Annotated in this window: 52 protein-coding genes and 5 pseudogenes (2 of these 57 only partly in view); 21 read left to right on the top strand and 36 right to left on the bottom strand. The window is 57.4% G+C overall.

From position 1 onward, the window contains the following. The 4 genes from NLM25_RS08980 to NLM25_RS08965 all read right to left on the bottom strand — a co-directional run. Window positions 1–538 carry the start of a TRAP transporter large permease subunit gene (locus NLM25_RS08980; RefSeq protein ID WP_254124186.1) on the bottom strand. The gene continues 1313 nt to the left of window position 1, outside the view, so only the first 538 of its 1851 coding nucleotides appear in the window; the start codon lies at window positions 536–538; the stop codon falls past the left edge of the window. A 111-nt stretch (window positions 539–649) separates the two neighbouring features. Further along, the gene (locus NLM25_RS08975) at window positions 650–2035 is read right to left on the bottom strand and encodes a four-carbon acid sugar kinase family protein (RefSeq protein ID WP_254136681.1); all 1386 of its coding nucleotides are present in this window, start codon (window positions 2033–2035) and stop codon (window positions 650–652) included. Then, on the bottom strand, window positions 2032–3309 hold the full coding sequence (locus tag NLM25_RS08970) for a ribulose-bisphosphate carboxylase large subunit family protein (RefSeq protein WP_254136680.1): 1278 nt from the start codon (window positions 3307–3309) through the stop codon (window positions 2032–2034). Before NLM25_RS08970 ends, NLM25_RS08975 begins: the two co-directional genes overlap by 4 nt. A 223-nt stretch (window positions 3310–3532) precedes the next feature. Then, entirely contained in the window at window positions 3533–4438 is a 906-nt protein-coding gene (locus NLM25_RS08965; protein ID WP_309143589.1) for a LysR substrate-binding domain-containing protein, read from the bottom strand. A gap of 158 nt (window positions 4439–4596) precedes the next feature. Between NLM25_RS08965 and NLM25_RS08960 the strand changes: the two genes are divergently transcribed. Continuing rightward, entirely contained in the window at window positions 4597–5475 is an 879-nt protein-coding gene (locus NLM25_RS08960; protein WP_254136678.1) for a 3-keto-5-aminohexanoate cleavage protein, read from the top strand. 189 nt (window positions 5476–5664) lie between these two features. Then, window positions 5665–5841, top strand: a complete 177-nt coding sequence (locus tag NLM25_RS08955) for a hypothetical protein (RefSeq protein WP_254136677.1) — start codon at window positions 5665–5667, stop codon at window positions 5839–5841. A 122-nt stretch (window positions 5842–5963) separates the two neighbouring features. Here the strand turns inward: NLM25_RS08955 and NLM25_RS08950 are convergent, their stop codons facing one another. The 8 genes from NLM25_RS08950 to NLM25_RS08915 form a co-directional block, all read right to left on the bottom strand. After that, window positions 5964–6944 carry an aldo/keto reductase gene (locus tag NLM25_RS08950; RefSeq protein WP_254136676.1) on the bottom strand — a complete coding sequence of 327 codons (981 nt, stop codon included), beginning with the start codon at window positions 6942–6944 and terminating at the stop codon, window positions 5964–5966. Between the two features lie 37 nt (window positions 6945–6981). Then, a complete protein-coding gene (locus NLM25_RS08945; protein WP_254136675.1) occupies window positions 6982–7830 on the bottom strand; it encodes an N-acyl homoserine lactonase family protein in 849 nt (282 codons plus the stop codon). Continuing rightward, on the bottom strand, window positions 7827–8309 hold the full coding sequence (locus NLM25_RS08940; protein ID WP_254116511.1) for a hypothetical protein: 483 nt from the start codon (window positions 8307–8309) through the stop codon (window positions 7827–7829). The genes NLM25_RS08945 and NLM25_RS08940 overlap by 4 nt, the downstream gene beginning before the upstream one ends. Continuing rightward, complete coding sequence (locus tag NLM25_RS08935) at window positions 8306–9355, bottom strand: aldo/keto reductase (RefSeq protein ID WP_254136674.1); 1050 nt, start codon at window positions 9353–9355, stop codon at window positions 8306–8308. The genes NLM25_RS08940 and NLM25_RS08935 overlap by 4 nt, the downstream gene beginning before the upstream one ends. A 28-nt stretch (window positions 9356–9383) precedes the next feature. Further along, on the bottom strand, window positions 9384–10448 hold the full coding sequence (locus NLM25_RS08930; RefSeq protein ID WP_254136673.1) for an aldo/keto reductase: 1065 nt from the start codon (window positions 10446–10448) through the stop codon (window positions 9384–9386). A 63-nt stretch (window positions 10449–10511) separates the two neighbouring features. Beyond that, the gene (locus NLM25_RS08925) at window positions 10512–11498 is read right to left on the bottom strand and encodes a substrate-binding domain-containing protein (RefSeq protein ID WP_254136672.1); all 987 of its coding nucleotides are present in this window, start codon (window positions 11496–11498) and stop codon (window positions 10512–10514) included. A 90-nt stretch (window positions 11499–11588) separates the two neighbouring features. Beyond that, window positions 11589–12572 carry an ABC transporter permease gene (locus tag NLM25_RS08920; RefSeq protein WP_254116507.1) on the bottom strand — a complete coding sequence of 328 codons (984 nt, stop codon included), beginning with the start codon at window positions 12570–12572 and terminating at the stop codon, window positions 11589–11591. Window positions 12573–12631: 59 nt separating this feature from the next. Continuing rightward, window positions 12632–14170, bottom strand: coding sequence for a sugar ABC transporter ATP-binding protein (locus tag NLM25_RS08915; RefSeq protein ID WP_254136671.1), 1539 nt, complete (start codon window positions 14168–14170; stop codon window positions 12632–12634). Between the two features lie 182 nt (window positions 14171–14352). Between NLM25_RS08915 and NLM25_RS08910 the strand changes: the two genes are divergently transcribed. From NLM25_RS08910 to NLM25_RS08900, 3 genes are all read left to right on the top strand, one after another. Next, complete coding sequence (locus NLM25_RS08910; protein ID WP_254136670.1) at window positions 14353–15063, top strand: FadR/GntR family transcriptional regulator; 711 nt, start codon at window positions 14353–14355, stop codon at window positions 15061–15063. Between the two features lie 154 nt (window positions 15064–15217). Next, window positions 15218–15604 carry a CidA/LrgA family protein gene (locus NLM25_RS08905; protein WP_254116504.1) on the top strand — a complete coding sequence of 129 codons (387 nt, stop codon included), beginning with the start codon at window positions 15218–15220 and terminating at the stop codon, window positions 15602–15604. Further along, window positions 15601–16323: an LrgB family protein gene (locus NLM25_RS08900; RefSeq protein ID WP_254136669.1), complete on the top strand. Its 723-nt coding sequence runs from the start codon at window positions 15601–15603 to the stop codon at window positions 16321–16323. The genes NLM25_RS08905 and NLM25_RS08900 overlap by 4 nt, the downstream gene beginning before the upstream one ends. A gap of 263 nt (window positions 16324–16586) precedes the next feature. Here NLM25_RS08900 and NLM25_RS08895 read toward each other — a convergent pair whose 3' ends face one another. The 3 genes and pseudogenes from NLM25_RS08895 to NLM25_RS08885 form a co-directional block, all read right to left on the bottom strand. After that, window positions 16587–17015, bottom strand: a complete 429-nt coding sequence (locus NLM25_RS08895) for a CoxG family protein (protein WP_375167881.1) — start codon at window positions 17013–17015, stop codon at window positions 16587–16589. Then, a pseudogene (locus NLM25_RS08890) lies at window positions 16979–17335 on the bottom strand (4-hydroxyphenylacetate 3-hydroxylase N-terminal domain-containing protein); the annotation flags it as partial. The gene NLM25_RS08895 and the pseudogene NLM25_RS08890, both read right to left, overlap by 37 nt. Window positions 17336–17505: 170 nt before the next feature. Beyond that, the gene (locus NLM25_RS08885) at window positions 17506–18726 is read right to left on the bottom strand and encodes an ABC transporter substrate-binding protein (RefSeq protein ID WP_375167823.1); all 1221 of its coding nucleotides are present in this window, start codon (window positions 18724–18726) and stop codon (window positions 17506–17508) included. Window positions 18727–19020: 294 nt separating this feature from the next. On the opposite strand from NLM25_RS08885, the gene NLM25_RS08880 reads away from it, so the two are divergent. Continuing rightward, window positions 19021–19944 (top strand): helix-turn-helix domain-containing protein, encoded by a 924-nt coding sequence (locus tag NLM25_RS08880; protein ID WP_254136668.1) that lies wholly within the window; start codon window positions 19021–19023, stop codon window positions 19942–19944. On the opposite strand, the gene NLM25_RS08875 is transcribed toward NLM25_RS08880, so the two are convergent. The 9 genes from NLM25_RS08875 to NLM25_RS08835 form a co-directional block, all read right to left on the bottom strand. Next, entirely contained in the window at window positions 19871–21502 is a 1632-nt protein-coding gene (locus tag NLM25_RS08875) for a class I adenylate-forming enzyme family protein (RefSeq protein ID WP_254136667.1), read from the bottom strand. The genes NLM25_RS08880 and NLM25_RS08875 overlap by 74 nt on opposite strands. A gap of 12 nt (window positions 21503–21514) precedes the next feature. Further along, window positions 21515–22264, bottom strand: coding sequence for an SDR family NAD(P)-dependent oxidoreductase (locus tag NLM25_RS08870; RefSeq protein ID WP_254116498.1), 750 nt, complete (start codon window positions 22262–22264; stop codon window positions 21515–21517). Further along, the gene (locus NLM25_RS08865; protein ID WP_254116497.1) at window positions 22261–24696 is read right to left on the bottom strand and encodes a xanthine dehydrogenase family protein molybdopterin-binding subunit; all 2436 of its coding nucleotides are present in this window, start codon (window positions 24694–24696) and stop codon (window positions 22261–22263) included. Before NLM25_RS08865 ends, NLM25_RS08870 begins: the two co-directional genes overlap by 4 nt. Further along, a complete protein-coding gene (locus tag NLM25_RS08860) occupies window positions 24650–25411 on the bottom strand; it encodes an N-acyl homoserine lactonase family protein (protein ID WP_254136666.1) in 762 nt (253 codons plus the stop codon). The genes NLM25_RS08865 and NLM25_RS08860 overlap by 47 nt, the downstream gene beginning before the upstream one ends. Further along, window positions 25408–25887, bottom strand: coding sequence for a (2Fe-2S)-binding protein (locus tag NLM25_RS08855; protein ID WP_254116495.1), 480 nt, complete (start codon window positions 25885–25887; stop codon window positions 25408–25410). The genes NLM25_RS08860 and NLM25_RS08855 overlap by 4 nt, the downstream gene beginning before the upstream one ends. Then, window positions 25884–26753, bottom strand: a complete 870-nt coding sequence (locus tag NLM25_RS08850) for a xanthine dehydrogenase family protein subunit M (RefSeq protein ID WP_254136665.1) — start codon at window positions 26751–26753, stop codon at window positions 25884–25886. The genes NLM25_RS08855 and NLM25_RS08850 overlap by 4 nt, the downstream gene beginning before the upstream one ends. Window positions 26754–26789: 36 nt before the next feature. Continuing rightward, window positions 26790–27566 (bottom strand): enoyl-CoA hydratase/isomerase family protein, encoded by a 777-nt coding sequence (locus NLM25_RS08845; RefSeq protein ID WP_256570672.1) that lies wholly within the window; start codon window positions 27564–27566, stop codon window positions 26790–26792. A gap of 763 nt (window positions 27567–28329) precedes the next feature. Further along, the gene (locus NLM25_RS08840) at window positions 28330–28479 is read right to left on the bottom strand and encodes a hypothetical protein (protein WP_254136664.1); all 150 of its coding nucleotides are present in this window, start codon (window positions 28477–28479) and stop codon (window positions 28330–28332) included. Between the two features lie 1563 nt (window positions 28480–30042). Continuing rightward, complete coding sequence (locus NLM25_RS08835) at window positions 30043–30519, bottom strand: DUF3833 family protein (protein WP_254116492.1); 477 nt, start codon at window positions 30517–30519, stop codon at window positions 30043–30045. A 1031-nt stretch (window positions 30520–31550) separates the two neighbouring features. Between NLM25_RS08835 and NLM25_RS08830 the strand changes: the two are divergent. The 8 genes and pseudogenes from NLM25_RS08830 to NLM25_RS08795 form a co-directional block, all read left to right on the top strand. Beyond that, a pseudogene (locus NLM25_RS08830) lies at window positions 31551–31940 on the top strand (Panacea domain-containing protein); the annotation flags it as partial. 492 nt (window positions 31941–32432) lie between these two features. Then, a complete protein-coding gene (locus tag NLM25_RS08825) occupies window positions 32433–33116 on the top strand; it encodes a hypothetical protein (RefSeq protein WP_254116486.1) in 684 nt (227 codons plus the stop codon). Next, entirely contained in the window at window positions 33113–33703 is a 591-nt protein-coding gene (locus NLM25_RS08820; protein WP_254136662.1) for a hypothetical protein, read from the top strand. The genes NLM25_RS08825 and NLM25_RS08820 overlap by 4 nt, the downstream gene beginning before the upstream one ends. 83 nt (window positions 33704–33786) lie before the next feature. Beyond that, window positions 33787–34413, top strand: a pseudogene (locus tag NLM25_RS44395) (toll/interleukin-1 receptor domain-containing protein); the annotation flags it as partial. Between the two features lie 24 nt (window positions 34414–34437). After that, on the top strand, window positions 34438–35211 hold the full coding sequence (locus NLM25_RS08815) for a hypothetical protein (RefSeq protein WP_375167822.1): 774 nt from the start codon (window positions 34438–34440) through the stop codon (window positions 35209–35211). 560 nt (window positions 35212–35771) lie between these two features. Next, entirely contained in the window at window positions 35772–36641 is an 870-nt protein-coding gene (locus tag NLM25_RS08810) for a hypothetical protein (RefSeq protein ID WP_254136661.1), read from the top strand. Between the two features lie 543 nt (window positions 36642–37184). Further along, window positions 37185–37370 (top strand): hypothetical protein, encoded by a 186-nt coding sequence (locus tag NLM25_RS08805; protein ID WP_254136660.1) that lies wholly within the window; start codon window positions 37185–37187, stop codon window positions 37368–37370. A 430-nt stretch (window positions 37371–37800) separates the two neighbouring features. Further along, window positions 37801–38043, top strand: coding sequence for a DUF6894 family protein (locus NLM25_RS08795; RefSeq protein ID WP_254116482.1), 243 nt, complete (start codon window positions 37801–37803; stop codon window positions 38041–38043). Window positions 38044–38650: 607 nt separating this feature from the next. On the opposite strand, the gene NLM25_RS08790 is transcribed toward NLM25_RS08795, so the two are convergent. The 4 genes from NLM25_RS08790 to NLM25_RS08775 all read right to left on the bottom strand — a co-directional run bounded on the left by NLM25_RS08790 (window position 38651) and on the right by NLM25_RS08775 (window position 47564). Then, complete coding sequence (locus tag NLM25_RS08790; RefSeq protein ID WP_254124183.1) at window positions 38651–38830, bottom strand: Tm-1-like ATP-binding domain-containing protein; 180 nt, start codon at window positions 38828–38830, stop codon at window positions 38651–38653. Between the two features lie 113 nt (window positions 38831–38943). Continuing rightward, on the bottom strand, window positions 38944–39165 hold the full coding sequence (locus tag NLM25_RS08785) for a Tm-1-like ATP-binding domain-containing protein (protein ID WP_254116476.1): 222 nt from the start codon (window positions 39163–39165) through the stop codon (window positions 38944–38946). 514 nt (window positions 39166–39679) lie between these two features. Continuing rightward, entirely contained in the window at window positions 39680–41119 is a 1440-nt protein-coding gene (locus NLM25_RS08780) for an MATE family efflux transporter (protein ID WP_309143588.1), read from the bottom strand. Then, on the bottom strand, window positions 41085–47564 hold the full coding sequence (locus NLM25_RS08775; protein WP_254136658.1) for a non-ribosomal peptide synthetase: 6480 nt from the start codon (window positions 47562–47564) through the stop codon (window positions 41085–41087). Before NLM25_RS08775 ends, NLM25_RS08780 begins: the two co-directional genes overlap by 35 nt. 1495 nt (window positions 47565–49059) lie before the next feature. Between NLM25_RS08775 and speD the strand changes: the two genes are divergently transcribed. Both speD and NLM25_RS08765 read left to right on the top strand, forming a co-directional pair. After that, window positions 49060–49416 (top strand): adenosylmethionine decarboxylase, encoded by a 357-nt coding sequence (gene speD, locus NLM25_RS08770; protein ID WP_254124181.1) that lies wholly within the window; start codon window positions 49060–49062, stop codon window positions 49414–49416. Between the two features lie 488 nt (window positions 49417–49904). Then, a pseudogene (locus NLM25_RS08765) lies at window positions 49905–50021 on the top strand (IS66 family insertion sequence element accessory protein TnpB); the annotation flags it as partial. Between the two features lie 100 nt (window positions 50022–50121). Here NLM25_RS08765 and NLM25_RS08760 read toward each other — a convergent pair. Then, window positions 50122–50466: a hypothetical protein gene (locus NLM25_RS08760; protein WP_254124745.1), complete on the bottom strand. Its 345-nt coding sequence runs from the start codon at window positions 50464–50466 to the stop codon at window positions 50122–50124. Between NLM25_RS08760 and NLM25_RS08755 the strand changes: the two genes are divergently transcribed. The 3 genes and pseudogenes from NLM25_RS08755 (at window position 50392) to NLM25_RS08745 (ending at window position 52301) form a co-directional block, all read left to right on the top strand. Further along, window positions 50392–50559: a hypothetical protein gene (locus NLM25_RS08755; protein WP_254124180.1), complete on the top strand. Its 168-nt coding sequence runs from the start codon at window positions 50392–50394 to the stop codon at window positions 50557–50559. The genes NLM25_RS08760 and NLM25_RS08755 overlap by 75 nt on opposite strands. After that, window positions 50501–50659 (top strand): IS66 family insertion sequence element accessory protein TnpB, encoded by a 159-nt coding sequence (tnpB, locus tag NLM25_RS08750; protein WP_208068039.1) that lies wholly within the window; start codon window positions 50501–50503, stop codon window positions 50657–50659. The genes NLM25_RS08755 and tnpB overlap by 59 nt, the downstream gene beginning before the upstream one ends. Before the next feature lie 73 nt (window positions 50660–50732). Further along, window positions 50733–52301, top strand: a pseudogene (locus NLM25_RS08745) (IS66 family transposase). Window positions 52302–52397: 96 nt separating this feature from the next. Here NLM25_RS08745 and NLM25_RS08740 read toward each other — a convergent pair. Then, a complete protein-coding gene (locus tag NLM25_RS08740; RefSeq protein WP_254136657.1) occupies window positions 52398–52634 on the bottom strand; it encodes a hypothetical protein in 237 nt (78 codons plus the stop codon). A 955-nt stretch (window positions 52635–53589) separates the two neighbouring features. Here NLM25_RS08740 and NLM25_RS44390 point away from each other — a divergent pair. Together NLM25_RS44390 and NLM25_RS08735 are read left to right on the top strand one after the other, a co-directional pair. Further along, window positions 53590–53706 carry a DUF3892 domain-containing protein gene (locus tag NLM25_RS44390; RefSeq protein WP_375166828.1) on the top strand — a complete coding sequence of 39 codons (117 nt, stop codon included), beginning with the start codon at window positions 53590–53592 and terminating at the stop codon, window positions 53704–53706. Window positions 53707–53962: 256 nt separating this feature from the next. Continuing rightward, entirely contained in the window at window positions 53963–54265 is a 303-nt protein-coding gene (locus tag NLM25_RS08735) for a DUF3606 domain-containing protein (RefSeq protein WP_254136656.1), read from the top strand. A 255-nt stretch (window positions 54266–54520) separates the two neighbouring features. Here NLM25_RS08735 and NLM25_RS08730 read toward each other — a convergent pair whose 3' ends face one another. The 6 genes from NLM25_RS08730 to NLM25_RS08705 form a co-directional block, all read right to left on the bottom strand. Next, entirely contained in the window at window positions 54521–54802 is a 282-nt protein-coding gene (locus tag NLM25_RS08730) for a hypothetical protein (protein WP_254116472.1), read from the bottom strand. Between the two features lie 127 nt (window positions 54803–54929). Continuing rightward, a complete protein-coding gene (locus NLM25_RS08725; RefSeq protein ID WP_254136655.1) occupies window positions 54930–55289 on the bottom strand; it encodes a hypothetical protein in 360 nt (119 codons plus the stop codon). A gap of 493 nt (window positions 55290–55782) precedes the next feature. Further along, a complete protein-coding gene (locus NLM25_RS08720; RefSeq protein ID WP_028141284.1) occupies window positions 55783–55986 on the bottom strand; it encodes a cold-shock protein in 204 nt (67 codons plus the stop codon). Between the two features lie 366 nt (window positions 55987–56352). Continuing rightward, window positions 56353–56676, bottom strand: a complete 324-nt coding sequence (locus NLM25_RS08715) for a hypothetical protein (RefSeq protein WP_254136654.1) — start codon at window positions 56674–56676, stop codon at window positions 56353–56355. A 77-nt stretch (window positions 56677–56753) separates the two neighbouring features. Next, window positions 56754–56927 (bottom strand): hypothetical protein, encoded by a 174-nt coding sequence (locus NLM25_RS08710; protein ID WP_254136653.1) that lies wholly within the window; start codon window positions 56925–56927, stop codon window positions 56754–56756. Window positions 56928–57664: 737 nt separating this feature from the next. Next, window positions 57665–57671: the end of a carbohydrate-binding protein gene (locus tag NLM25_RS08705; RefSeq protein WP_254136652.1), read on the bottom strand. It continues 344 nt past the right edge of the window; 7 of the gene's 351 nt are visible here — the last part of the coding sequence; the start codon falls outside the window, past its right edge — the gene reads right to left on this strand; it ends in the stop codon at window positions 57665–57667.

Genomic DNA, 57671 nt, shown 5'->3' with positions numbered 1-57671 from the left:
CGACAAGGAGTACAATGATGGCCAACGCAGACAAGATTTGCCTTGTGTCACCGAGACGAACTAGGCGAAACAGCGCAAAAATGCCCATCAAGCCGAAACCCACAGGGACGGCGGAAGCCCGCCAGGAGTTCGAAAGGTCCATGGCCGGTGTTCTGACAATGGCTTCCTCGAGAGCGTAGTCGAGCGCTGCGGGAAACAGCAGGACGACTAGCCCCAACGATGCCGCCAACGCGAAAGCGTCGAGATGAGCACGCATCCGGGGGGATACGAACGCAAATAGCGCCGTCATCCGCATGTGTTCACCTCGTCGCAGCGCTATCGCCGAACCGAGCATAACCAGCCAAAGGAAGAGCATGGAGGCCAGCTCGTCAGACCATATGATGGGGCGGAGGAACACATATCGGGCCAAGACTCCCGCGAACAGCAACAGGATTTCGGCAGTGAGCAAAAGCATGACGCAGACATCAAGACCGCGACCGATCAGCCGATCGATAGAGTCCATGATCGCGAGTAGCCCGTGATGGCTTGATGTCTCCATCGTTTCTTCCAAGGGCGCGCCCAAAGTTGGGGCTACCTCATCATCGCGCACGGCCACGCCGCTTGCTGGCAGTGTTGGGACACTCATGGCATCCTCCCTATTTCGTCTTTGTTAGGCTTGACCAAGCCATCCGCGCTTAAAGAACTCTTCGTCGCCTAGTTGGCCACCTTTGAACGCAATCTGAAGTCCGTCGAGACGTCCGCGGATCGATCTTGCTCGGCAAAGTGGGACACCAGGGCTTACGCGAGCTTGAATTTCAAGCGCATCGATATCCAAAAGCTGCGCAACCTGGCTCGACGTGTCGCCCCCCGACAACAACAACCTTTTTAAGGGTACCTCCGCGAGGATGTCGCTGACGAGCTGACCAATCTTCCGACCAAGGTTTCTGCCACCTTCATGCTTGGCGAGCTCACGTGACATGCCGCCGCTGACGAGCATGTCGATCATTTTTCCGATCCGAGGATCACCAGGACCGCGGGCTGTGTGTAATATGACACTGCGCCCTTCTTTGAGCAGCGAGACGGTAAGTCCGACGACTTGCCTGGCGGACGCCGAATGTTGGCAATCATCAAGTAGAGCAGCAGCGTCTAGCGGCACCTCTGCAAATCCAGCCCGCACGGCGGCCTCGATCTGTAACGCTGTCACAGGCGAGGCGCTGCCCGACACGGCGAGTACTTGATCGATCGCAGCTGGATTGCCGTAGGTGCTAGACGGCGGCGGAATAACACCGGCCTCCCGCCACCATTGCGTCAGTGCATACTCCACACCCGACGGCCCAACCACGAATGCGCTTCCGCTCACCCCAGCCCAATCAGCGATGAGCCGCCCGACCTGAGTAAGTTGTGACGCATTCGCGGAGTCCAGCAGGATCGCGTCCGCCCCACCCTCCGCCAGATCATTGAAGCGCCGAGCGGCCGCTTCAAAGCCCTGGTCGAGGACCGGAGATGTTAGTTTCTCGATCCTGAGCGTTGCCTGCTGTGCAATGTGAACCGCCAGATCGCTTTCGTTCATGGGCGTCACTGGGTGAACGCTCATGACCGGATGCCGATCGATGCGATAGACAGTGCCATCGGTTCCGGACCGGGCAAACAGGTGTCCAAAAAAGCAATATCTTTGAAGCGAAGGTGTGCCGCCAACGATCGGAACTGTATCGCCGAAGATTGACTTTGCGATTTTGATGACTCGACCGATGCTGCCAATCTCGGGCGAGCTGTCAAAGGTTGAGCACACCTTGTAGTGAACGATTGGCGCGCGAAGCGATGCAAGGTACCGTAGATCCTTCTCCAGATGTTCGGTCATCTCCGCTGGAGACATGCTACGGCTCACCCCGGCAAGGCCGACCACGTCGATGTCCCCAAAATGCTTTAAAACATCGGGGCTCGGAGGACGGAGAAAGAGAGCAGCACGGAGCCCAGCAAATGCTATGACCTCAAGCGCATCCGTCGCCCCCGTGAAATCATCACCGTAGAATGCCAACCGATAGCGAGCTTGTGTCACGTCGCGCCCCCGAACTTGGAAAGCGCGAGCTGAAGCGACGGATGGGACTTTGCGTATTCGGCTACGGGCACACCCTGGACTGCCGCTTCCCAAGCCTCTCGCAAGCTCATGACGCCCTCGGCGATACCGCCAGGATGCCCCATGATGCCGCCGCCGGCGAGGTGCATGAGGTCTACGCTGCCGAGACGCTCGAATGTGTCTCCGGCTTGCCCCGCCCATTGCCCCGAAGAGAAGACCGGCATCATCGGTTTGACGCCTGAAAAGGCCGCAAGACACGAGCTTGCGGACGAGATGACTGAGTCATCCGGCTCCCAGAATTTGCTCCTTAGGCCATTTACGTGGAGATGATCGACACCCGTCAGCCGCCACAGCTTTTGAAATGCCAAGAAATCGAAGCCAAGCCAGGGTTGGCGGGTAAATAAGCCCCACCCATTGCGATGACCATGGATCGGAAGATCTGTGCAGGCTCGCAAATGTTCAATCGCAGAGAAGCCGCACCAATTGACGCTCACCATTATGCACGTTCCGCCGGCCCGAAGCACGAGGTCATGGCGACGTCGCATGTCGTCAATCGAACCGCTGATATTGATCGCGTACATTGGCTTCCGGCCCAACCGGTCGGCATGCTTCTCGATCACGGGAAAGACCGCCTTCAGGCGCTCCTCGAAAGGCGCGTAAGGTGGATCTGCGATTAGCTCGTCATCCTTGAGAAAATCGATCCCAGCTTCGCAGATCTTATCGACCAACGAGGCAGTCTCGGATGGAGACATGCCAATACTTGGCTTCAAAATCGTGCCGATCATCGGCCGATCAAAAACGCCGGCCAACCGTCGGGTACCATCCACGCCGAACTTCGGCCCCGGAAAGCTGGCGGCGTAGTCGACGGGAAGGCCGATGTCCAGCAGCCGTAGCCCCGTGATCTCACCGAGTTCGAACAGATTGCCCGCAACGGTCGCCAGGAATGTCGGGATATTGCGGCCCACGTTATCGATCGGAAACGCGATCTCGATTTCGCCGCGCCGAAACGCCTTTGGTCTCTGCCTCCGCTCATAGAAGGCACTATGCAAGGTCGGAGTGTCGACAGATGGCAGCTCTGTCATCCGAAGCACTCGTGCACGCGACCGCTTTTTCAGTTCATCCGTTTCGCCCGGCAAAGAGAGAAATGTCCCGCTTGACTGCTCTCCTGCGATGACTTCCGCCGCCTTTTCCAGGCTATCGCCGGTCTCGACGAGATATCGGGCCGTAAACTCAGATCGCGGACTATCGCTGCGCATTGTGACGCCCTGCCGAAACTTGCTGCGTTTCTTCCGAAAATTTGTCCCTTCATCCGTACGGCGAAAAGTCGATCGTATGAGGAACGTTGATATCTTGACCCCGAGTAAGCCTCGGCCGCAAACGATATTAGTGAAGCGACATGTGAGGAAAAGTTACACCGGCCTAGCCTGGTCTACTCGAGCATAACCGCGGTAAGGGCCTTTCGCAGGTGCGAAAGCGTCACTAGGCGTTGACAGGTGCCAGCGTTGCGCAAATCTCCGCTGTAGCGGACATTTCGTTCGTGAGCCAACGGGCTACGGCTTTGCTTTCTGGGCGAGATGCGACATGAGGGGCTGTCCAAAGCATCAGCCTACGCTTGCCGGGGATGCTTCCGAACGGCGCAACCAGTCTTCCACTGTTGATTTCGTCAAGGACGAACATCGTCGGAACCAACGCCAAGCCGAGCCCACATAGCGCCGCCTGGATGAGAAGATAGAAATGGTCGTAAGAGTCGTGAATGCGGACGTCCTGCCGCAACCGCATCTCGTCAAGCCAATCTGACCAAGCCTCCGGGCGTGTTCGTGTCCCCATCAGCCGGCAACCTGCAATATCGCTAGGGTCCTGGAGTCTGTTAGACTTCGCGTAAGACGTCGCGCAAACAGGCGAAATCCACTCCCGCGCAAGCTCTTTGATGACCACGTCACGAGGCGGGGTAATGGTGCTGGAGCGAATGGCGACACTCACCTTATCGCGGATGAAATCCACTTGATCGTAATTCAGGTTGAACTGGAGCTCGATACTCCTATGAGCTTCATGAAATGCCGCGAGGCGGGGGATCAGCCAATACATCATTATGGTCGCTGAACACGAAACCGTCAGCGGCCCAGGCAGCACCTGCTCCACGCTCGCATCTATCAGGTTGAAGGCCGCTGTCAGGCCCTCGGCCAGCCGGATCCCATCGGGCGTCGGGTCTGTCGAGGAGGACGATCGCACGAATAGCGGGACGCCCAGTAATTCCTCGAGCGACCGGATATGGCGGCTGACCGCCCCATGGGTCACGGACAGTTCGAGCGAGGCCGCGGTCATGCTCCGCAACCTCGCGGTTGCTTCGAAAGCACGCAATGCATTGAGAGACGGCCTGGGACGCACGATCGGACCCCTCCTAAAGACCGAACTCTAACGGCTGTGAGCTTTCCTCACAAGTGGGGCTTCAAAACTCGTTTGGGTATTTGACAATGACGCCTTACCCTCGCGGAAACTCAGTCAAGACCAGAAGCATGCGTGGTCGTTCGCAATAGGCACCTAAAATGCTGAAGAAGATGATCATTGAGGCCCGCGTGAATGAATATGCGATGCGCGATGGGAATCCTCACGTACCATGGACCGCAGATGAGATAGCGGAGACTGCCGCCCGCTGTCGCGAGGCAGGAGCGTCAATCCTGCATTTTCACGCTCGCGCGGACGATGGGTCCCCCCTCCACACCGCCGAGAAGAACGCCGAGATCATTCGCAAAGTCCGGCAAAAATGCGATCTACTGATACTGCCAACGCTCGGCTTCTTTGCCAACGATACGGATCCGAACGCGCGCATAAACTGCATTCTCGAACTTGCCAAGAATCCAGAGACCAAACCCGATATCGTTCCCATAGATACCGGAAGCACCAATCTCGACGTGTTCGACGAAGATAAGCGCGTGTTCGAACATTCTGATCGCATCTATGAAAACCGCACTTCCGCCGTTGAGCACTATTTTCGTTCTCTTAAATCGGCCGGCATAAAGCCGAAGATGACTTGCTGGTCGATCGGGTTTGTCCGACGCGCGATAGCCTTCATGGAAATGGGACTTGTGGCTGAGCCCGGTTACTTCCTGCTCAACATGACCGACGGTCCGTATCTCACAGGCCATCCTGGAACGTTCGAAGGATTGGACGCGTTCTTGCCCTTCCTGCCGAAAGGGCTCCGTCATAGTTGGACCGCCAACATCGTTGGCGGGAATCTGTTGAACCTGTGCGAAGGCGTAGCAAGGCGCGGTGGTAACATTGCTCCCGGAATCGGCGATTATCCCTATAGAGAATACGACTGCCTGACGAACGAGGAGCTCGTTCGCCGAACGTGCCTGATCGCGAGGGGCTGCGGACGAGAGATTGCTTCTCCAGATGATGTTCGGGAAATCCTTGAAATTTAGTGGTTCAAGAATCGCGAGCAAATGGCGCCAGGCGGTCAATCGGCCAGACGACGCGAGGCGTTGCGCCATCAGTTCTCCCCGACTGGGCCGGGATCTTCCTGATCCCGGCCCTTTTTTTGACACTGGCTTTCTTCCGCTCTGCGAAGCCGCGACTCCCGACACAGCACGGCGCTCAGCCCTGGATAACTCGTGAGAAACAAGGATCACGACAGAGGTATCGACGAATCGATTCGTCTTGTAGCGGCCTTCATGAAGATCAAAGATGTGAAGGCGCGTTCAGAAATACTTAAGCTGGCTGAGACACATGCGCGATTTGAGCGAAGTGCCTCACTGCTCCAGTCCGATGACGAGCCGATATTCGGCTGACATCTCTGAACACCCGTCGCCAATCTCGCCTTCAACGGTCGACGGCACACATCCTCGCCGACGCGCTTCGCCTTGACCTGCTCGGCCCAATATAACCTCTAGGATGCTGAACTCTGGTCTCCTCACTTCAAGCCGACCACTCTGTGAGGCACGTAATGCTCTTCCAGTCTCGCGACTTCTTCGGACGTTAGCTTCAGACTCAGGGCGATAATTGCATCATCAAGGTGCTGGGTCTTCGTCGCCCCTATGATCGGCGCCGTTACTCCGTCTTTGCCGGCTACCCACGCCAGCGCTACGTGCGCTGGTGCCACTCGACGTTCTGTCGCGATATCGGAAACCACGTCGACAATGCTCCGATCGGACGCTTCGGCGTGCCCGTAAAACTGCGACGTTACGTTATCGGTCTCGGAGCGAGCGCTTTTCTCAGTCCAGGGGCGGGTAAGGCGCCCACGAGCCAGCGGACTAAAGGCGATCACACCAATGCCTTCGTCGCGACAGAGCGGTAGCATCTCTCGTTCCTCCTCTCTGTAGAGCAGATTTAGGTGACACTGCATCGACACGAAACGCGCCCAAGAATTTGCGTCGGCCCGATAGAGAGCTCTTGCGAACTGCCAAGCGTAGGTGTTGCTGGCACCGATGTAACGGACCTTCCCGCTCCGCACGAGATCGTTCAAGGCTTCAAGGGTTTCATCGATTGGCGTGTCGTTGTCCCAGAAATGGATCTGGTACAGATCGATATAGTCGGTACCGAGCCTCCGGAGACTGGCTTCCGCTTCGGCAAGAATTGCCTTTCGCGAAAGTCCGCTCCCGTTTGGCCCCGGCCGCATGCGGCCGTAAACCTTCGTGGCGATCACGATTTCGTCTCGCGGGACCATCTCCTTGAGAGTTTTGCCCACGATCTCCTCGCTCGTACCGTCCGAGTACACGTTCGCCGTATCGAAGCAATTGATCCCGCAATCGAGGGCTTTCTGTATGAAGGGCCGGCTGTCGCTCTCACCGAGGGTCCAAGGATGATTCCCTCGCTGCCCTACTCCGTAGCTCATACAACCCAGTACAACCCTCGAGATCTTGAGGCCCGAACGCCCCAAACGTATGTAATCCATGAGCGATACCTCGCTGGCTTGCCTGCCCCGAACTGTTTCAAAGTGTCGCGATATCGGTGATTCGGAGTCCTCGATCGCTCACCCGAGACGGGAAGTGCTCCTTGAGCTTTTCCTCGTGGACGGGTACGAGCCTCAATGTGTCGCCGCCGACGCTGGCGAGCATCTCTTCCGCCGCGAGAATTAGATTGGTCTGACTTCCCGTCGCAAGTCCTGGTGGCACGAAGCATGGATCATCCCGATCGCCTCCGTGCAGGTTTTCGTACGTGTAGACGACGTCTCCGGTAAGGACCCATCGGTCCTCAATACTTCCGCCGTTGCGGACCACCACATACTGCGAACCTGCAGTGTGCGTGTCGAAGGCGGGAAGAAGATCGATATTCGGCAGGATGCCGTGCGACGCACCGTCCAGCACAACCAGCCGATTCTTCAGTCCGAGATCCACCAGCTTCAAAATGTCGGCAGGGTTGATGCCGCCGAGAAGGGATCGAAAACGACGTCCCTTGGACATGGCCCAGATCCAACTCTCGATCTCGCGCTTCTGGATGTAGAACTTGGCGTTGGGGAAGTAGTCCAGCCCACCCATGTGGTCGAAATGAGCGTGTGTAAGGAACACATGCTGCACATCATCGGGACGAATGCCGACAGATCCCAAGACCTCAGAAGGTGGAGTCCAGCCGGTGACGCCGATGGTATTGGCGATCTCGCCTCCGAAATCCGATTGATCGTAACCGGTGTCAACTAAGGCGACCGTGTCGCTGCTGCGCAAGAGCACATAGGCAAACGGCAGGTTCATGCTTCCGCTGTTGTGCCGGCCGTACAACACCCCACTTGTCGGATGTTGGGGGCTCGCTGCGTATTCGAGCACAGTGATGGCATATCTCGTCATTCGGAGGCTCCCATCAGAAGGTCTGCACCAAGCTTAAGTTGGCCGCAGCACTGCCGCAGGTCGATCAAACCGCCGCAACCGATCGGGCTCGTCCGACGCAGATGACCCCAAGCCCTTGATAGCAAGCTCACCTCGGTCGTACGCTGATGCGGCGCCAAGGGGGCTGCCTGCTGCGACAACAGCAAATGCGCCGCCTGCTTCACGTGGTGATACTCGTGCCGCCGCTGCAGCGGTACCCGAACCACGGCAAGAATATCGTACACATGATCCGGACCGCCGACGGCAGTCTTGCTTTCGTCCTCCAGATGCGACGCCCCGATGAGGTTCGCAAGAAGACGAACAGAGCGGTCAGTCACAACGTCGCGCAGATAGCGAACGACCGGCCCGATGACGAGATCGTATTCGGCGACCGCTGAACCCGGAGCAATCCCTTCGAAGGGATCGTCGGCACGGAACTGTGCGACCACAAGCCCGCTCACGAGGATTGCTCGCCTTCAGGAACCGGAGCATTCGATGGGATCAGTTTGACGGCCCTCAAGTCCTGCCAGAGAGAAGCGGGTATCGGCGCCGAGACAGCGCGGACATTCTGGGTAACCTCACTTGTCGACTTCGCGCCCTGAACCACGGTGGCGACGGCGGGGTGCGCTTGCACGAACTGCGTCGCGACGGTCGGCAAATCAACACCGTGTCGTTCGCAAACTTCCTCGATTGAACGGACGCGCTCCAGGACAGCGCTGGGTACCCGCTGGTAGTCATAGGTCGAGGCTGCCGCCTTCGATCCAGCGGCCAAGATGCCCGAATTGTAGATGCCGCCCGCAATCACCGAGACATTCCGGGACTGCAGTTCGTCGAAGTGCCCATCGAGTGGTGCATGGTTGAGAAGCGTGTATCGACCTGCGATCAACGCGCAGTCAATCGGGAATTCGCGCGCTACTCCAACAACGGATTCGGTCTCATTTACTCCTAACCCTACCGCACCGATAGCACCCGAGCTCTTCAGCTCCTCGAGGGCACGGTATCCGCTCTCGCGGAGCTGGTTCCAGTAAAATTCTGCTTGATCGCCATGCCATGCGCACCCGACGTCGTGGACCAGCAGCACATCGATATAGTCGAGGCCCAAACGCTGCTGACTGTCCTCGAACGAGCGCATCACCCCGTTGTACGTATAGTCATACGTGTCTCTAAACGGGAACGGATCAACCCATTCGATGCCGTACACTGTGTCAAGCTTCGGTGTCCGGCTGGCTGGCTTGAGCACTCGGCCGCACTTCGTGCTCACGACGACCTGATCTCGGATACTGAGGTCGCGGAGAGCGCGACCGAGGAAATGCTCGGCCTTTCCAAGACCATACATCGGCGCGCAGTCAAAGTAGCGCACCCCGAGATCGAAGGCTGCTTTAACGACAGCTTCGAATTCGGAATAGGGCACTCCGACATTGAACCCGGAAAGAGGCACCGTCCCAAGCCCCGCGGACGTGACGGTCACTTTAGCGCGGCCTAGAGTTCGTCTTTCAAGCGAAATCATCGCTCTTCTCCTTGCTTGTCTTGGAAGTTCAGCCGGACAGGGCCAGGGAGCCCTGATCCGGGAGCGGGGCTTCTTCAGGAATCAGGCCTTTGCTCCGGAGGTCCATCCAGAACGCCTGAGGAATTGGCGCCGATATCAAGGCGACGTTCTGCTCCACATGCGACGTCGTGAGCGCGCCCTGAACCACCGACGTCACGGCAGGATGCGCATAGACAAACTGGGAAGCCGCATGGGCGAGCACGACGTTGTGACGTTCGCAGACAGCTTCCAGCGCTTTTACGCGCCGCACGATGGATTCGGGAGCCGTCTGGTAATCGTAGGTCCGCGTTAGGGCGTTACCTTGACTACCCTCAGCCAGGATCCCCGAATTGTACACGCCGCCGGCGATGATGCCGATGCCGCGACGTCGGGCCTCGGGGAAGAAGTCAGTCAACGGAGCATGATTCAGGAGCGTGTACCGCCCTGCCACGAGCGAGCAGTCGAGATCGAATTCGGCCGCCACTTCGAGCACTGAAGCCGTCTCGTTTACACCGAGACCAATCGCCTTGACCGCTCCCGAGCGACGGAGTTCGTCGCACGCCCGGTATCCGCTCTCGCGGAGTTGCCCTAGATAGAGGGGATACTTCTCCTGGTGCCACACTCCGCTCACGTCGTGCAGGAAAAGAATGTCGATGTGGTCGAGACCAAGGCGCTGCTGACTATCCTCGAAGGACCGCATGATGCCGTCGTAGCTGTAATCGTACTCGTCGACGAAGGGCAGCGGATCAACCCAATTGATCCCAAAGAGACTTTCGGCGCGCTTTGAACGGCTTGCTGGCTTCAGGAGCCGGCCCGCCTTGGTACTCACCACGACATCTGGACGAAGACCGTGAACGCGAAGAACATGGCCGAGAAAATGCTCCGACTTCCCGAGGCCATAGAGCGGAGCAACATCGAAATAGCGTACGCCCTGCTCGTAGGCCTTCAGGATGACCGCCTCGAAGGTCTCGAAGCTAACCGGAACACCACATCCGCCTAAAGGTGATGTTCCGAGCCCAAGCGAGGTCAAAGTCAGACTGCCGTTCGGGAGCGCCCTCTTCTGCAGAGCCACCATACCAAATATCCCTGTTTAAGCATTGGTGCGCACGCGGCTACTCACCGCGTGCGCACGATGGACTCACATGTATTTTGCGACGTTCGAAGAATCCAAGAGAAGCCAGGGAACGACGTAGTCCTTCTGGGTCCCGCCTTTCCACTCCATCAAAGAGTCCCAAATCTCGGACCGGGGCTTGTAGCTGTCTCCCTTGACGGCACGCAGGGCGAGATCGACGGCGCCCTGTCCCTCAGCGCGGGCGTACTTGTAGAGCGTTACGGTCATTTCGCCTTTCTGAACGGCACGCTTTCCGTCCGGAATGCCATCGATCGCAAGCACCGGAACGGACTTGAAGTCGACCTTGGCACTCCTCATGGCTTCGATCGCGCCTAGCGCCATCTCGTCATTCTCGGCCAGTACGGCGTTGATCTGCCCCGGATGCGCGAGCAACCAATTCTCCATGAGCGCCTGCCCCTCGGCGCGGCTCCAGTTACCCGACTTGCTGGCGATCAGCTTGAGCTTCGGGAACGTGGCCAACCCGGCATCAATGCCAGCCTTGCGCTCGATCTGCGCCGACTGACCGATCGGGCCTTCCATCAGCACCACGTTCCCACCATTCGGAAGCAGCTTTCCAAGTTGTTCCCCGATAATGCGTCCGCCTTCCGTGTCGTTGACGATAATCGACGCGGTGTATTTCTTCGACGCGGTTTTCAGGGCCGATACGATGACTGGAATGCCAGCGGCGACGGCTTTGTCGATCGCGGGCGCCGACGCCTGGAGATCGAACGGCGACATAATAATGGCATCAAATTTTTGCGTGATAGCCGTATCGATCTGATTCACTTGGACGAGCGGATCGTATTTGCCGTCAAAGATCGTGACTGCGACAGAACCGTCCTTAACGGCCGGGTGGTTCTGAATCTCGCTGGACCAGGCCTTCATGTATTCGCCGGATTCTCCGAACGATAGGGCGGCGATCCGAGTCTTGCTTTGAGCGAAGGCCGTACTGGTCGATAGAATAATTGCGGCAGCGGCGAAACCCGCCATCGTCGATCTACGCGTAACCTTCATCGTCTCCTCCGATTGATGTGGTCAGTCACCTAGTCCGCCCAGCTGGGCGTTACAGCCGTTCCCTCGCGTCTGTAATGGACTTCGCAGCTGTCACTTGCGAAATTGGTCAAGCATCACGGCAACGACAATGATCGCGCCCTTGAGAAGCTGCTGGTAGTAGGAAGACACGCCCATCAGATCCATGCCGTTATTGATCGTTCCAATGATAAGTGCGCCGAACAACGTCCCGACTAACGAACCGCGCCCTCCTGCGAGACTAGTCCCGCCGATCACCACGGCTGCAATTGCGTCGAGTTCGTAGCCAATGCCCGCTTGCGGAAGTGCGGCAGTGGTGCGGGACGTGAGCACCAGACCGGCAAGTCCGGCGAGAAGGCCTGAGATCACGTAGGTGGATGCAATGACGCTCTGGGTCGAGATGCCGCTCGTCCTAGCGGCCTTATCGTTCCCACCCACGGCGTACACATAGCGTCCGAAGGTTGTGTAAGAGAGCACCACCCACCCGATGGCAAACACCAGAAAGAGGATCAAGACTGGTACCGGAACGCCCGCAACGCTGCCACCGCCGATCCAGCGAAATGACTCCGAGAGGTTGGGAACAGGGCGCCCCTCGGAGAAGATGAGCGTCAAGCCGCGAGCCATACTCAGCATTCCGAGCGTAGCGACGAAGGGCGGAACATTGAATGTCGTCACGATGACGCCGTTCACCAAGCCCAACGCCGCCCCCGTTCCCAACCCCGCCAGAATCGCCCAGAGGACGAAATGCTGGTTGGTCGAGGTCACAAGGCTGGCAGCGATCATACCCGCAAGGGCCATCACGGAGCCGACCGAAAGGTCGATGCCTTTTGTCAGGATGACGAACGTCACCCCGATCGCCAAAACGCCATTTATCGAGGATTGTCGCAGCAGGTTCACCCAATTCAGCCATGTCATGAAGTATTCGTTGGCCACGGCGAAGAACGCCGAAATCACCACGAACACGATGACGATACTGAACGACTTCAGGTATGGTCCTACAGCAGCAATACTTTTGGATCGGGCACCCGTCGCGACGTTGCTTATTACGTTGGTCACCATATCCACTCCTCGCTTCGACCGCATTCGCACGCCAATTCTTGAAAGGCCCTTCGATCCGCTCAACTGGCGAGATCTGTCAGCATCTGCTGGGTTGTCTCGTGCCCGTCGACGACATGATCGAGCCGTCCTTGCCGAAACACGGCAATTCGATCGCTGATTTGGAGGATTTCGGGCGCTTCGGATGAGACCACAAGCACCCCATTGCCCTTGGCCGCGAACTCGCGGAGAAAGGCGTAGATCTCCTGCTTCGAACCCTCGTCGATTCCTCGTGTTGGCTCGTCGCATATCAGCAGACGTGGATTGGTCAGGAGACAGCGTGCGAAAACCACCTTCTGCTGGTTTCCGCCGCTAAGCGTCTCCACGGCGACGTTTGGAGATGCCGCCTTGATCCGATGTAACCGCATCATCCGATCGGTCGCAGCCGCCTCCGCCTTGCGGCGGACAAATCCGCTGACGGCGCGAAGCGCCAGCGATGACAAGGCAATGTTGTGGGCAATGGAGGCACAAAGAACGAGCCCGGTATCCTTCCGATCTTCCGGAACCATGGCCATGCCTTGTTGGATGCACTTCTTGGGACTGCCCGGATCGACCCGTTTCCCATCGAGGAAGACATCGCCGGCGGTCGGCGCGTGGATGCCATAGATCGTTTCCAAGAACTCAGTCCGACCCGAGCCAAGCAAACCGTAGATGCCCAGAACTTCTCCTGCAGCGACGGTCACAGAGATGTTCTTGAAGTGAGATCCGCGCGACAACGAGCGCACCTCGAGCAGGACTGGCGCGCCTTCGTTCGGTTTCCCCTTTTCGACAGACTTGATTTCGTGCCCAACGATCTGAGTAACGAGATGATTGCGGTCGATCGAGGAAATTGCTCCGCTTTCGATGAACCGGCCATCGCGGAAAACCGTGTATTCGTCCGCGATCTCGAAAATTTCGGTCAACTTGTGCGAGACGTAGATAATCGCAGATCCACGCGCCTTTATCCGCATCAGCGCATTGAAGAGGATGTGCACCTCGTGCTCGCCGATGGCCGAGGTTGGCTCGTCCATAATGACAATGTCCGCACGGTGGCTAAGCGCCTTCGCAATCTCGACGAGCTGGATCTGGGCCAGGCTCAAGTCTCGCATGCGGGCGCCGACGGGAACGTCGAACTCGAGGTCATCCAGAATCCGTCTTGCGGCCTGCCGCATCTTCGGGAAGTCGACCACAAGGCCGCCGATCTTCGGCTCTCTCCCCAAGTAGATGTTCTCGGCCACAGTCATCTCGGGAACTGGAGACAGTTCCTGAGTGATAATGGTCACGCCATGGCGCAGAGCATCCGCGGCACTCCTGAAATCAACGGCCACCCCGTCGATGCGAATGCTGCCTTCGTCGCGATGCAACAAGCCCATCACGATGTTCAGGAAGGTCGACTTGCCGGCGCCGTTACCGCCACAGAGCGCGTGGACGGTTCCGCGCTTGAGGACAAGCCGGCCATCGCGAAGCGCTGGAACGCCATTGAAAGACTTCGCGATTCCGTGCGCCACCAATAACGGCTCGTCTCGCGGGCCGAGGGCGACATAGTCGCGGCCTTCCGGATTTGACCCGGTCGACAAATGCATCGGTTTCCTCCAGAGGCGTCTTCGATCGCGCCCTGTCGAGATATGAGGTCATACCTTATACCTGTTGTCAACCGAGATCATACCTCCTACCTTGTGGATGTTCGTTGGTTTGGGCTGGTCGCGCGGTGCCTTATGTGTTCGCTATGCCCGCAACGGCCAAAAATTAGAGCTGCGAGCGACCGATGGAGCGAATTGAGAACAAGAAACTACCCACGCGTGTCGAAGTCGCGTTGAATTACATCACGGGCGAGATCGCCAACGGTAATCTAAATCCCGGCGACAAGTTGCCCAATGAGAAGGAGCTCGCAGAGAAGCTTGGCATCAGCCGCACCCCTATCCGCGAGGCTATGAAGACGCTTGCGGTTTCGGGACTGATCGAAACTCGACATGGGCACGGCAACTATATCCGGAAGGATGAAGGCACCGCCGTGATGCCGCTGATGATGTTTCAGCTCTATCTTCAAGATTCCACTCCCGAGATGTTGATGGAGCTTCGATACATCTTCGACCGCAATTGCGCAGAGCTGGCCTCAACAAGACGTACCCAACGAGATCTGGCGGTCATGAGAGAGAGCATTGACCGACTTAAGGCTCTCTCCGACGATCCCCATTCGCCGGTCGACAAATTGCTGGAAGCCGATCTTGACTTCCACCGCGCAGTCTATGCTGCAGCGGGCAACAAGCTCATCGTGGTGGTCGCTGATTTCGTTTTGAACATGGTTGCCCCCTGGATCCGCAAATCGCTGGAGGTCAGCGGACGCTACCGTGCCGTTGGCCTACACGAAAAGATGTATGCAATGATCCGAGATCAGCAGACGGGCATGCTCAGTCGGGAAAGCGTGGAAGCCAACATGGAGCACTTCATGTCGTCCTTGAAGATTCCCGCGGCATAGCGCCTGTGACAACGTGGATTCAAGTTAAGCTTCGGCCCAATAAGTCCACTGCGAGATGGCTGGATCTTCGCATATCGATCCCACATTCGTCTTGCGAGCACAGAGCTCATGCACGCTTCATTGAGGCCAATTCGTCCCGCGAAGAGCGCCCCGCATGATCGCAGGTCTAAGCCTGATTCTGTTCTGTCAATTGGTCGGCGAAGTAGTTGTGCGCGGGCTCGGTCTGCCGATGCCAGGACCGGTGCTCGGCATGGCATTGCTGCTGCTGCTTCTCTTGACTCGAGATCACTTCATCGCCCTTAGCCATGGCCCATTGCGGAACGATGCAGTTGAGCGAACGGGCCGCGGCCTGCTCGCTCATCTATCTCTCATGTTCATTCCTGCTGGCGTAGGCGTCGTGAAGAAACTCGACTTGATTATCGAGCATGGAGCCGCAATTTTAGTAACGCTGTCGGCGTCGGTGGTGGTCACTCTGCTCGCGACGGTCGCTACTTTCCTCGCGATCAGCCGGCTTGTCGCGAAACGCCAAACAGAGCCATGAACGCAGCCTCATTCTCGCTGTGGGTCTATCTCTCGCAGTCGCCACTGCTTTGGTTGACCGTGACACTCTCGACCTATGCAGTCACTGACAGCCTCTCGCTCGCGACGCACAGGCATCCTCTGGCGAATCCGGTACTTCATTCGATCTGGATTATCGGCGCATTCCTGCTCATTACTGGCACCTCCTACACCACTTATTTTGCCGGCGCGCAGTTCGTTCACTTCCTGCTCGGGCCAGCCACGGTGGCGCTCGCGGTGCCGCTCTACGACAATCGAAAGCGGGTGATCGCAGCGATCGTGCCGATGATGATCTCGCTAGTGGTCGGCTCAATTACGGCAATCCTGTCCGTCGTTCTGTTTGCCAAAGCTTTCGGCCTGCCGCATGCCGTCATTCTGTCGCTTGCGCCGAAATCAGTGACGGCCGGTGTCGCTATGGGGATCAGCGAATCCCTACACGCCGATCCGTCGTTTACCGCGGTGTCCGTCGTGCTCACCGGCATCATGGGCGCGATCATCGTCACGCCGCTAATGAATTGGGCAGCGATCACTGATTTTCGCGCGCGCGGCTTCGCGGTTGGCATCGCTGCGCACGGCATCGGCACAGCACGCGCGTTCCAGGTCGACGAGGTGGCTGGCGTGTTCTCCGGAATCGCCATGGGCCTCAATGCGCTCGTGACGTCGCTATTGGTCCCGCTCGCGGTGACCTTACTGCTGCGGTGAGGCCCTTCGCCTGCCAGATCTCGCTTGTTTAGACAGCGGCGCTTTTAAACCACGGAACGCACGACATCGTGGGCGATCGAATTTCTTCGTGTCTAGTTAGGATGGCGATCGAGGCAGCAAATGCAGCTGCTCGAACACGACGCGTACATAAAGTGCGCTCGTCCTCGAAGCCCTTGATGCTCGTCGGCGCACCGGCAAAAGGCTGAATGCCGAGCGCAAAGGTCGCTGCTCGGCCTACGTTGGAGCGGCTGGGTAATCTCCAGCTAAAGTGCTCGCGCGAAATTGGCGAAGAACTCGTCGGCGAGTTTCTTGGCCGTGCCGTTGACGAGCCGCTGTCCCAATTGCGCAAGCTTTCCACCGATTTGCGCCTCGACCTGATAGGTCAACAGCGTGCCATCATCCCGCTCAAGCAGATTAACCTTTGCGCCACCTTTCGCGAAGCCTGCGACACCGCCCTCCCCCTCTCCAACGATATTATAGCTCCTTGGCGGATCGAGGTCGGTCAGGGTAACCCTACCTTTGAATCGCGCGGAGACAGGTCCCACCTTCATTTTTGCGACGGCACGAAACCCTTGATCGTCGATCCTCTCCAACTCTTCGCATCCGGCCGACTGCGGTCTCCCTTGACATCGGTCATCGCCTCTCCAATCACCAGGTTCATTGCCTGCACACGCGCGAGGAACTGTGTGAATCGCGCATGGTAGTGCGTGCCGTATTTTCCATCCAAATCGTACGTTACCGAGTGCAGCGAGTTGAGTGCATCCATGCCCACGCAGCGCTGGAAGCACGTTCCTGTCAGCTGCCCAAGACGGCGTTGCATCTTGTTTTGCATTACGAGATCGGCGGGGCTGGCGGAAACATGGAGGAACCGGTTCACGTTCCCGCCGGTGAGTGGCGAGACTGCGGACGCGAGGGCCGGATTTTCGTTCGCCAGGTCATACGTTTTTGCCACTGCATTGATCGAAGGTCGAATCATAGAATTGTCGACCGGCTCATCGACCAGCTTGCCCATCAGATACACGGTCAATCTACGTCCGCGGAGGCTCTCGATGTATTCAGCCCCAGTGCTAATCGGATTGAGCAACCCTGCTGAGCTCACTGCGACAACTTCCTGGTCCATCAAGATGCCTCCTTACATGCGGGCCTATGACATATCCGCGTCCGGGCCCGGCTCCAACTTGCTCAACCCTTCTTCACCAACGGGCAAGCGCTATCCTTGAGCGGACGGAAGGCCTGATCGCCCGGGATCACTTCGCGGAGCTTGTAGAAATCCCAATCGCCCTTCGATTCCGACGGCTTCTTGACTTCGTATACGTACATGTCGTGCACCATGCGCCCATCCTCTCGAATACGCCCGCTCTTGGCAAAAAAATCATTGATGGGCATCTCACGCATCTTTTTCATGACCGCCTGCGCTTCGTCGGTGCCAGCGGCTTCCACCGCGCGGAGATAGTGCATGGTCGATGAATAGTCGCCGGCGTCCCCCATATGTGGCATTACTTTCATCCTGTCGAAGAACCGCTTCGACCATGCGCGCGTCTCATCGTCGCGATCCCAATAGAAGGCGTTCGTCAATACCAATCCTTGGGCGACCGGAAGACCGAGGACCTTAATGTCAGTTTCCCAGACGAGGAGGCCAGCCAACGCTTGGCGCTGTTGAATTCCAAATTCCTGCGCGGACTTGATCGAGTTTACCAACACGTTGCCGGATCCTGCCAACGCCACGACCTGCGCTTTCGACGACTGCGCTTGCAACAGGAACGAGGACTGATCGAAGGACTCAGGCGGGTATCGCGTCGATCCAACGACTTCACCACCCATCGCCTTCACGACAGTTGAAGTGTCGGCTTCGAGAGCATGTCCGAACGCATAGTCCGCTGTCAGGAAGTACCAGGACTTCTTGCCTTCCTTCGCCAGCGCGGTCCCGGTTCCGCGTGCGAGCGCATACGTGTCGTAGGAATAGTGTATGCTGTTCGGCGTACACGCATCGCCGGTCAGACGAGACGATCCGGAGCCGTTTATGATAGCGATCCGGTTTTTGTCCTTCGCCACGCCGGAGACGGTAAGCGCGATTGAGGAGTTGATGAGGTTGCCGATCACGTCGACCTTCTCGACGTCGAACCATTTTCGCGCCAGCGCGGAAGCCGTGTCGGGCTTGTTCTGATGATCGGCGACGATGACCTCAATCGGCTTTCCGAGAACTTTGCCGCCAAAATCTTCGACGGCCATCTTGATTGCAGTCACCGCGCCTTCACCCGATTCGTGCGAGAACTGCCCGGACATGTCGGTTAGCACACCTATCTTCACGACATCGTCTGAGACCGCGACCGTCTGAGCACTGGCGCCAAAGCTCATCATCAGGATCGCCGCCGCAATCAGGCCACTTTCCACTTCCCGCTTCATGTCATTCCTCCCGGATAATCTCGTTTCCGATCCTGCTTTTATTACTAGCATAACTAGACTGTGGTTACATGCATAACTAGACTTATTTTTTCACGGAGTCAATCGCGCCACCGTGCTACAGATGCGCAACTTTTCAAGGCTGTCCGGTCGTGGCGGCTGTGTGAGCGGACCGATCGGATGCCTGTCGCTGCTAAAATCCAAAAGCCTATAACCTCGGCCAAACACAAGGCGCCGGCGACGGCGACCCGTACGGCTGCTGGACGAACGGAACGCAACTGCTCTGTCGCTCGTACGTTGGACATCGTCTCCGACGCATGGGCTTTCCTGATCATCCGCGAGGCATTCTTCGGGACACAGACGTTCGAAGCCTTTCGATCGGCGCTCGGCATTCCCCGGGCTACTCTGACTGATCGGCTCAAAAAGCTGACGCAGCTCGCGATCTTCCGCCAAGTTGCGCCCGGCTCCTCACAAAGGAAGGAGTACAGGCTGACGAAAATGGGCTTCGACCTCTATCCGAGCTTTATAGCTCTCATGCAGTTCGGCGACCGTTGGCTATCCAAAGGCAAGCCGCCGCCGCTGACGCTTGTCCACGCGACTTGCGGTTGCGAGAGTCACCCGATTGTCACGTGTTCCCATTGCAGTGAGAGCGTTGGAGCTCGGGACGCGAAGTATCGCGACGGCCCTGGCGCCGGCCGCAGTCCCGCCAAGCCTGGTCGCAACACACGGCGTCCCTCCGACGGAAGCCGCTTCGTGCTCGGCCGCCCAAGTTCGGTATCCCGCGCCCTCGAGATAATCGGCGACAAATGGAGCTTCATGGTCGTCCGGGAGGGTTTTTTTGGCAACCGCCGCTACGATAAGATCCTCAATGAACTCGCAATCGCGCCGAACATCCTGACGGATCGGCTGAATCGCTTAGTTGCCAACGGAGTGCTCCGCCGAAGACAGTACCAGAGTTCTCCCGACCGGTACGAATACCTCCTAACCGACATGGGTTTGGAGCTTTACGGTCCCTTCATCGCCATGCTGCGATGGGGAGATCGTTGGCTTTCGAAGGGAAAGCCGCCGCTCCTCCTCACGCACATCAAGTGCGGCCACGACTTTGATCCTGTCGTCGATTGCGACCGGTGCAAGACGCCGATCGTAGCTACCGACATGCGGTATCGTCTCGCCTACGACCCGAAATCCTTCGGCGCGCTTGGTCCGCGCTCCGTAGACTGACCGCCCGAGCCGCGCAAGCTTGATTGCTCAGAGCTTCGACGAGCTTGAAGCGCATGATCTTGCCAGATCCGGTTCGCGGAATTTCTGCCACGAGATGCGTGTACTCCGGGATCTTGTATGCGGAGAGCTGCGCCCTGCAATGCTCCAGCAGCCCGGGGATATCGAAAGCGCCATCCTTGGCTACCACGAAGAGGCACGGTACCTCGCCGAGTGTCGCGTGCCTGAGCCCGACGACTGCGCAATCCCTGACCTGAGGGTATTTCACGACGACTTCCTCGATCTCGGCCGGCGCGATGTTTTGACCGCCGCGAATGATCAGTTCTTTGATGCGGCCCGTGATCGTCAGATAGCCTGATGGATCCGATTTCGCGAGGTCGCCCGTATGGTACCAACCCTTGCGCAGCGCCGATGCTGTCTCCGCAGGCTTGTTGTGATAGCCTTGCATGAGGTTCGGTCCACGGACGATCAGTTCACCTTCCTCGCCGAACGGGACGTCTTCCAACGAGGATGGATCGACGATACGAACCGCGAGCCCGGGCACCGGGAGTCCGCAAGATCCCATCGGCCTGCCGCCGTGCAGCCAGTTCATCGTCACCATCGTGGAAGTCTCAGTGATGCCGTATCCGTCGAGGAGCCGTGTCTTGAAGCGGCTCTCGAAAGCCTCGTTCAGTGTTGCAGGCATGATCGCGCCTGCCGAGATGCACAGGCGCACGGCCCCCAAGCGTTCGATGCCAGCCTCCTGCGCGCGGAGCAGAAGGTAGTGGAACATCGTCGGCACGCCTGGCATGAGCGAGTATTTGCCAGTCTGCAGCAGTTCGAGCGCCTGCTGCGGCGAGAAGCGCTCCATGATGTGCTCACTGGCGCCGACAGCAAGGACCCCAAGCACGGAAAGGTTAAGGCCGTAGGAATGGAAGAGCGGAAGCGGCGACAGGATCACGTCCCTACTTGTCAATTCGCCGATCGGCGCCCAGCACGCTGCCGAAATCCACAGCATGCCGCGGATCGACAGCAGCACGCCCTTTGCCCGTCCCGTGGTGCCCGACGTGTAGATGATGAATGAGGACCGATCAATGTCATCCGGATCGAACGACGCGACACCGCGCGCCTTGGCGAGGTCCGCCATTGATACTCCGGCCCCGTCGGCATCATCCCCAGCGAAGATCACTGTCGGTGAGATATGCTGGTCCCGGCATATCTTTTCCAGCAGATCCTTGCGCGCGCCCGCGGTGACGACAAAACCGCAGTCTGCGTCTGTCAGGCGATAGCTGACCTCCCCCTCGGCCGCGTCAAAGCTAATCGGCACCACGACCGCGCCGGCGCGCAACGCGGCGAAGCAGGCTTCGATCCAGTCCACCCCATTCGGCAAGTAGATCACGAGCCTGTCGCCTTCGTTCAAGCCGGCCGTCGTCAGGTTCGCCGCGATCGAAGCAGTTCGGTCGGCGAGCTGCGCGTAGGTGACAGACCGCGTCGAATCCCAATACGCCACCTGTTCCGGTCGGCTCTTAGCGTGACGCTCGAGGAGCGTCGCGATCGGTGCGATCAGATCAACGTGCAGCATCGCCGCCTCCCATCAGACCATCGAATATCCGCCGTTCACGCTGATCACTTGACCAGTGATCCAGGCGCCGGCGTCGGAGGCGAGTAAACTTACCAGGGGAGCCACGTCTGAGGGCAGGCCTAGACGGCGAATGGCGTAGGCTTTGACCAGCTTGTCGCGATTGGCATCCACCCAGGACTTGTCGTGTGCGGTCTCGATCAGACCAAGCGAAATCGAATTGGCGGTCACGCCAGAGCGGCCCCATTCACGAGCCAGCGACTTCATCAACGCGATGGTGCCTGCGCGGGCGGCGGCCCCGAGCGCCAAACCGGACTCGCCGACCCGCGAGGAATCCCCCATGATAGATATGATGCGGCCGCAGCCCGATGCTTCAAGCAGCGGCCCTGCGCTGTGAGAGCAATTCAGGGCCCCGTAGAGACAGGTATCGATCTGCTTCTTCCACTCTTCGGGGGTGCTTTCGCTGAATCGCTTGCGGAACACCAATCCAGCATTGTTGACGAGTATGTCCAGACCGCCGAAGTCGCGCTTGATGTCAGCGACCATCTTCTTGACCACGTCCGCATCCGCGATGTCGGCCTGATAGGCTTTCGCCTTCCCGCCCGTCTTTTCGATCTCAGCGACGACAGCTTCTGCCTCGGCCTTCGAACTGTGGTAATTCACGGCGATGGACGCACCACGTTCCGCCAGCATCTTGCAGATCGCCGCACCGACGTCGCGGCCGCCTCCTGTCACCAGCGCTACTCGTCCCTTGAGATCAGTCATGATTTTCCCTTTGCTTTGAGCTTTGCGTTCTGGATGAGCCTGAAGATGCGTTCTGGCGTCATTGGAAGGATCGAGACGTCGATGTCGAAGGACGATAGTGCGTCGGCGATAGCGTTGGCGATCGCCGCCGGCGCTCCGATCGTGCCGCCTTCGCCCATGCCGCGGAATCCGCCCGACACCGCCGACTCGCTTTCGACGTGGACGACATCCATCATCGGAACTTCAGGTGCTGACGGAATCACGTAGTCGACAAGACTCGCGCTGAGAAGTTGTCCATCGTCGTCGTAGATCAGCTCCTCGAACAGCGCCGCTCCGATCCCTTGCGCTACCCCGCCGTGAACCTGACCATCCACGATCATCGGATTGATGATGCGGCCACAATCTTCGGCGACCACAAACTTGTGGATCTTCACGAAGCAGGTCGCCGGATCGATCTCGACCGCGGCGATGTGAGTTGCTGCCGCGGTCGTGCCGTTGATCGGATCATAAGTGTAGCTCGCCGTCAGTTCCTCCCGCGCGTCGACCGGCAGCGTCTTCATGTCGGAATAGACGGCCTTCGCGATCTGTTTGAAAGACACTGTGCGATCGGTGCCGAGTACTGTCACCCTGCCTTCGAAAACCTCGAGGTCATCCGCGTTGGCTTCGAGGAGATGCGATGCGACCCGCTTGATCTTCCCCTTCAAAATCTCGGAGGCATGCTTCGCAGCACCGCCGCCGAGTACCGCGCTACGGCTTGCGTAGGTCCCGGTCGACATCGGGACCTCGTCGCTATCGCCCTGGATGACACGAATGTCCTCAAAACTTGCACCGAGGTCGTCGGCGACGATCTGCGCCAAGGTCGTCTCGAGCCCCTGGCCATGGGAGGCGACGCCGAACGCTGCGGTGATACTTCCGGTCGAATCGATCGTGATCTTCGCGGTTTCCGAGCCCGTATTGATCGGCATACCCGGCGCCACGGCGATTCGTGAGCCGATGCCGGTCAATTCTGCGTACGAAGCGATGCCGATCCCGAAAAGTCGCCCGCGTTTGCGTGCCTCCAGCTGCTCCTTTCGAAGCTGATCGTAGCCCGCTGCCTCGGCGGCAGCCTCCAGGCATTCGACGAAACCGGTCTTGTCCCAAATGATACCGGACGCGATACGGTATGGAAATTCGTCAGCCCGCACCAGGTTGCGACGCCTGATCTCGAGGGGATCGATCCCAAGCGTCTTGGCGCCCATGTCCATCAGACGCTCGCAGACGAAGGTCGAAACCGGCCGGCCAACGCCACGGTAGGGACCGGTCGGCGGCTTGCACGTCGCAACGCCGCGAACCGCGCCACGATAGGATTGTATCTTATACGGGCCGGGCAGGAAGCTGACGACCTGCACTGGCTCCAGGCCGCAGGTCCACGGATAGATCGAGAAGGCGCCGACGTCGCCGATCACGTCTGCCTGCAGCGAGGTGGCCATACCGTTCGCGTCGAATCCCATCTCGGCATCAACGATCTCGGCAAAGGCCTGGCTGCTACTGCTGACGTCCTCGAGCCGGTCTGCCGTCCATTTGATCGATCGGCGCAGCTTGCGTGCGGCGATGCAGATCAGGAGCTCCTCCGGATACAGCGACCCCTTCGAACCGAAGCTACCGCCGACGTCGGGGGCGACCACCCTCAAGCGGTGCCCCGGAAGCGACAGCGATTCCGAGATGGCGTCGCGAACGATTCCCGGTATGTTCGACGACGTGTAGAGCGTGAGCGCGTCTCTTCGCCTCTCGTACTCGGCAGCGTAGCTGCGCGGCTCCATCGCGAGTGCCGCCTTGCGGGTCATCTCGAAACGCCCACCTACCCTCACCGCAGCGGCGGCTAGATCGGCCCTGACGTCCCCTTTTCTGAATTCGCGAGCGATCAGGACGTTAGTCCCAGCTTCTTCGTGTAGCAGAGCCGCATCGTCGGCGATCGCCGCCTCCGCGCGCGCGATCGGCTCCAACCGTTCGTAGTCGACCTCGATCAATTCGAGCGCGTCCTCGGCGAGATAGCGCGAGGTGGCGACGACGGCGGCGATGGCCTCTCCGACGTAACGCACCTTTCCGGAGGCGAGCGGCAGAATCGGGGTCGCGTAGTAATTCGGCATCCGCGAGAACGGGATGACCGGTTTGAAGTCGCCGGCAATCTCCTCCGCGGTCAGTACCGCCACGACAGCCGGCGACTCCAGAGCGGCAGCGGTGCCGACCCGCACAATTTTCGCGTGCGCCTGTGCGCTGCGCAGGAAGGCGATATGCAACGGGCGGTCCGGCCTTCGATCGGCCGTGTATTCACCGCTACCGACCAGCAAACGCGGATCCTCGGTACGCCTGATCGGCGCGCCGACGTTTTTCGGGCGCATCATGTCGAGCGAATTGGCGCGATGATCTCTATTCATAGCCGTCGCCACCTTTGCGCAAACCTTGCCATTGCGCATCGTCGTGTCCGCAGATGACGGTAGCACCGGACTTCTCGATCCGGCGGATCTCTGCGAACGTCTTCATCTGCTGGTCGACGTTCCAAGTGTTGCGGGGGGCCGCGTCCGCATCGAGGTTCTGGCGCAGGCTGACCGCATCAGACGCGAGCAGGAACTGGCCGGCCCGATCCAGGCTGACGAGCGCGCCCATCGTCCCGGGCGTGTGGCCCGGAAGCGGAACTAGCACCAAGGTGGCGTCGCCGAACAGATCTTTCTCGCCGTTTACGGGCTCGATGGGCTGTCCGTAATCCCAGTCGACTTTGAGGTATCCTGCGGTGTCGGCGCCAGGCGCCCTCGCCGCTTCAATCTCCTTGGCATGGGCAAAAATCGTCGCCTTGCGGAAGAACTGATTGCAGCCGCAATGGTCCGGATGAAAGTGCGAGTTGATGACGATGTCGATGTCGTCCGGCCCGAGGCCCGTGCAAGCCAGGTTCGGCAGCAAGGTCTCGTTCGCGCTCATAAGCGGTTTCATGACCTTGGCGAGCGATCCCCAGCGCTCCTCCGCATGGTCGACTACGGACGGATGACATCCAGTGTCGAACAGCACGTTACCCTGCTTGTGCCGGATCAACGCGCTGCTAACTGGAAGATCGATCGTCTCGTTCCGTTCTGCGTCGGCGACGTAGATGCTCTTCTTCATTCGCAGACGTCCGGCGGCGAGAAAATTCAGCTTCATAACTTTCTCTCCGAGCGCTTCGCAGCGGCGCTGCGGATCGCCGCCACTATGTTCTGGTAGCCCGTGCAGCGGCAAAGATTTCCGGAAAGACCCTCCCTGATCTCCTCGTCGGTCGCCAGCGGATATTTCCTGAGCAGGTCCTCGCCGGTCATCAGCATGCCGGGCGTGCAGTAGCCGCACTGAAGCCCGTGATGCTCGCGGAATTGCGATTGAAGGACGTTAAGCTCTTCGGGCGACCCCAGTCCTTCGACGGTCATGATATCGGCGCCGTCGGTCTGGACCGCCAGCATGAGGCAAGAGCGCGCGCTGTCGCCGTTCACAAGCACGGTACAGGCGCCGCAGACGCCATGCTCGCAGCCGACATGGGTTCCGGTGAGCCCCAGCCGATCGCGGAGGAAGTCGGACAACAGCATGCGAGGCTCGACGTCCCGGATAACGTATCGCTCTCCGTTTACTTTCACAGATATATCCGTCATGCCGCGTGCTCCTTTGATGCCAGAGCAGTGCGCAATGCGCGCTTGGACAGTTCCTTTAGGAGATGCGTGCGGTACTCGCCTGAAGCATGAAGATCGTCGTTCGGCAAAACCTTCGATGCGACGACCTCGGAAAAGAGCTCCGGAGCCTGTTCGTCAAGCGTCAGGGCGACGAGCTCCCGCTCAGCTTCCTTCAAGCGCAGCGGAGTGTCCGCGACACCCATTACCGCGATACGCGCGTCTTCGAGGCTTGAGCCCGAGCGACGAACGGAAAGAGCAACGCTTGCCAGCGCGAAATCGCCAAAGCGCCGCGCGATCTCCTCGAAGGCCCAACCATCGTGCTCGAGAATCGGAAATTCAGCTTCCACGACCATTTCGTCTGGCTCCAGACAACTCGTCAGGGCATCTATGAAGAACTCCTCCGCGGCGACAGCCCGCAGCCCATTCGGTCCCTGAATGGAGATCCTTGCATTGTAGAACGCCGATAGCATCGGCAGCTCGGCGGCGGGATCCGCATGGGACAGGCTGCCGCCGATCGTACCGCGATTGCGTATAGCCAGATGCGCCACGTGCCGCATCGCGGCCGCCATGACGGGAAGCCTTGAAGCGACGAGCGGTGAACATTCGAGATCGGAATGTCGCGTCAGCGCTCCGATCGCGATCCGATCCTCCCGGTCCTCGATGTAGGAAAGCCCGTCGATGCGGTTGAGATCTATCAGAACCGAAGGTCGCGCCATTCGGAAGTTCAGGAGCGGCAGCAGGCTCTGACCGCCGGCCAGCAGCTTTCCTTCTCCTTTCGAGGCGACAAGTGCCTCGATGGCGGCCTCCACCGTCGATGGCGAGACATAGTCAAACTTGGCAGGCTTCATGAGCCCTCTCCAAATCTCGAATCCTCACCATGCGAACTATTCTCCGAGAAAACGCGGCGCTCTCTTCTGCACGAAGGCCTCGCGGCCTTCCCGGAAGTCCTTACTGTCAGACGCTTCGTCGACGAGCCGCTGTGCTATCACGAGATCCATTGCTCCGTTACCCATGATGAGACCGTTCAGCATGAACTTAGCGCCGGCGATCGAGAGCGGCGCGTTGGCAGACAGGCGCTGAGCGAACTTCTCGGCGCTCGCGACGGCGTTGTCGTGAAGCTCATCGATCAAGCCCATTCGGATGGCTTGTTCTGCTTCGAAGCGGTCTGCCGAATAGAGTATCCGCTTGGCATTCGACAGGCCGGTGAGTGCGAGGAGGCGTTGCACGCTATTCACGCCATAAACGATAGAAAGCTTGGCCGCGGGAATGCCGATTGTGGCGTTGCGATCGGCGAAACGAAAATCGCAGGCGAGCGCGAGATGGCAACCGCCTCCCAGGCAGTAGCCAGTGATCGCGGCGATGACAGGCTTTCCCAGCGAGGCAATCGCCCCCGAGCAGGCATCGACCGCGACTTCGTATGCGGCGGCCTGATGGTGGTCTTCTCTGATGCGTTCGAATTCTGAGATGTCGGCGCCGACGGAAAAGTCCTTGGCCGAGCCACGAAGAATGACGCCGCGAACATCCCGATCGCTGGCAAAGCCCAAGAAGATGTCGGCCAGTTCGCGCCACATCGCAAGCGTCACGGCATTCCTTACCGATGGACGGTTCAGAACGACGTGCGCAACGTTATCTCGCCGCTCGACACGAATTTCCTCCACCATTGCCTCTCTGACGCTAAGACGGGTTCGGACCAATCGACGAAGGGCGGGCAGACCCATTACTTGCATAACTAGACTGATTTTTTTCGCGGCGTCAAGCCCCCCGGCTTGCGAGCTGGATGTGGAGCCTCAAGAGGTTGCCCTGGTCAGCCCACTGCTTATCGGCGTTTGTAGATCGATACCGCGTGGGCTTCTGCCAGTTGCATTGATACCGCCGGCAGCTCTTGTGCGCGCCATTCTGATCTTGGATGGGCCTTGGCCTAAGCACATTCCCGAAGTGCGGTCTGATGAAGCGCACAGCCTTGCCGTTTGTTCTAGGCGTGTAGGTGAAATCCGCCCGACCATCAGATCATCCGGAACGAGTTCGCCCCGCTCCATGATCCGTCACGAATTGCGGACGGTCGGAAGCAAAAAGCCGAGACAGTGAAGGCGGTCTGCCGAACTAAAATTGTGCAGCAAGCCGATGCCTGAAGCTAATTCCCCTTAGCCCTGGCGCATCGTACAGAAATGACGTGAGTCAAATGGAGTTCAACGGAGCGATAAGCTTCAGTTAGGAACCCTATCAGCTGACGAACTAACTCCGTTTGCTACCAGACCTTATCAGTCGTTTAAGGAGCTATCGCGCGGTTGAGCAGCTAGCCAATGCGGCCGGAGCTAATTGTGCATTAGGTCTAGCCGCTTGGCGGTTCGAGCAGACCGCTTATAACGGTCTGGTTGCAGGTTCGAGTCCTGCCGGGCCCGCCAGTGGGATCAAGCGGTTGAGAGGCTAAATCCCGCCTCGCTCTTTCCTCAACCAAAGGAATAACAAAGAAACGTTCTTCTTCGGTGCCGCGTGCGTACCAATGGCGTTCGCTGCCCCATGCAAATGATCGGGATGGTGATGGCCATAGGTTTCCCGAAGCGTCTTTTCGCTCATCCCAAGAAATCCTGCCGCCTCCCACATTGGCGCCGCACGCTGCATCAACCACGTCGCTGCGGTATGCCGCAGCGTGTGAGGCGTGACATTCCCCAATCGTGAGGTCGAGCTTGGCCAGACGAACTGCCGATCCGAACCCTGTCTTCACGGAAGCAACCGGCTTCCCGTTCCATTCTACGAAGTGGCGCTTCGAGATTCCAAGCCGCGACCACCGCCGCAAGTGGGCGAGAAGCCGGCTTGGAAGAAGAACCGGCGTTTGCCGCTTGGTGGTCGCACGCTTTCCGATAGCGAGCCGGTAGAAGATGCCAGAATCCAAATCAACGAACGATTTGCCTGGTTCTCGGAACGGCGAAGCGCTGGCGATCGCTCCCGCGCGAGTGCCGGTATACAGTCCAATTAGAATGAATCTCGCAACGTGCCGCAGCGGCCGCTTATCGGTTTCAACCTTCGTACCCTTGAGACTGCCGACATGGACGGTTTGCGTCTCTCGATAACGCCAACAGGTCCATACAAGCAGTGTGGCTTCTGATCGTGTGAGCCACCGCTCACGGGGAAGCCCTTTCTCCGGCAGAACCACGCGAACTCGGCCGCGATGATAGCCTTCCTTTTCATGGTGGTTAATCGCAGCCCTGAGGTCTTCGAGATCGCGTCGCGCTCCACCATTGCTGCCACGCCACGCCGCGTAAGGCCCCTGCAAGACTCGCCGTTCACGTCTGCGAGCGTCTTGCCACCCCACCAGCTGGCCAGACGTAGTATCCGTTCATCCAACTTGGACTGGTTAGCTTGGCGCGCGCGGGTGTCGTCATAATAGACGTTCAGTACATCCGCGACATCGATGGTTTCAATCAGCCTCTCACGACGAACAGGGCTGTACTTCTCTGTGATGTAACGCGCTAGACATTCCTGTGCTTTTGAATTTTCGCCAGCAAAGCATCCCGTGGCAATGTGCTTGCTCCCGTCGATAATGATCCAGGTTGCTCGGGCAATGACGTTCCCGCCTTTGCGACGTTCATGACGCCAACAGAGGCAAGGTCCCCGGCCACGACGCGGCATAGATTTCCATTTCTCGGATGTTACGGAGCGTTGCGAAATCTTTGTTTGCTATTCTCATGATCGCAAGGTGCCCGCGACTAGCCTCCCGCCGCAGGCCGCTAACCGTCATTCCCACCAAGTGGAAACGCGATCTTGCACGCTTCCCTGATCGGGACCGATATTGTCGTTGGCCGGGACAATTCCGTCGTTTTATCGCATTTCCACCCAGTGTCAATAACTGATTCCGGAATCTTCTTGTGAAAGATACTTCCCTTCTAGCAGCCCAAATCAGGGCGGCCCGCGCGATCCTCGGTTGGTCGCAAGCGTATCTGGCCGAAGGCGCGAACGTGAACAAATCCACAATCGTTGAATGGCCGCTTAAACCCTACGTACCGGTTGGCATCCGACAAAAGGAGGTCCGCAGTGCGCCGCCGCCTCACGCGAACGCGGGGGCCGAGTCGATCAAAAATCTGGTTAGCTCGCGCACCGGTAGGAAGCTATATCTTCAGGCCATCGCCTTTGCCCGAAGCGCTAAATCTTCCGGTAGGTGACATGCGCCGTCGCAAATGGAATTCCCGCACGCCCAGCGCTACCTCGCACGATGCAAACCCTGTCATCGATCGCATAGAACCAATCGTCGAAATTCAGCTTGATGGACTTACCGCCCGCTTGCGGTGTGTCGCGCGTGTACTTCCAATGGAACGCGCAACCGGCTTGTTCGCCTACCGCCTCACCTTCCAGTCGATTTTCCAATCCGGTGTACTTGCCAGCCTCGCCTTTTCGTATCGTCCAATGCAAGGTGTCGCTGTGTCCATCGTCAAACGTATATGTCTCGTTGAACACCAGCGCATCGGTGTCCGCATCCCGTTCGCCGTGGCCAGCTATCGCCGCTCGCTTCAGTAGTCCACCGACCAAATTCTCCAGCACTACCCAGCCTTCGAGCTGCCCGACGAAAAATCGTTCAGGAAGAAGCAGCGGCGTTGTGCCCGCGAAAGCATAGATCGCCATCGGTAAGCCCTCGAAAAGCGTCCAACGAACTAAGTCGCCTCTATCGGGCAGGTTCCCGACCGGCGCGGAAACATGCTCGGTTCGGTGCGCTCTACCATCCGCAGCACGCTCTTGCAGGACGGGCATTCATACGATCGGATAATCGTGGACGCACTTAGCGTGGCCATCTTCGCCGCCGCGAGAGCTGGGGCACATCTCTTATCGGTTGATCGCGGTCACCGCGGACCGAAGGAGTATACCGGAACAAGCCTTGTGTTGCCGACGTTTGTTGCTGCAAGCACGACAACGCCGTCAAGCGCTCGGCCGCTTGAAGCATCATCGGGGCTGATTGCAGGCGCCTGCACGGTTACCCCGCAGGGTAATCATGCCCCTGTTTTGCCCGACGGGACAAGCGCTGTGTGAGTCACACAGAGGCCGCCAACTGAGGCGGCTTGGCGGGGTGTGAGTATCGAGCAGGCAATAGGCTCACTGCCCCTGTCGCACCGGTCAGGCGACTTTACTTAGCGCAAGCAAGTACCCAGGGTCCCTTGCCAAACCACTTTATTGCCCCTTCCTACCTGCTTAGGAGTTGGCGGTGGCGATCTCAGCTAAGAGAGACCGATCCGGGCATTCAAAAGTTTGGTCACTTGAGCCTCCCTTTTTAGCCGAAGCTGACATAGGAACCTGGGTTCCAAATTTCAAATCGGACCACTGCTATTTTCAAACTAGGCCACCGCGCGGTTGCGGGTGCTGTCCTAATTAGGACACCCGCAGAGGGGAATTAGGACAGTGGCTCTGGAACCACGTCCGTTAACTAAATGTGACCGAATCGGGGCGAACCTATTGGCATGGCAAGAGTCTTATTGTAGCCAAACCAAGTCGGTATATTTGTTCTTAGTTCGTTCCCCTCAGCGCCGGGTCCGGGCACGACCCCAGAGGTGAGCAATGGCTGTCCGCACGTACAAGGTTTCCGATGTCGCGCGATTCTTCCTCGCGTCGGCGGAGCCTGATGACAACGATATTTCCAACTTGAAGCTAAAAAGCTCTGCTACTACGCGCAGGGGATTTTGAGCGCTATGGGTGGCCGTCCTTTGTTTCCCGAAAGCATTTACGCTTGGGACCATGGGCCGGTGATTGAGAGCCTATATCACGACTATAAGTCCAACCGGAGCCAGCCGATTCCGGTCGTGACTGATTTTGATCCAATCATGTTCGACCATCGCGACCGCGAGGCGCTTGAAGATGTGTTCGAATACTACGGCCAGTTCTCAGCATGGAAGCTGCGCAACATGACGCATGACGAGAGGCCGTGGGCCGATGCGTACAAGCGCGCCCAAGGCAGTGAGATTCCTCTTCAATCTATGATAGAATTTTTCCAGCCTCAGCTTGAGGCGGATTATGTAAAGCGCATTTATGGGGAAGCCCTTCAAGCAAAAGCCTAGTAAGGCCCCTTTCCTAAAAGGGGGAGGGAACGTTTCTGACCAAACGCTAGACGATTTTCCTCCGGCAGTTTCATTCGAAAAGATGCAAGACGGATCTGGCAGTTCGTTCAATTGCTGCCAAGACATGGATCGGATTCAGCTCGGCCACCGCATGTTTATGCTTAGCCGGATGCCATGGAAGCAAATTCGCCAAGCCCCATCAAAAGGGCTTGGCGCTGAGAAGATCAATCGTAAGAGCATTAAGCTAGCGATTCCAAAATCTGTCACAGATGACGTCGAATTCTTTTATTCCCTGCACTACGTAGGCAAAAAGAGGTTCATCGGATAGAGCAGCTTGCTTCGCCTGGTTATGCGCGCGGGCGAGTGCTGCCGCGTGATCGGAAGGATTGGTACGACTGACTCCGGGGCAACGTTAGAGAATGGTATTGGCCAGACGCCTTTTCTACTGCTAAGTTCTTTTGCACGCGGTGCGTGTGATTGGGAGCGGAATTCTTGGCGCAGCCAGACCTACTAGAAGCTGGCATCTATACGATTCCTGAAGCGGCGGAGCTTGTCCATGCTGCACAAGCCAGCGTTCGCGTCTGGGTGGAAGGTCACACGGGCAAACAGCTTCCTGTGATTCGAAATCAGCTTGGAAAGGTCGGTGGGAAGACCGCCGTCAGTTTCGCGAATCTAATGGAGCTGCGTTTCATTGCGCGCTTTGCGACGGCGGGCGTCGGCCTTCGCGAGATTCGTAACATCATGCACGAAGCCAGCGAGGTGTTGAACCACCCGCATCCGTTCGCGACCCGCATCGTCTTCAAAACAGACGGGAGCAAGATAGTGGCGGAAATTGCTCGGCGAAATGGCCTAAATCTCGTCTATGATCTACGCTCGCACAACTATGAGATGCCCAGCGTCGTAATGAAGTCGTTCCGTGAGGACGTAGAATTTGATCCTCATGGCGAAATGATCGCGTGGACGCCACGGCCCGACATTGCGCCCAACGTAATTGTCCACCCGAAGCTCTCTTTTGGCCATCCAGTTCTCAAGACAAGTCGAATTCCAACAGCAACGATTGCGAAGGCTGTTGATGTAGAGGGTGGTGTCAAGTTTGTTGCTGACATCTTCGAGATACCCGAACGCCAAGTTCGAGAAGCCGTGAAATTCGAGAATCAATTGCGAAGAGCTGCTTGAAGATCGCATTCGACGAGAACGTTCCGATTGCAATGGTTAGGGTCTTCCAGACTTTCGCCAACGAACGTCAGTTGCAAAAACTCATATCAGGCAAGTTTGAGGTGGAGAGCGCGAAGGATTACTCGCCCACCAAGGATGATCCTGACTACGTCCCCCATAGTGATGTTCCCTGGGTGAAGCGGTTCGCTGCTGCCGGGGGAAAAGCAATCATTTCGGGCAATACAGATATGAAGCGACAACCCCACGAACGATTGGCGTTAATCGAATGTGGAATGATCGTCATTTTTTTTGAGAGCCAGTGGTCCGGTTGGAAATTCTTCCGCAAATGTGCGCTGCTACTTCACTGGTGGCCAGAAATAGCGATGAAGTTAAAGCGAGCCAAGCCGGGCTCATTTTGGCACATCCCCTGCAACTACCCTGAGGCCGGTAAGCTCAGAAAAGTATCGAATAAGGACCCTCGTCTGCTTAAGATCGAAAGAAAGAGCGCGCCGAGCAAGATCGCGCGAACTTCAAAAAGAGCGAACACCGGTGACATCAGCATCGGCCCGCTGTTCGACTTTGGTACCGACAAGCCGGAAATGCCATAGGACGCAGCTCACAAAGCTGATGAGAGATTTGCCTGATCAAGGGATAGCATGCCACCGCGAAGACAGTCGCTTTCCTTAGCTATGTACGTGATGACGATTCTCACGATCTTGGTGCAGTCACGAAGCTTCGTGAACGGCTTGAGGGCGAGGTCAAGGTCCAATCAGGCCAGCGATTTGAAATCTTTCAAGACCGCAATGACATCCGCTGGGGTCAATTCTGGCAGGAACGAATACAGGAATCCCTTTCAGAAGTTACGTTTCTAATTCCGATCATAACGCCTTCATTCTTTGCAAGTCCGGCTTGTCGCAGCGAACTTGAGGCATTCCTTCGAATGGAGCAGACAATCGGGCTGAACAAGTTGGTGTTGCCCGTTTACTATGTATCGTGTGACGCCATTGAGGACCAGGCTAATCAAGATCATTTGGTCGCCGCTATAAAGAAGCGAAACTGGAATGACTGGCGTGCTTATCGTTTCATGCCGTTCGATCGACCAGAAGTCCGAGCGGGCGTGGCTGAGCTTGCAACAAACATAAGAACGGCTATGCGAGAATTAGGCGCTGTTGCCGAAGCATCGCAAACCCCACCGATTGCCGTTCCCGCGAAGACAGCCGCAGAAGAAAGGAAGGCCGCCTCGGCCACGGTCATGGCGCGCCCTTTGCCCGTATCACCGCCATCTAGAGGTGCGGATGGTACAGCAACAATACCATAGGATAACTCTTATTGGGCATACAGTTTGGAATTCGACGAGGTTGTTTCAGCGGCGCAGCTTACCGGAAGCGCCGAAGAAGCAATGCAATTGCAGGGGGAGCTATCAGGACAAATCGGGCGGCTGAAGAAGTTAAACCGAACGTTGTTCAAGTCGCTCCAGCCAATGACACAATCAACACATGATCTTGCAATCACCCTTCTGCTTGACAATTCTGGAAGCCTTCGCGGGAATCCTGTTAAGCACATGGCGGCTTGGGCCGCCTTACTGAGCGAATGGCTCGAAGCAGCCGCAATTCGGCACGAGATTCTTGGGTTTACCACGCGTTCGTGGAAGGGTGGTCAAAGTCGGCAGAAATGGCTTCGCGATGGAAAGCCCCTCAAGCCGGGGCGCCTCTGCGATCTGCGACACATAATCTATAAATCTTTCGATGAGCCCGCGAGCAATGTCGTCGCGAATTGTGCAGTGATGATGCGCGAGGGTCTTCTGAAAGAGAATGTCGATGGAGAGGCACTTCTGTGGGCGAACGCGCGGCTAGAAGCTCATGAGGCAGCGCGAAAAATGCTTTTCGTCGTTAGCGACGGAGCGCCGGTTGACGATTCAACGCTAGATGTAAATCCCGGAAACTTTCTCGAGAAGCATCTTTACGCGGCAGCTTCTTGGATCGAACAAGCGCGCCACGTCGAACTGATAGCCATCGGGATAGGCATGGAGAGTCGTTACTACGCCGCCAGCACAAAGGCCGATCTAGGCGATCTAGGCGTACCGATTTTGAAGCATATCTTCAGCAATCCGACATGATCTCCGTTCCCCCATTTTGTGGACGTATGAATTTTGCCATATGCCGGTCGAAGCCCTTATTGCTGCAGGGATTGACCGGCCCCCTAGGGGTGCAGCGCTCTACCGTAAAGAGCGCTGAACCGTACTAGGCAGTTGATATGTCTGGGGTTGTTTATGTGATCAGTCATTTGATTGTTCGGTCGCCCCGATGCGCCTGAGGCCGCGCACGAATGCTGCAAGCATTCCAATCGCTTAGGGATAAAGCGTAAACGGCCACAAGGGATGCGCGCTCTTTTGCCATGAGTGATGAAGCCCCTTAGTGTCAGCTAAGTACCTGATTTTTCTGGACATCGGCATTTTGGGCTTTTGGTCATTGTCGTCATGGGCAGCGCACATCCAATGTACTCCTGAAGTCCCAGAGAGAGTCGGGACGCTGAGATTGAAAGGATTGGGCCGTGCGTCAGCGACAGCGAATGGAAATAGCCGTCTTGGGTACACGGGTCAGCGCGGAAGGCATCGCTGGTATAGTGGGCGCGGTACTGGTGATTCTCATTCTCTTGAACGCTTACTGAGGGCCAGAGATGCGCTACACGCTTGAACGTTTGATTGAAGAGTTTCGCGCTGATCCGCATTCGCCATTCGCCGCACTCAACCATGCTGTCAGAGTCAGGCATATAAGGTTGTACGAGCGTCTAATCCGCGAGCACGGTCAAACGTCGCTCAAGCAAATTAGGCCGCGTGATCTTATTGCCTGGCACAGAGTTTGGGTCGGCGCTGGCAAGGTGGCGATAGCCCACTCGCTTATCTCCAGACTTCGCGTGCTATTTCGCTTCGGCGAAGTGTTTCTGGAAGATCGTGAGTGCCGACGATTGTCCACCGCGCTGAGTAAAATTCGTTTCGAAAAGCCTGCGTTACGAGGGCAGGCGATTACTAACGAACAGATAGTTGCGTTTCGAACAACCGCGCATCAGTACGGCTTCGAAGCTATGTCATTGGCTCAGGCCCTTCAGTACGACCTCCATCTGAGTCAGAAAGATGTAATTGGCATTTACGTGCCCGTGTCAGAAGCCATTGAGACCGATGTGGTTCACAGCGAATACGGTAAATGGCACGACGGCCTCCGATGGTCCGACTTAGATGAAGATTTGAACCTCTTCTCAAGGGACCGAAAAGGGCAAGCCACTTTGACTGGTAACCTGCGCAAGGCGCCTATGGTTATGCAGGAACTAGCGATTTATTGCGACATGCACGATCCCGAGAAGATCACGCGTGACGACCTCGCGCGAACGGGTCCAATCATCTTGAACGAGCAGTCGGCATTTCCCTACACGACCGCCGAATTCCGAAGGAAATGGCGGATTGTGGCGAACTACGCTCAACTACCTAAAACTCTGACGAACAAAGACAGCAACGCTTGCAGTCGCTGTGATCGATGCCAACCCGGCCGATGACCTTTTTGAAGCGAAGAGTCTTGCGGGGTATGAGCCCGTTTCCCCGTGTAAACCAGACCTTGCGGTGACCAACCCGTAAGGTCGCTTTTGACCCGTCGCTGACATCCGACCGAATTGTCCCCAAAAGTTCTTTTTCACGATCCGTTCCTAAGGTGGGCTCGGATACTGGCCTGTGTCCGACCAGTGGCCTAAATTGAATTTCGCAGTGGCCTATTTTACTTTTGAAGAACGGATTGCGAACTGAGGTGTTCCAACAGAGGAACATTCAATAGCAACTGACCGGCAAGAGGTCTATTGTCACTGCATCACCGACCGAGGCTTTGCCATAGGCGTCGGTGACTGAGAGACCGATCGCGCTCCCGCCTGCAAGACAGGAAGGGACAGTGTGCCATGATCAAACACCCCCGTTTCGATACATATTCAATCCCAGCTCGTATTTGTCTCGTGGTTGCCGTTGTCGGCGGCTCAGTGCTCGTCGCGATGGCGATTACGAGCGTCTATTTCCTGCATTGAGGGGCGCCGTTAGAAGGGAACGTTAGCCCGATGACGCTGGATGAAAAGATCACTCTGGCGCAGCGCCACGTTGATCGGGACAGGATCATTATTGAGCGCCAGCAAGCGATTGTTGCCCGGGACAGGACGTCAGCCTCAATGGACCTTCTAAGACTGTTCGAGCAGACACAGCAGACGTTCGAGATGGACTTAGCCAACCTGCTAAAGCGGCAGTAAGGTTGCCTCAGTTGGCAGCTTCTTTGGCGTCGGCCTTGTTTCCGAGCGCAATGCCCAAATTTGGATTTTGCGAGTGGCGTATTTTGAAGAGTTACCATTCAGCTAGGAACCCAGCCCCGCGCCGCGCTATTGTCGTTCATCACAGAACGGAACGTGGCTTTTATCTGTGATGAGAACGCCACTTGCGCTCCCGCCTTCCTCGAATGGAAAGGAGCGCGCCATGGCCAATCGTCGGCGGCGTTTCAAACAAACTCAATCTCTCCACGAGAGACTGCAGGCTTTCGCGCAGGAAGCCCGCGCCCAAGCGTCCGGCCTTCCGCCCGGGACGGAGCGAGATCAATTGCTGAAAAAGGCCAGAGAGGCTGACACGGCGTCTCACATTGACGAGTGGGTCAATTCTTGTGGCCTGCAGCCGCCGACGTAGCCCCCAGTGGAGCGCTATTTCTTCGACTTCAAGTCGGTGCATGCGGGATCACGAGACCCTGAAGGCATGGATTTGCCGGACGCCGAAGCGGCGCACGAGGTGGCGCTTGATGCTCTCATGGACGCAGCCCGTGCAGCAGTCATCGAAGGGTGTCTGGATCAGCGCTTTGCTGTCGAGGTCCGCAATGGAGTTGGGCCTGTTCTCGAAGTAACGGCCGTCTTCAATTCCAGGATTTTCAGAAGGCAATGATACGAGGCCGCTCCAGTTGGCGGCCTCTTTTATATAATACTCATGTCGCCTTGTGGCCCAAAGCTGACCTTGTAGCTCAACCAGCCGACTTTCAGCTTTTGATCCATTACGGACGAATGGCGTGGGCCGCTTGGTGTCGCGGGCGGGACAAGCGCAGTCTGCGGCCTTCCGCAGACCGCCCGTGATGGCTACGCCAGAATCCAAGCCACCTTTTCTCCACCGGCACGATCGCCGAAGATATCAACCGCAGTATTGGCTGGGAGGAATCGACGTGTGCCGCTTGTCGCGCTCAGCCTCTTTGGGCAAGATGAATTTATTCCAGCATCGCTCTGCATCCGCGATCAGTTCTGCCTCGGAGCGATATCGGTCTTTCCAGGAGCCGCCGTGACCGAAACACATTGAAATAGTCTCGTCGAGAGTAAACCCTTCAAAGCCACAATGTTCGAACACGCTGGCCGCATGATCCGATCTGTTAGGTGCCCCATCTGACACCATCGAAGCGCGCAGAATATCGCTCGCGCGACCCCACGTGGTGGCAGTCTCGGCAAATTCGGTATCGTTGATGTGGCAGTTCAGTTTGCAGACCCGAGTGTTCCGAGATTGTCCTTCACCCCTTCGAGCCAAACCCTGTCAGCGCCAGGATTGCGAAAAATGCCAGCTCTGTCGTTGTCAGATCGATCGCAGCGCCGAATTCGCCGCCCACGATCAGCTCCTCCATTCTACGGCCACCCGACCCGTTGGCGGGAAACACAATCGCATCTACGCCAGCCTCGGCGAGTCGAGCCACACACTGATTTGCCGCAATCGTCACGCCAAAGGCTGTGATCGCAACGATCTACTTCTCCCGTTCATGCTTCGTGGGCACATATCGCATGGCCGCAATGGCCCGCCCTGCATTCTTCAATACCCGTTCAGTAAGGCGTTAATCCCGAAGAGATCGACGATCGTCGGGTAGAGGATGATGTCGTTGTAGATGGCCAATTCGGCGAACGGCGCTGGCCTCGCGCTGCTCACGAGTAGCTTAGGGACGCCATAAGGCAGATCAGACACGAGCTCGCCGAAAACTGCGCTTCCCTTGCCACCGGCAACTCCGACAATCGCGCCGATGGTGCCCGTTGCCAAAAGATCACGAACCCTTTCCCGCAGAGAAAGTGGGATTACTTCTTTGCTCGCAACCTTTCATCTGCAATGTTGGCCGTAGGGGAGAACGGACGCCTTCCATGCGACCACCCACCCGGATCGTACCGAGCGCCTTGAATTCACGTTCGTTGAAATGCTAGAGCGAGTCGAGCGCTCTCATCCCTCTTGTCAGCGCTCGGTGCCTCACGGGAGACTGCCGAAGCCGCGGGATCGCTCAGGAGTATTCGGCTGCGAATGCGAAAGGTCGACCTGCATCAGTCCCGTCGAAGTCGACGGGATGCCGCTCCGGACGCTCACCGCCACGGTCCGTTGGCCGTGACGGTCGACAGATAGATCTGTTCTCCATCGAACTGACATTGATGGTCTTGCGAAACAGAAGCGCCCGCTCGTGCGACACGAAGGTCGCCCTCCCTTTGTCCGTGATTCCGCCAGCAGCGCACTGGACTCTGGGGACTACCCGCCGGACGCCTCCATTTTCCGACCACCCGCTACGGCGCTACCTGACCGAAGCCGGTTGCCGCAGCGCTCGTCTGAGCTCTGCGAACTGGTAGAACATGACAAACAGCGCGATCATTCCAGCGCCCAACTCAGCGATTGCTTGACTAACCAACAATCCGTTGAAGCCCAATATGACCGGCAATAGCAGTACGGCGGGTATGAAGAGATAGCCTTGCCTGGCGAAGGACACCACTGCACTGAGGCGTGCTTTTCCGAACGATTGAAGCATCGTGGTTACGACACTCTGAACACCAAAAAGACCAAAAAAGAGATGGAAGACGATGCAGGTTGAGATGGCAATTTCCGTGACCTTCTCGCTATCGCTGAACAGGCCGACCAAAGGCCGGGCGAAACTCACGACGACCGCAGAATACGCAACGGAGAGGGCCAGGGTTATAGAGAGCATAAACTTCGCGGTCTTCAGCACGTGGGCGAAGTCGCGCGCGCCCCAACCGAATCCCAAGACAGCTTGAGAGCCTATACAGAAGCCGATGATAGGCAGTGAGCCGATCGTCAAGATCCGCATAACAATTCCCACGGCCGCGATGGCCTCGTCGCCGAACGGCGCAGCAGCTCCGTACAACAGCATATCGGCGACAGCAGATAGAATGCTGGTCATAGTCGCCGGTACTCCTATTAATACAAGTTGCTTGATGGAATCTGGTCGGAACGAGATGTGACATATCCTGATGCGGACTGTCCCGCGAAGCTGCATAAAATACGCAATATAGAGGCCAATAGCCGCGATCTGAGATACCAACGTTGCGAGGGCAGCGCCCCGCACACCGAGATCCATTAAGAATATGAACACGGGATCAAGCACAGCATTCAGAGTAAAGGCCGCGATCATCGTCCACATGCTAAATCGTGTGTTGCCTTCAGCTCTGACGATAAAGCCGTTGACGATGTTTAGAAGCATTACGGTGTACCCGAACAAAATCGTCGTCGCGTAGTCGAGCGCAACAGACATGATGCTTGGAGTCGCCCCGAGCGTTACGAAGACACCTCGCAGGCTTAGAAGCAGAGCAATGGTAACAGCGATGCCGATCGGAGCAGCGAGAGCGAGCGCGGTACTCGCGCCGCGACTCGCTTCCAGGTGCTCACCCGTACCAAGACGATGAGATATAGACGACCCGGCTCCAACGCCGATCCCCTGTCCGACGGCGGTGAGTAACACCACGATCGGCCATGTCATACTGACAGCTGCGATCGCTTGCGCGCCAAGCGCGCCAACAAAGATCGCATTTACGACCTGTTGCAACGCGTTGATTGATAAGCCAACAACTGACGGAATGGCGAGCCGCAAGATTAGGCTCAAGATATTTGAGTCCGATAGATCAATATGCGTCTTTCTCCTTCGCATCCCCTCGCGATCGCGCTCAACTGCGAATTCCGCATCTGGCTCATTCATCGATGATAGCGTCGCCAGCTCTTTCAAATTCGCTGATCGTCTGCAACAGTTCCCCTTGCAACACCTTGCAAAGATTGCAGGTCACCTCGTAACTGACCTCGGTTGGATTGTACCTCGTCTCAATCTGTAGACGTCCGGCGTGATATCCGACGTCGAACCAGAAGAGGTGAATCGTAGATGCTTCATCCATGTCTTCGCCGATCCAGAATGGAGAAGGTTCCCTGGCTAACAGACGGCGTGGAAAATGGCACTGCACACCCGCTCGATAGTTCAATCCAATTCTGGGTAAGGGCACGCGATCGATCCGTCGCCGCACCGCTGGATCTCGGTTTAGGAACTTCAGGGCCCGAAACCCCATTCCCATGCGCGGCAGGGCATGACGCTGGCGGTATATCGAAAGAGCACGATCGCGACGATGTTCCTTTCCAGAAAGGCTCAAGGGGAGCGGAACAAGCTCGCTGATATTTCCGATGATCTGAGATGGATCGAAATCGTCAAACAGCTGACCTCGGAATGAGGTAAGGCTATCTATCCATAGCGAGTAGTTGCCGAAGACGCGTCCAAAGGCGCCAGATATAGCGGCAAGAAACACATCAACGTCCTGACAATGCGCCAATCTAGGTGCAATACTGAAGAGATCAGCTGTCGCATTTTTTCCAATCTCTAAATGGTACTTTGCCTGATCTTCCCAAAAGGATCGGCAGTTCACTTCATCCATGCGACCTTCAAGCCGCGCATAATGCAGCTCTCTCGCGGTAACTTTCGAAAATCTCGCACTGTTTAATAAAGTATCGCTCACGCAGAACTTGAACTGATGGTAGTCAATCCCCTCCCAGTATTTGAGCTCGGCTAGCGCTTCGCTGTTCGCGTATTGCTCAAGGCGCTTCAGCCAGGGAGAGAGCATTTGCACGGGAGCGCTCACAGCACGGCCTGAGGCAAGGACTTTGTACGCTGTATCCAATGCTTCCAGGAACAGTCGATACCCTATCCCGTCCGCTATAAAATGATGCATCAAGATTAGCAGATAGTAGTCGCCGCTTTCTGTTGTGCGAAAGGCCGTGATGTTAACAAGAGCCGTGTGGCCGTCAAATCGAAACATATGCTGGCGTCTTGCTGAGATGCTCTCGATTGCCTGGCGTTGCTGTACGCCCGTCATTCCGACAAGATCGATCTCTTCCACCAGGCGTTCGGCCACGGAAGGTGCGATTGTCAGGCATAGACCATCGGCAGTTCGAGCAATACGGAGTCTGAGGCCTTCATGCCTATCCATGACATAGCTAAGGGCGTGCTCCAGCATTTGGATTTTCAGCACGCCGCTAGGCAAGAAGAACAGATCTCCGATGTTGAAGTGCTCATCGAAGCCGGCAAGACGGTTCCAAGATGAGGTTACGGGAGTCGTTGGTGATAAGCCATCCGCGAAAGGAACGGTATGGAATGTAGCAGTCGCTTCGTCTGCCGCCAATTCCCTGATGGTCGGTGTTCGATAGAGTTGGCGGACTGTGAAATTCAGCCCGGCTTTGCGCGCCAACGTGACGCAGCGCACGCTGAGAAGAGAGTCTCCGCCCATCTCGAAGAAGCTCGTATCGAGACCGACGCACCTGGCGCCTAATAGATTTTGCCAGATGTCAGCAAGAATACGCTCCTTGCTCGTGCGAGGCTCAGCAGTTGGAATTGGCCCAACCTCGCGGTGAGGAACGGACGACAGGCGAGAACGATCTATCTTCCCGCTCGCGGTAAGAGGGATACTGTCAACCAAACGGAAGGCGGCGGGAATCATGTAGGACGGCAATGATTGGCGCAGGCGGGCGACAATATCTCCGGAGCTTAAGCCGTCGCGAGCCGGAACAACGAGAGCGGTCAGGCGGCGATGGTTATCAATGCCGTCTGCGACGACCGCGGCCTTGGCGATTGCCGGATGAGCCTCAAGAGTGGTTTCGACCTCCTCCAATTCGATCCGAAAGCCTCGTACTTTGATCTGGTTGTCCGATCGGCCGCAGATCTCGAGAAGCCCTCTTGTTGAGATACGTGCGACGTCACCGCTTCGATAAAGAACGCCGTACTGACCCTCATCATACGGATTAGGCACGAAAGAGCGATTGGTACGATCTTGATCTCGCCAGTACCCGGCGCTCACGCAGCGTCCGGCGATGCAGAGTTCGCCGGCGGCTCCAACAGGGACTTTCTTCAACTGAGGGTCGAGCACGTAGAGCTTGACGTTATCGATTGGGCGCCCGACAGGGACGAGCGACGAGTCGTCGTAGGAATCCGATGCTTCGTAGACTGCTGCATTGGATGCACATTCCGTAGCACCATAGAAGTTCCACAACGGCACGTTCGGGAAGTTCGCACGCCAGCGAACGGGGAGCGAGGAAGGCATCGGTTCGGCGCTGCTTGTGACCAGCCGCAAGGCGGTCGGTCGCCGGTGCCGTTCTTGGGACGCGATGACGCCGGACAGGAGAGGCGGCGAGGCAAATAAGCGTGTCACGCGATGTTCTGCCAATGCGCATAGCAACAGATCTGGATCTAGCATCTGCTCATGGGTTAGGATCAGCGTAGGCACACCCTTGAGAAGTCCCCCAAAGTACTCCCAAACGGACGCAACAAGTGACGCTGACTTCTGAACAACCAGAACGTCAGTACAATCGAAGGGAAAGCGTCGCCACATCCAGTTCAGTCGATTGAGAATTGCGGATTCCGGTATAGCAACCCCTTTCGGCTTCCCGGTTGAGGACGACGTGTATATAAGGTTTGAAATTCCCTGATCTGTTCGCTTGTCGCAGTATTCAAAGTCCTGCGTGGGTGCGATGGCCCCTTGTAGGGTCAATAGACAGACCGACGGTAAGTCAACACCAAGTTCAGCGGCATTTGCGTGAACTAAAAGCTTTGCTTGACAATCTCGCAGGATATCTTCGATCCGATCGCGCGGATAATTCGGCGATATAGGAACAACAATGGAGCGCAAAGCTCGTGCCGCCAGGATAACAGCGGCCACGTCTGGCGACCGATCGACCAGCATGGCAATCACATCGTCAGCCCCCACGTCCGAAGCCCGCAGTAGCGACCTGATAGCTGCAACGCGCTCACGCAGTTGGCCGAACGTGATCTCACCGAAATCACCAAAGTATGCCACCCTGCTCCCATTCGAGACGCTGGTTTGCTCGAACGCCTCGACAATTGGACATTCAGTCTCATATGGCTGCGCCGAGCTATTCAGCGAGTCCAGCATAGTGACGTCTGACGCACTGAGGACGCTCAGATCTTTAATGGGCGCAAGCGAGTTCTCAATGCACGCTGCAATCAGGCAGCGCAGATTTTCGGCCATGCGAACAATCAGATCGCCGGAAAATACGTCTTCCGCATACGCTAGCTGGAGGGCAATTTCATCGCCCTGATCTTGTGCGTATAGTGTCAGATCGAATTTTGCATAGCCGGTGTCGTATTCACGGAACGTCAAATCCAACTCATTTAGGCCAGGTGGTTCCGCGGCTTCGGAGTACATGTTGAACATGACTTGGAAGATCGGTGATCGTTCCGCTTCGCGGTACAGACGGGTATCCCTCACCATCCAGCTGAACGGATATGCTGAATTTGCGATGGCACTACTGACTAGGTCCTGGATGCGGCAGGCATGAACCGCAAAGGACTTGTGGACATCGATCGCGGTGCGGATTGGCAGCATATTCAGAAGAAAGCCGACAATTTCGGCGCTGCCGGGTTGATCACGTACGACGTGCGGTATGCCAACGATAATGTCGTCCTGACCACTATACATCCGCAGCAGCAGCTTGAAGCACGCGAGGAGTGTTGTCGACGTGGTGCACCTATGTCGCCGCGCAAACTCCCGTATCTGGTTGGAGAGCTCGCGGCCAAGCAGCACCGCATGCGAGGCGCCGCGATAGGAATTTGGCTGGCGCCGCACCCGTCTCGTTGCAAGAGAAAGCACCGGCGGATCATCACCAATCTGACGACGCCAATAACTTCGTTGATTGACCAGTGTCTCTGGCGTTGTGTGTTTTGTCTCCCAGACCGCGTAGGTCGAAAGTGTGATGCGGTTCTCTGGCACGAACGCCGCGGGATTTTCGTACCTTTGTCGAAGATCCCTGAGCAGAACGGAGATCGACCAGGCATCGATGATGATTTCGTGAGCGGTGATCAGTACGAGATGTCTATCAGCGCTAAATCGTATCATGCGCGCACGAAACAGATAGCCTTGGGTAAGATCAAAGCTGCCATTCATCTCCGTTCGCCGTAACTGTGCAATTAGCTCCTCAGCTTCCTCCGCCGAGAGATGAGATGCATCAGCCACTTCAAGACTTACGCGTTGCGGGTCATCGAAAACCTGAACCGGACCGTTCTCGTCGATGAAGCGTGCCGAAAGCGCCTGATGGGAACGAACAACATCGGTCCAGGCGCGCTCGAACGCGGCCAGATCGATAACGCCTCTTATTCGCAGGCCCCCTTGTATGATGTAGTTTTTGGCAGACGGATCGAGCTGCGAAAGAAACCAAAGGTGCTCCTGAACTCGCGTCAGAGGCGATCGCGTAAGCGTGCCGCACTTAGGGGCTGGGCACAGTTTGGATTCGAGTCGGGCAGAGATCGACGCCGCAAGAGATCGGATCGTTCCATTCACGATCAGTTTGAAATCCGGTCGCACTCCGAGCAGGGTCTGCACCTGGCCCAATATGAGCACCGCCCGAAGCGAGTCTCCGCCGAGGCTTATGAACTGGTCATTCACGCCAACGTTCGCAATACGCAGAATGCCGGACCAAATTTGACACAGCTTGGCTTCGAGCTCAGTTTGCGGCTCCTCGAATGGCGTCGGCAGTGGGGGGCGAATAATGGTCGGATCCGGCAACGCCCCAAGGTCGACCTTTCCGTTTCGAGTCAGTGGAATTCCGCCGACATGGATGATCCTTTCTGGGAGCATGTAGCTGGGCAGCGCTTCGGCAAGATAATTCTGAAGCTCGCCCTCCCCTAGTTCAGTCGGAGCCAACACATACGCGATCAGTCGCTTGAATCCCGTACCCTCCTCAGCCCCGACGATGTCTCTCGCGGTAAGCTTTACGCCTGTGCAGACTGAGGCGACCACCACGGCGCCACGTACCAATTCATGTGTGGAGAGTCTGGCCTCGATTTCTCCGAGCTCAATTCTGTGCCCGCGTATTTTGACTTGACGGTCCCGTCGACCGAGACACTCCAAGAGACCGTCGGAACGGACGCGCCCGAGATCACCTGTCCTGTATAGGGACTGGTATGACGGGTCATCCGAGAACGGATTTGGCCCAAAAGCCTCCTTGGTACGGACATCGTCATTGACGTAACCGCCAGCCACACCAACGCCGCTAACACAGATTTCACCGACCTCTTCCGTGTTGCACAGGCGCGCCCCGTCCGCGACAAAAACCTTCAGGTTAGAAATCGGTCTTCCGATCGGCACATAAGTGTCAGACAGCGCAGGCGGCACGGAGACCAGATGGTGGGTGACGCCGTCCCCGCACTCGGTCGGTCCGTAATGGTTAAGAATGGGGGCACGAGGATATAAGGCAAGCCACGCCCGTGCTAGTCCGGGTGTTAGAGCTTCTCCGACCGTAGAAATAATCCGCAAGCTGTCCAAAGCTCGCTGAGCCGCCGGAAGGGACTGCAGATATTCAACAAATACCCCAAGCATCGATGGAACGAATTGAACGACGGTCACGCCGTGTCCTTGAATGGCTTGAAGAAGCGATACTGGCGATTGCATCGTCACATCATCAATGATCGCGGTGCAGCCTCCGACGCAAAGTCCTGCCAGAAGCTGCCACAGCGAGATGTCAAAGGAATGCGATGCCGTCTGCGCGACGCAATCCGTCCAAGTGAGGGTTAGAGCATCACTTTTTGCCGCCAAATGATTGTTTAAGGCTGCACGCTCAATCATTGCGCCTTTAGGCTGCCCCGTAGAACCGGACGTAAACAGAATGTAGGCGTGCCCATCGTCGCTTAATGACGGAAGAACAGACGACGCCTCACTCTCCCGCAGCGTCGCCTCAATCGTTACGAATCGGGTGGAGCACTTGCTGCCCGCCTGGAATGGCCTAAGCGAATCCAGCTGATTTGGCCCAACAATCAAAGCGCAGCGACTCTGCTCGATCATGAATGATGTACGAGCCGCTGGTAACGATGGATCAAGCGGTAGGTACGTTGATCCAGCCTTCAGAATTGCGACGACCGCCGTTGCCCAGTCGAGGTTTCGCTCCCCCCAATAACCGATCACCGAGCCGTGAGCGCCCTGCTCTCGTAATCTCCTTGCGAGGACATCCGATTTTGATCGTAGTGCCCTGTAACTGAGTTTGTTTGCGCCGAACCTCAGCGCGTCCCTCTCGGGATCCGATCTTGCAAGGGCATCGATCAGCGTGATCACATCGATCGGTTGAGGTTCCACAAGTCGATTTTTTGCTGATCGATCTTCCGTCGGCATACCCGTCCCGCCATCCATCGCCTGCTCGGCACTAAATTAGAACAGTGAGGATTCCGCTCGAGACCTGCGTTCCGTAGCCCCGTGATTTGCGAATCATATAGCGCCGTTTTGCTCGTTCTTGTTGCTCGTTCTTGGCTTCGTCGTTCCGCTCTCTGATGTTCCTGATGATCGGCAGGAGAACACGGCCGGAAGCTAAGGCCTCAAATTGGCGTTCGCATCTACCGGATCTTGTAGTTGACTCGCGATGTCATGCGTGGATCAAAACCAATCAGCCCAGACTCGTTGCGGCTTGCGATTTTTTGCATTAGCGTCTGGCCTATAGTTTGGCGCTCTCCTCACGAAGGCGGACTAGGCGCACCGGCTGTCGGTTGGCTGGAAGCACGCAAGTCAGTACGCGGATTGCGCTATACCCGACACAGAGGCATGTAACATTTTCCACAATGGCTGTTTAAATGGTCATCTGGAGCGCAATGCTTGAGCGCTCACGCAGTTTGACGCTCTTGGCTATAATGAGACAAGTGTGGACAGCTTAACCAGTTGTCGGCGTGCAGAACCATGCACTGCAGGTACTCTGCGGGTGGTCGAGTGTAGCGTCCAGGCAGGCTCCGCTCCCATGATATTGATTGGAGGCGAGATCGACGTCTCCTGGATTCCAACAGAGGAGGCGATTTTCTACTGCGAAGTATGTGTTGAAGCCTACAGCGCGATTGTCAGATCCAAGACCCTTGTCCACGACTTGTCGCATGCACGTGGCGCGACGTAACTGGACCATCACCATTTCCAAGCGGCACGCTGCTTGCTTTGTTCACGGCGCCATCACCGGTGACAGAAGGTGCTCGGTTGATCGATCGAGAAAGGGCCGCGGAGTGCTGGATGCGATGTCGAGTTTGTTTTCGGGGAGCGACAACGATTGCGTTTGTCGCAAGAGGTGCATTCGATTCGGCGGATCTTGAGCCAGCAGGCGCACTGGCTCCGGCCCCGTGGAATTGGTCCGGAGGATATCTTCACGGGCGCGCCGGCGGTGGTTACCGGCGAGACGCCTTCAGTAATCCCTACCTTCCGTCACACTATGGCGGCGTCGCTCCTATGTACCAGGCAGCGGTCAGATCGGCTCTAACTGGCGGGAGAATAGCTAGATGTTTGGTCTCATTCGAAGCCCGAGGCGCCGTCCACGACGGCACAAAATGCCGGCCTCGTCGCCTCACCGAAGCCGACCGCGTGGGTCAGCTTTTGGCGCACAAGCCACCTCCTGACAAGCCGGCCGCCGCCAAGCCATTGGTGTTCCAGTTGATGATCGCCGCATCAAGGGCCTGGCGGCTGCTCAAAGGCACCAAACAGTTGCCAAACGTCGCGGTTTTTAGAGTCAACGATGGCATTGAGACCGAGCGCCTGATCAGCTCGTCACCGCCCCCCCGAATAGCTCAGCTTCTTGGGCCGATATTTCAATGGAGATTCCTTAGTGCCTATCGATAACGAGGATGTCCTACCGACTCTGTCTACTGGTGCGACACATATGCTAATCGAGCTATGGGGAGCGAAGAACCTCGACGATTCGGCCCTCGCAGAAAACGCAATTCGAAAAGCCATCCGTGCGGCGGGCGCGACACTACTCCACATTCATGTTCACAAGTTTTGTCCGGGTCATGGCGTCTCCGCAATAGCCCTATTGGCTGAATCGCACATGACTTTGCATACTTGGCCTGAGAAGTCCTACGCAGCCGCCGATGTTTTCGTATGCGGCGACAGTGATCCTGCGAGTGCCCTACTAGTTCTAGTTGAGGCCTTTCAGCCCGAACGGTCTGACGCTCGCCGCTTTCGGAGAGGGGTGTCAATCAGCCAACGAGTTGAAGCAGATGATCAATCTCTCTGAGATCTCTTCCCGACTGCGAACTATCGCTGAAAGTTGATGAAGGCGGGAAACGGGAGGCGGCATATTTACGCCCCACCCAATCGTCCGCGTGAACACCCCCGGTCGGGTTCGATGCTGCTCCAAAAGCAGCACACCGCGCACACCCAAAGGTGTGATCGCTGCGACGGCAGCCTTCAGTTTTTAGCAGGCGGCTGACGACATCTCTGGTGGATTCGTCGGCACCTTGATGGCGTACTTGTCGAGTATGTCCTTACGGTGGAACAGCTGGATGTTCTCAAAACCATGCGGGATCGTCCACCGTTGGCCGTTTCCCGTCTCGATCTGCCCTTCCTTGATCTCCCAGACCAGTGCATTCCGTAGTGCTGGGAAGAAATCCTTATAATCGTAGCCTGCTGCCGTGAGTTTCGGATCGTCCAGATACCGATCGAGCGTATCCCTCCGGTGAAGGCCGCCTTGCCGAATGAGGCGTTTTGTTGAGAACTGTCCTTATGGACAGTGATAGGCGCAGTGCCCAAGTCGAACGGCTTGAGGTGGTGGACACGGGCCGGCGGCGGCGCTGGTCCGAGGATGAGAAGCTCAAGATCGTTCTGGAGAGCTTACAGGCGCCGCGCCAAGTCGCGGCAACAGCGCGGCGGTATGGCGTGTCGCGTTCATTGCTGCTGCGTGGCGACGGTCGTTTCGGCCGGAGCCGAAGGATGCCGCCGATCAACCGGGCTTCGTACCGGCGATGGTGGTCGCGGAATCAGGGCCGACGCCTTGTCCAGCCACGCCGGCCAGCAGCGGCGGGTCGATCGAGATCGAGTTTGCTGCCGGGGCTCGGATGCGGATCACGGGCGCGGTCGACGCGGCGACGCTGAAGGCCGCCGTGGCGGCGCTGGCAGATGGACGCCTGCGGTGATTCCCGTTGCGTCGGGCGTGCGGGTGTGGATTGCGACCGGCCACACCGATATGCGTCGCGGCATGAACTCGCTGGGCTTGCTGGTGCAGGAAGCCTTCAAGCGAGACCCGCACGGCGGCGATCTCTACGTGTTCCGTGGCAAAAGCGGGCAAGCTGATCAATATCCTTTGGCACGATGGACTGGGCATGTCGCTTTATGCCAAGCGGCTGGAGCGCGGCCGCTTCCTGTGGCCGTCGTCGGCTGATGGCGTGGTGACAATCACCCCCGCCCAGCTTGGCTACCTGCTGGAGGGCATCGACTGGCGGATGCCGCAACATACCTGGCGACCGCAGGCGGCTGGCTGATCGCTGGGATTTTAATCGGTGGCACGATCAGCGGTTCGGACAGAGACCGCGTCTTGTGATTCTCTGGTCGGCGATGGGCGCCGATGATTCTCTTCCCGACGATGTGACCACGCTGCAGGCGATGCTGCGCGCCGAGCGAGCGGCCCGGTTGGCCGCGGAAGCCGAAGCCCAGGCGGGGACCTTGCTGATCGAGAAGCTCAAGCTCACGATCAAGAAGCTCCGGCACGAGCAGTTCGGACAGTCCTCTGAGCGGGGCGCATTGCTGGACCAGCTCGAGCTACAGCTCGCCGACCTGGAGGATAACGCGGCGCAAGCTGCGACCACAGCGCAGATGGCAGCCGAGAAGATTGCGGTGCCATCGTTCGAGCGCCGCAAGCCAGCCCGCCGGCCACTGCCGGAGCATCTGCCACGGTAGCGCATCGTCTATCCGACACCTGCGATCTGCCCATTGCGGCGACAGCCGATTGCGCAAGATTGGCGAGGACGTGACCGAGACGCTGGAGCTCGTTCCGCGCCAGTGGAAGGTGATCCAGCACGTGCGCGAGAAGCTCGTCTGCCGGGCCTGCGAAGCGATCACCCAGCCGCCGGCCCCCTCGCATCCGATTGCGCGGGGACCTGCGGGGCCCAAGCTGCTGGCCCATATCCTGTTCGCTAAATATGGTCTGCACCTGCCGCTCAATCGTCAGAGCGACGTCTACCAGCGCGAAGGCGTCGACCTCGATGTCTCGACGCTGGCGGACTGGGTGGGCGCTTCCGCGGCAACCCTGTGCCGCTGGTCGATGCAATCCGAAGCCACGTCTTCGCGGCCGAGCGCATCCATGCCGACGACACCACGGTGCCGGTCCTGGCCAAGGGCAAGACCCGGACCGGCCGGCTCTGGACCTATGTGCGCGACGATCGCCCGTCGCCGGCCCAGATCCGCCGGCAGCTGTGTTCTTCTACTCGCCTGATCGTGGCGGTGCGCATCCGGAGCAGCATCTGGCGGGCTATGCCGGACTGATGCAGGCCGATGCCTATGCCGGCTTTGGCAGGCTCTACGAAGTCAATCGCAAAGGGGGCCCGATTATCGAGGCGGCATGCTGGGCACACGGCCGGCGTAAGTTCTTCGATTTAGCGCGGCTCAGTACGGCGCCGATCGCGGCCGAGGCGGTCAAGCGCATCGATGTCCTGTTCGCCATCCAGCGCGAGATCAACGGACTTGCTGCGCAGGAGCGTTTGCGTGTGCGCCAAGGAGAATAGCCGCCCCCTGATCGTCGAGCTGGAGGCGTGGTTGCACGAGCAGCGCGCCAACCTCTCCAGGAACAACGACACGACCAAGGCGATCAATTACTGCCTCAGCTGCTGGGAAGCATTTAGCCGCTTCCTTGAGGACGGACGGCTTTGCATGTCGAACAACGCCGCTGAACGCGAGCTACGGGCTGTCGCTGTGGGCCGAAGAAATTGGACCTTCGCCGGCTCCGATGGGGGCGGCCGGCGTGCGGCGGCAATCTACACCCTCATCGCCACCGCCAAACTCAACGGCATCGATCCACAGGCCTGGCTCGCCGACGTGCTCGCCTGCTTGCCGGATCATCCCGCCAAGCGCATCCACGAACTCCTGCCTTGGAACTGGCGCCCTCAGAACATCGCTTACGCCGCCTGAATGCTATCGGCTGTCTGCTCAAAGCGACCTGGCCAGAGGCCGTCGCCGGATGCGTCCCCTGAGTCGCGGCTACGTAAGGGCAAACAAATGTCAATCCTACGACATCGCGCCTTGCGTTCTCGTCACGGTTTGGAATTTCTCCGCATTCTTCGCGGCTACAGCTAAGGCACGAGAGAGCTTGCGCGCCTGATCTGCCGTTAACTGCAAATAAACGCTCACAACGCTGGCGATGGCGACAGTGATCTCACCATCGATCTGCTCAACTAAGATCGCGGCCGACTTGTCGATTTCAATCTCTGCGACACGCCCGAGGCCGTCAGGGTCCTTCGCCATCGCTACACTCTCCATGCGGCCGGCATTGGTATATTGGAGATGCTGCTTCAGATCACCGTGCTCCGTGAGCCAACTAAAATCCTATTTGCCACCGGTGGGGCGAAAAACACAGGGCACAATGAGCCATCTTCGCCACGGAAGCAGCGCGAGCGCGACTCGGCGTCGGTGAAACGCGTAGCCGAACGCTGTCCCTATCGCGCCCGCGCTGCCAGTGAAGTTAGCAACAACGTGACTCGGCGCCTTGGGGCGTGGCAAGCACGAAGCGCTGTCCCTATCACGCGCCGCCAACTTCAGTGGCCGGCCCTGCCGTTTGCCTAGCAAAGCTGACCAGCACGGCCCGCGCGGATGGCAGTCCATGGGCGTGCCCTCCAAACTGTATCGCGGAGAAGGACTTCAAGGCACCTACCAGGATTGGTGGCCGGCCTATTCCCGAAGTCTAAGCTGCCCACTTAAGACGAATTAGCTCTGCAGACGAAAGCGCGTCCATCTCGACGCCCTTACGAAGACTGGTGCCAGCGATCTTGTGGCGTCGGGGTCGAGTGCTTCGCCGCGGTGCGCAAGGACTTCTCACTCGACTTTGCCGTTGCTGTAGCAAACGCAGATTTGCGTTTGCTTGATCAACCGCCCTCCCCTGGCGGCTGCAGAGGCGCGACCACCAATCGCCTTTGCCGAGACGTTAATTTCCTCCCAGACCTCTTGGCGCCGCTTGATATCCCAACTAAATATATTGGCGAAATCAGGTGCACCTCGACTTGCCTTCTCGCTTCGGTTGCGCTTTGATTGAGCGGATTTCAACCAAGGATTTCGGATGCCCGATATTCAGGTGACATGCATTAACAAGCAACCCAGAAACGATACTCACGAGAGGATCACGCATCTCGGTGGCATCGGGTGAAGTGGCCCAGATCGCAGGTGATCCTCTTTATGAACAAGGCTCAAATACCTTCTTCACGAGGTGGGTGGGAAACGCGCCGAAGTCGGTGTCGTTGATGGCTCAAACGGCAAGTACGTCCGCACGCACGCAGACGGCTATTACAACGACAACCTCTTGGCCTTACCAGAGTGTCAGTAAACGGCGGATCGAATGACCAAAGCGCTTGCAACGATCGTAGCATTGATGACGCTTCTCGCTCTTAATGAGCATGCCCTCGCTCGCGGCGGATCGCACGAGGTCCCGTCAGCTACGGCGTCGGACACCATACAACCAGCCACGGGGGAAGCTTCGCTGGGCGACCGGCTCTTCTCACCGTGGCGGCACTTACGCGAACTCCAGAACCGGCAATCGCTACGGCACCCATCAATAGGATCACAGATGGGACTCGCCCTACTTGCCCACTCAGATTTTTGACGGTGAGCGGCCAAGCGAAGAAGATCACGGCGATGTTTGGGTGACGAGAATAACCACAGAGGGAGTGAAGAGATGGCTGACGACAAAAGCAAAACAGATTAGCGACCGCAGCCGCCTCAACCTCAATGAGGATTATGAAAAAGAGTACTGGAAAAAGCGCTTTGGCGTATCGGGGCAAGCGCTCGCGGGAGCTGTTCGCGCTGTCGGGGGTGTCCGTGAAGAAGGTCGAAAAATACCTGAAGGAGAAGTAGTGGGATGGCACAATCAACGGCTAACTCATTAATCTTCGGCGGCAGAGGCAGCCTTGGGAGGCCCTCTCGTCTTGATCAGTTCTGCTGATCTAACGTCTCCATCCACCTCCTTGAACGCGAACTCCATCCAAATCGACTCTCTGCTATCGAGCGCCTCTAAAGACGCCTTCTGTCGTCCTGTCCGAACAGGCTGTCTGTGAATTTAATTCGGTACTGAGTTTCCTTGTCCGGCGTCGCAATCAAGATGCTTAGTTCATTCGGATCGCTTGAGTTCACATCCAGAACTCTCATTCGCTGGATAGCAATTCTGACCTCAGCTTTTTTCGCGGCGAAGTCCTAAGTAGTTCGGCCTCGTGCTGACTGAGATGTGTCGCGTTGATGACGGTCTGTGGCGTCTTTGACGCCGCCTTCAAGATAGCATCGTTGGTGGCCGTTGCTGCTTCGGTCGCTCGCTTACCGATATCTCCTTGTTTTTCAACAATACTGATAATCTTGTTCATAGTTTCAAGTTGTGAAGAGCCGTTCAGGCTTAGGGCCTTGAGAGCCGCTACATGGTCCTTACTCTTCAACTCCTCAATCTGGACAATCTTGCGTTGCTCAAGCTACGCGCTGAACGACCATCCGTGCCGATCAAGAACACGATGCCTAGAACGACAACAGCAGCCTGCTGTCCTGTCATCTTGCCAACCATTGTTTTCAAAAGCTCCTGGGCAGGCTGGAAAGCTTGGTGACGTAATCGGCGCTTCCTCCGGAGACAACGACACTGATTTGAAGCCGTCGTTTGATTTCATCGGATAGTTGACTGCTGTCAGGTGAGCCGCTCGCCGCTTGCGCCGCGAGCAGATATAACTGCCTCTGAAGCTCTAGGAAGGCCTCCAGAAATGGAGGGGTGATGCTGGAATCCACTTCGGGGTGCGGCAAATAAACGTGAATTGACGCCCAGTCGCCGAAATCGATACGCCGGAAATCTTCGCTAAAGGGATCTTCGATAGCGAGCAGGTGCTGAAGCGAAACTAGCGCGTCGCTAGGCGCACCAGCGCGCAGAGCCATTGCCACTCGTCTTTCCCCGCGCGGCAAGCACACTTTTTGTCACCATACCGACATAACGCCGCGCGGCGGGTCTCACAATAGCTTTTACGCGCAATCAGCCCGGGTTCTACTTTCGGTTAATGTCGCCCCTCACCTCCTCCGCTTCCGCTTGCCCCTCACCCCGCCACACGCCTCACAGCGGCCTACCCGAATTAGTAGCGGAAGCGGCATCCGGTGCGCTATGGCTTGCGCTCGCGGGCCGGTTGCGGTTGGATCATGCTGGTTTGACGAGCGCGGGGAGCTTAATGGGCTATTTTCGCGCGGGGACCCAGAGACACCATGAACAATAGCTTTAGAGTGCTGTTCGCGATTAGCGCTACCGTCATTGTGGCGGCGGGCGCCTTTTTCGCCATTCGGTTTCTAGTAAGGTTTCACGGCTAGATCGACGGGGGTTTTGTACCCCCGCATTTTCTCAGGTGCCCCGCGCTTTCGCGTAGGCTTTGGCTAAGGCTGCGCTGCATTAACCGATCCGTAGGTTCTCCGCCGAGTCTTTTCCGCGATTATTCACGACGTCAAAACTGACTTTCGCGCCCTCGGCGAGAGAGGTGAAACCAGCTTTTTCGACCGCCGAGATGTGAACGAAAACATCCTTGCCGCCGTTGTCAGGCTGTATAAATCCATACCCCTTTGTTGGGTTGAACCACTTCACTGTCCCCATAGCCATTTTGACTTCTCCATTCTCCAAGAACAAAAGCTAGTTCCCGAATTCCGACTAAAGAAAGGCTGGCGCGCGCCACATCAGTGCACCGTTAGCGACACTCGGTAAAGTTTTAAAGCCGAGCGCTGAACTTGCTGGGCGTGGTGCCACCGAACGCAACCATCGCGTCGCCGATAGTTGAGCCAGCCGTGCCGGTCCAAGTGAAGGAAAGTTGTAACGTCGCATGGTCGGATGCGACGGCCGTAATCCCCGTCATGGCGGCGCTTGTGCTCCCGGAGAGCATTGCGCATCCGGTGCCCAATGTCACTGTTGGATTTGCACGCATTGAGGCGGGCACCGGCATTGACAAAAACTTACCACTTGTCGCATCGCTTAAAAGCGAGCCGGAAACCGGCAGATAATCGTTTGCTGCAATTTGGGTTTAGTACCGCTGCACTTCCGCAATTCATCATCGTAATCCGGCAACTGGAAAGCCGGCGCGGCGCCCTCGTAAATGCCGACGTCGAACAGTTCGAACACGTTGCTGAGTGTTCCCACAAAATTGAACTGATTTGCCGATCCAACGTAATTCGCAGCGGCCCAAGCGTTTTTCGATGGTTGAGCAACGGCCGACCCTGCCATCAGAACCCACCTGATTTCCATGCCGGTGGTGTTTTTGATCGCCCACGTGCCCGCAGTATCTCCGGCAATGGTCACAGATTTAACGACGTCTGTGTTCGCCTCCCCGCCGGAGATGACATATTCCGCCGTATAACTCTGGTTCTGCGCACCATTCAGAACGGTACGCTGTATGTTCCCGCGGGCGCTTTACCACCGAACTGGATCGTAATTGCCTTCGCCGAAGATCCACCAAACAAGAGCTCAGCGCAGCGCATACCCTCGATTTTCTGCGTGATGTATTGATAATCGGCCGTGCCGACGGAAGCATCGGCTACGTTAACGGTCATTCGAATTCTATTTGACGAGCCGCCGGGTGTCGGCTTGCGACCTGTGTGAACGCAACTGTGGCCGCGTTCGAGAGCGTGGAGTGAAATTGATCCACCGGATAGTATAAGTTCGCAGAGGATGCCGCCGATCCATTCTCTTGCGACACCATAATGGCGCCGTTCAGAAGATAGTTCTTCTTAAGCACGCCCATGTTCGCGCGCGCCTGCGCTTTGTCGCCGGCAGTGAGGGATTGCGGCACCGCGTAGGAGATCGCCGAGGTTGTTTGCGGCCGTGCCGACGTTCGCGGGACCAGAAAGATTGTCGCTCTTGAGCATGTCGCCGATTCCGGCGTCGCCAGCGCGCGAGAACCCGATTGCGAAGGTGTCCGCATTGGTGAACGCGCCACTGCCGGCACCATTTGCCAGGGTCAGTTTGCGACAGCCGGTCCCGTCGACTACCGAACCCGTGACGCGGAACTGAGCCCAAACCGTCGGGTCGGTCGTCTTCTCAAACCGGACATAACCCTTCGTTGTCCCCGTGCTGTCATCCCAAGTGTCAAGGATCGCGGTGATTGACGCGCCGCCGACCTGCGTATTGTCGCTGTACGCAGCCGTTGCGCTCGCAGGTGTGGCGTTGTTGAGACGGAAAATGCCCGCGCCAAGGTCGGATCGGTCGTCGTCGTGGAATATGTGAGTTTGATCCCGCTCGCGTCACCCTTCGTGCCGGTCGCGCCCGTGTCGCCCTTACTCGCCAGCAGTTATGAA

Source organism: Bradyrhizobium sp. CCGB01 (genome assembly GCF_024199795.1).
Classification (GTDB): domain Bacteria; phylum Pseudomonadota; class Alphaproteobacteria; order Rhizobiales; family Xanthobacteraceae; genus Bradyrhizobium.
This window is presented reverse-complemented; position numbering and strand designations above follow the sequence as displayed.

What these genes read in the sequence shown, in the direction of transcription:
- NLM25_RS08970 (WP_254136680.1), bottom strand. Translation starts at nt 3,309, where the DNA reads ATGCGCAGCGATAGTCCGCGATCTGAGTTTACGGCCCGATATCTCGTC.
- NLM25_RS08960 (WP_254136678.1), top strand. Translation starts at nt 4,597, where the DNA reads ATGCTGAAGAAGATGATCATTGAGGCCCGCGTGAATGAATATGCGATG.
- NLM25_RS08950 (WP_254136676.1), bottom strand. Translation starts at nt 6,944, where the DNA reads ATGGATTACATACGTTTGGGGCGTTCGGGCCTCAAGATCTCGAGGGTT.
- NLM25_RS08945 (WP_254136675.1), bottom strand. Translation starts at nt 7,830, where the DNA reads ATGACGAGATATGCCATCACTGTGCTCGAATACGCAGCGAGCCCCCAA.
- NLM25_RS08935 (WP_254136674.1), bottom strand. Translation starts at nt 9,355, where the DNA reads ATGATTTCGCTTGAAAGACGAACTCTAGGCCGCGCTAAAGTGACCGTC.
- NLM25_RS08930 (WP_254136673.1), bottom strand. Translation starts at nt 10,448, where the DNA reads ATGGTGGCTCTGCAGAAGAGGGCGCTCCCGAACGGCAGTCTGACTTTG.
- NLM25_RS08925 (WP_254136672.1), bottom strand. Translation starts at nt 11,498, where the DNA reads ATGAAGGTTACGCGTAGATCGACGATGGCGGGTTTCGCCGCTGCCGCA.
- NLM25_RS08920 (WP_254116507.1), bottom strand. Translation starts at nt 12,572, where the DNA reads ATGGTGACCAACGTAATAAGCAACGTCGCGACGGGTGCCCGATCCAAA.
- NLM25_RS08915 (WP_254136671.1), bottom strand. Translation starts at nt 14,170, where the DNA reads ATGCATTTGTCGACCGGGTCAAATCCGGAAGGCCGCGACTATGTCGCC.
- NLM25_RS08910 (WP_254136670.1), top strand. Translation starts at nt 14,353, where the DNA reads ATGGAGCGAATTGAGAACAAGAAACTACCCACGCGTGTCGAAGTCGCG.
- NLM25_RS08905 (WP_254116504.1), top strand. Translation starts at nt 15,218, where the DNA reads ATGATCGCAGGTCTAAGCCTGATTCTGTTCTGTCAATTGGTCGGCGAA.
- NLM25_RS08900 (WP_254136669.1), top strand. Translation starts at nt 15,601, where the DNA reads ATGAACGCAGCCTCATTCTCGCTGTGGGTCTATCTCTCGCAGTCGCCA.
- NLM25_RS08885 (WP_375167823.1), bottom strand. Translation starts at nt 18,726, where the DNA reads ATGAAGCGGGAAGTGGAAAGTGGCCTGATTGCGGCGGCGATCCTGATG.
- NLM25_RS08875 (WP_254136667.1), bottom strand. Translation starts at nt 21,502, where the DNA reads ATGCTGCACGTTGATCTGATCGCACCGATCGCGACGCTCCTCGAGCGT.
- NLM25_RS08870 (WP_254116498.1), bottom strand. Translation starts at nt 22,264, where the DNA reads ATGACTGATCTCAAGGGACGAGTAGCGCTGGTGACAGGAGGCGGCCGC.
- NLM25_RS08865 (WP_254116497.1), bottom strand. Translation starts at nt 24,696, where the DNA reads ATGCGCAATGGCAAGGTTTGCGCAAAGGTGGCGACGGCTATGAATAGA.
- NLM25_RS08860 (WP_254136666.1), bottom strand. Translation starts at nt 25,411, where the DNA reads ATGAAGCTGAATTTTCTCGCCGCCGGACGTCTGCGAATGAAGAAGAGC.
- NLM25_RS08855 (WP_254116495.1), bottom strand. Translation starts at nt 25,887, where the DNA reads ATGACGGATATATCTGTGAAAGTAAACGGAGAGCGATACGTTATCCGG.
- NLM25_RS08850 (WP_254136665.1), bottom strand. Translation starts at nt 26,753, where the DNA reads ATGAAGCCTGCCAAGTTTGACTATGTCTCGCCATCGACGGTGGAGGCC.
- NLM25_RS08845 (WP_256570672.1), bottom strand. Translation starts at nt 27,566, where the DNA reads ATGGTGGAGGAAATTCGTGTCGAGCGGCGAGATAACGTTGCGCACGTC.
- NLM25_RS08840 (WP_254136664.1), bottom strand. Translation starts at nt 28,479, where the DNA reads ATGAGCGAAAAGACGCTTCGGGAAACCTATGGCCATCACCATCCCGAT.
- NLM25_RS08835 (WP_254116492.1), bottom strand. Translation starts at nt 30,519, where the DNA reads ATGGCGATCTATGCTTTCGCGGGCACAACGCCGCTGCTTCTTCCTGAA.
- NLM25_RS08810 (WP_254136661.1), top strand. Translation starts at nt 35,772, where the DNA reads ATGCGCTACACGCTTGAACGTTTGATTGAAGAGTTTCGCGCTGATCCG.
- NLM25_RS08805 (WP_254136660.1), top strand. Translation starts at nt 37,185, where the DNA reads ATGACGCTGGATGAAAAGATCACTCTGGCGCAGCGCCACGTTGATCGG.
- NLM25_RS08775 (WP_254136658.1), bottom strand. Translation starts at nt 47,564, where the DNA reads ATGGATGGCGGGACGGGTATGCCGACGGAAGATCGATCAGCAAAAAAT.
- speD (WP_254124181.1), top strand. Translation starts at nt 49,060, where the DNA reads ATGCTAATCGAGCTATGGGGAGCGAAGAACCTCGACGATTCGGCCCTC.
- tnpB (WP_208068039.1), top strand. Translation starts at nt 50,501, where the DNA reads ATGTCGCTTTATGCCAAGCGGCTGGAGCGCGGCCGCTTCCTGTGGCCG.
- NLM25_RS08740 (WP_254136657.1), bottom strand. Translation starts at nt 52,634, where the DNA reads ATGGCGAAGGACCCTGACGGCCTCGGGCGTGTCGCAGAGATTGAAATC.
- NLM25_RS08720 (WP_028141284.1), bottom strand. Translation starts at nt 55,986, where the DNA reads ATGGCTATGGGGACAGTGAAGTGGTTCAACCCAACAAAGGGGTATGGA.
- NLM25_RS08710 (WP_254136653.1), bottom strand. Translation starts at nt 56,927, where the DNA reads ATGACCGTTAACGTAGCCGATGCTTCCGTCGGCACGGCCGATTATCAA.